49 protein-coding genes (1 of these 49 running past the window's edge) are annotated in these 57,671 nt (G+C 61.1%); 28 read left to right on the top strand and 21 right to left on the bottom strand.

The window, feature by feature from the left end:
* The 3 genes from kduI to HJB82_RS29730 form a co-directional block, all read left to right on the top strand.
* Positions 1 to 800: the 3' portion of a 5-dehydro-4-deoxy-D-glucuronate isomerase gene (kduI, locus tag HJB82_RS29740; protein WP_221142286.1), read on the top strand. The gene continues 37 nt to the left of window position 1, outside the view; the window shows 800 of its 837 coding nt (coding positions 38-837); the start codon falls outside the window, past its left edge; the stop codon is at positions 798 to 800.
* Positions 797 to 1,561: a 2-dehydro-3-deoxy-D-gluconate 5-dehydrogenase KduD gene (gene kduD, locus HJB82_RS29735; protein ID WP_281438271.1), complete on the top strand. Its 765-nt coding sequence runs from the start codon at positions 797 to 799 to the stop codon at positions 1,559 to 1,561. Before kduI ends, kduD begins: the two co-directional genes overlap by 4 nt.
* A gap of 120 nt (positions 1,562 to 1,681) precedes the next feature.
* Positions 1,682 to 2,425: a FadR/GntR family transcriptional regulator gene (locus HJB82_RS29730; protein WP_207585308.1), complete on the top strand. Its 744-nt coding sequence runs from the start codon at positions 1,682 to 1,684 to the stop codon at positions 2,423 to 2,425.
* A gap of 3 nt (positions 2,426 to 2,428) precedes the next feature.
* Here the strand turns inward: HJB82_RS29730 and HJB82_RS29725 are convergent, their stop codons facing one another.
* From HJB82_RS29725 to HJB82_RS29710, 4 genes are all read right to left on the bottom strand, one after another.
* Positions 2,429 to 5,716 (bottom strand): GH36-type glycosyl hydrolase domain-containing protein, encoded by a 3,288-nt coding sequence (locus tag HJB82_RS29725; RefSeq protein WP_221142285.1) that lies wholly within the window; start codon positions 5,714 to 5,716, stop codon positions 2,429 to 2,431.
* Positions 5,717 to 6,062: 346 nt separating this feature from the next.
* Positions 6,063 to 6,620: a dihydrofolate reductase family protein gene (locus HJB82_RS29720; protein ID WP_221142292.1), complete on the bottom strand. Its 558-nt coding sequence runs from the start codon at positions 6,618 to 6,620 to the stop codon at positions 6,063 to 6,065.
* 381 nt (positions 6,621 to 7,001) lie between these two features.
* Positions 7,002 to 8,540, bottom strand: a complete 1,539-nt coding sequence (locus tag HJB82_RS29715) for a DHA2 family efflux MFS transporter permease subunit (RefSeq protein ID WP_221142284.1) — start codon at positions 8,538 to 8,540, stop codon at positions 7,002 to 7,004.
* 212 nt (positions 8,541 to 8,752) lie between these two features.
* Positions 8,753 to 9,661: a flagellin gene (locus HJB82_RS29710; RefSeq protein ID WP_221142283.1), complete on the bottom strand. Its 909-nt coding sequence runs from the start codon at positions 9,659 to 9,661 to the stop codon at positions 8,753 to 8,755.
* A gap of 338 nt (positions 9,662 to 9,999) precedes the next feature.
* Between HJB82_RS29710 and HJB82_RS29705 the strand changes: the two genes are divergently transcribed.
* The 7 genes from HJB82_RS29705 (at position 10,000) to HJB82_RS29675 (ending at position 18,629) form a co-directional block, all read left to right on the top strand.
* Positions 10,000 to 11,691 carry an ABC transporter substrate-binding protein gene (locus HJB82_RS29705; RefSeq protein ID WP_221142282.1) on the top strand — a complete coding sequence of 564 codons (1,692 nt, stop codon included), beginning with the start codon at positions 10,000 to 10,002 and terminating at the stop codon, positions 11,689 to 11,691.
* A gap of 19 nt (positions 11,692 to 11,710) precedes the next feature.
* On the top strand, positions 11,711 to 12,691 hold the full coding sequence (locus tag HJB82_RS29700; protein ID WP_221142281.1) for an ABC transporter permease: 981 nt from the start codon (positions 11,711 to 11,713) through the stop codon (positions 12,689 to 12,691).
* Positions 12,691 to 13,593 (top strand): ABC transporter permease, encoded by a 903-nt coding sequence (locus tag HJB82_RS29695; protein WP_221142280.1) that lies wholly within the window; start codon positions 12,691 to 12,693, stop codon positions 13,591 to 13,593. The genes HJB82_RS29700 and HJB82_RS29695 overlap by 1 nt, the downstream gene beginning before the upstream one ends.
* On the top strand, positions 13,590 to 14,405 hold the full coding sequence (locus tag HJB82_RS29690; RefSeq protein WP_221142279.1) for an ABC transporter ATP-binding protein: 816 nt from the start codon (positions 13,590 to 13,592) through the stop codon (positions 14,403 to 14,405). Before HJB82_RS29695 ends, HJB82_RS29690 begins: the two co-directional genes overlap by 4 nt.
* Complete coding sequence (locus tag HJB82_RS29685; RefSeq protein WP_221142278.1) at positions 14,402 to 15,346, top strand: ABC transporter ATP-binding protein; 945 nt, start codon at positions 14,402 to 14,404, stop codon at positions 15,344 to 15,346. Before HJB82_RS29690 ends, HJB82_RS29685 begins: the two co-directional genes overlap by 4 nt.
* A 51-nt stretch (positions 15,347 to 15,397) precedes the next feature.
* The gene (locus HJB82_RS29680; RefSeq protein WP_221142277.1) at positions 15,398 to 17,419 is read left to right on the top strand and encodes a beta-N-acetylhexosaminidase; all 2,022 of its coding nucleotides are present in this window, start codon (positions 15,398 to 15,400) and stop codon (positions 17,417 to 17,419) included.
* A 187-nt stretch (positions 17,420 to 17,606) separates the two neighbouring features.
* Positions 17,607 to 18,629, top strand: coding sequence for a class I SAM-dependent methyltransferase (locus tag HJB82_RS29675; protein WP_221142276.1), 1,023 nt, complete (start codon positions 17,607 to 17,609; stop codon positions 18,627 to 18,629).
* A gap of 55 nt (positions 18,630 to 18,684) precedes the next feature.
* Here the strand turns inward: HJB82_RS29675 and HJB82_RS29670 are convergent, their stop codons facing one another.
* The 5 genes from HJB82_RS29670 to HJB82_RS29650 all read right to left on the bottom strand — a co-directional run bounded on the left by HJB82_RS29670 (position 18,685) and on the right by HJB82_RS29650 (position 23,281).
* Positions 18,685 to 19,887, bottom strand: a complete 1,203-nt coding sequence (locus tag HJB82_RS29670) for an ROK family transcriptional regulator (protein ID WP_221142275.1) — start codon at positions 19,885 to 19,887, stop codon at positions 18,685 to 18,687.
* A 90-nt stretch (positions 19,888 to 19,977) separates the two neighbouring features.
* Positions 19,978 to 21,189 (bottom strand): MFS transporter, encoded by a 1,212-nt coding sequence (locus HJB82_RS29665; protein WP_221142274.1) that lies wholly within the window; start codon positions 21,187 to 21,189, stop codon positions 19,978 to 19,980.
* A 15-nt stretch (positions 21,190 to 21,204) separates the two neighbouring features.
* Complete coding sequence (locus HJB82_RS29660) at positions 21,205 to 21,981, bottom strand: SDR family oxidoreductase (protein WP_221142273.1); 777 nt, start codon at positions 21,979 to 21,981, stop codon at positions 21,205 to 21,207.
* A gap of 25 nt (positions 21,982 to 22,006) precedes the next feature.
* A complete protein-coding gene (locus tag HJB82_RS29655; protein WP_221142272.1) occupies positions 22,007 to 22,870 on the bottom strand; it encodes a MurR/RpiR family transcriptional regulator in 864 nt (287 codons plus the stop codon).
* Positions 22,871 to 22,891: 21 nt separating this feature from the next.
* Positions 22,892 to 23,281: a RidA family protein gene (locus HJB82_RS29650; RefSeq protein ID WP_221142271.1), complete on the bottom strand. Its 390-nt coding sequence runs from the start codon at positions 23,279 to 23,281 to the stop codon at positions 22,892 to 22,894.
* Between the two features lie 111 nt (positions 23,282 to 23,392).
* On the opposite strand from HJB82_RS29650, the gene HJB82_RS29645 reads away from it, so the two are divergent.
* The 3 genes from HJB82_RS29645 to HJB82_RS29635 are packed head-to-tail and all read left to right on the top strand — an operon-like array spanning position 23,393 to position 26,482.
* Positions 23,393 to 23,875, top strand: coding sequence for a hypothetical protein (locus HJB82_RS29645; RefSeq protein ID WP_221142270.1), 483 nt, complete (start codon positions 23,393 to 23,395; stop codon positions 23,873 to 23,875).
* A 30-nt stretch (positions 23,876 to 23,905) separates the two neighbouring features.
* The gene (locus HJB82_RS29640; protein WP_221142269.1) at positions 23,906 to 25,381 is read left to right on the top strand and encodes a M81 family metallopeptidase; all 1,476 of its coding nucleotides are present in this window, start codon (positions 23,906 to 23,908) and stop codon (positions 25,379 to 25,381) included.
* On the top strand, positions 25,382 to 26,482 hold the full coding sequence (locus HJB82_RS29635; protein ID WP_221142268.1) for a D-TA family PLP-dependent enzyme: 1,101 nt from the start codon (positions 25,382 to 25,384) through the stop codon (positions 26,480 to 26,482).
* A gap of 374 nt (positions 26,483 to 26,856) precedes the next feature.
* Here the strand turns inward: HJB82_RS29635 and HJB82_RS29630 are convergent, their stop codons facing one another.
* From HJB82_RS29630 to HJB82_RS29595, 8 genes are all read right to left on the bottom strand, one after another.
* Entirely contained in the window at positions 26,857 to 28,782 is a 1,926-nt protein-coding gene (locus HJB82_RS29630) for a UvrD-helicase domain-containing protein (RefSeq protein ID WP_221142267.1), read from the bottom strand.
* Positions 28,769 to 31,072, bottom strand: a complete 2,304-nt coding sequence (locus HJB82_RS29625) for an ATP-dependent endonuclease (protein WP_221142266.1) — start codon at positions 31,070 to 31,072, stop codon at positions 28,769 to 28,771. The genes HJB82_RS29630 and HJB82_RS29625 overlap by 14 nt, the downstream gene beginning before the upstream one ends.
* A gap of 358 nt (positions 31,073 to 31,430) precedes the next feature.
* Positions 31,431 to 31,934 (bottom strand): hypothetical protein, encoded by a 504-nt coding sequence (locus HJB82_RS29620; RefSeq protein WP_221142265.1) that lies wholly within the window; start codon positions 31,932 to 31,934, stop codon positions 31,431 to 31,433.
* Positions 31,935 to 32,226: 292 nt separating this feature from the next.
* Entirely contained in the window at positions 32,227 to 33,360 is a 1,134-nt protein-coding gene (locus tag HJB82_RS29615; protein WP_221142264.1) for an ABC transporter ATP-binding protein, read from the bottom strand.
* Positions 33,361 to 33,448: 88 nt separating this feature from the next.
* Positions 33,449 to 34,654 carry an ABC transporter substrate-binding protein gene (locus tag HJB82_RS29610; RefSeq protein ID WP_221142291.1) on the bottom strand — a complete coding sequence of 402 codons (1,206 nt, stop codon included), beginning with the start codon at positions 34,652 to 34,654 and terminating at the stop codon, positions 33,449 to 33,451.
* Between the two features lie 73 nt (positions 34,655 to 34,727).
* Entirely contained in the window at positions 34,728 to 35,585 is an 858-nt protein-coding gene (locus HJB82_RS29605) for a carbohydrate ABC transporter permease (protein ID WP_221142263.1), read from the bottom strand.
* Positions 35,582 to 36,466, bottom strand: coding sequence for a carbohydrate ABC transporter permease (locus tag HJB82_RS29600; RefSeq protein WP_221142262.1), 885 nt, complete (start codon positions 36,464 to 36,466; stop codon positions 35,582 to 35,584). The genes HJB82_RS29605 and HJB82_RS29600 overlap by 4 nt, the downstream gene beginning before the upstream one ends.
* 13 nt (positions 36,467 to 36,479) lie before the next feature.
* Positions 36,480 to 37,637, bottom strand: coding sequence for a Gfo/Idh/MocA family protein (locus HJB82_RS29595; RefSeq protein WP_221142261.1), 1,158 nt, complete (start codon positions 37,635 to 37,637; stop codon positions 36,480 to 36,482).
* A gap of 329 nt (positions 37,638 to 37,966) precedes the next feature.
* On the opposite strand from HJB82_RS29595, the gene yghX reads away from it, so the two are divergent.
* The 3 genes from yghX (at position 37,967) to HJB82_RS29580 (ending at position 41,563) form a co-directional block, all read left to right on the top strand.
* On the top strand, positions 37,967 to 38,854 hold the full coding sequence (yghX, locus tag HJB82_RS29590) for a YghX family hydrolase (RefSeq protein ID WP_221142260.1): 888 nt from the start codon (positions 37,967 to 37,969) through the stop codon (positions 38,852 to 38,854).
* Positions 38,855 to 39,176: 322 nt separating this feature from the next.
* Complete coding sequence (locus tag HJB82_RS29585; protein ID WP_221142259.1) at positions 39,177 to 40,937, top strand: MOSC and FAD-binding oxidoreductase domain-containing protein; 1,761 nt, start codon at positions 39,177 to 39,179, stop codon at positions 40,935 to 40,937.
* 401 nt (positions 40,938 to 41,338) lie between these two features.
* Positions 41,339 to 41,563 (top strand): hypothetical protein, encoded by a 225-nt coding sequence (locus HJB82_RS29580; protein WP_207585286.1) that lies wholly within the window; start codon positions 41,339 to 41,341, stop codon positions 41,561 to 41,563.
* 66 nt (positions 41,564 to 41,629) lie between these two features.
* Here HJB82_RS29580 and HJB82_RS29575 read toward each other — a convergent pair whose 3' ends face one another.
* Together HJB82_RS29575 and HJB82_RS29570 are read right to left on the bottom strand one after the other, a co-directional pair.
* Positions 41,630 to 42,070 (bottom strand): DMT family transporter, encoded by a 441-nt coding sequence (locus HJB82_RS29575; protein ID WP_207585285.1) that lies wholly within the window; start codon positions 42,068 to 42,070, stop codon positions 41,630 to 41,632.
* Positions 42,067 to 42,552, bottom strand: coding sequence for a DMT family transporter (locus HJB82_RS29570; RefSeq protein WP_221142258.1), 486 nt, complete (start codon positions 42,550 to 42,552; stop codon positions 42,067 to 42,069). Before HJB82_RS29570 ends, HJB82_RS29575 begins: the two co-directional genes overlap by 4 nt.
* A gap of 138 nt (positions 42,553 to 42,690) precedes the next feature.
* Between HJB82_RS29570 and HJB82_RS29565 the strand changes: the two genes are divergently transcribed.
* Positions 42,691 to 42,930 (top strand): hypothetical protein, encoded by a 240-nt coding sequence (locus tag HJB82_RS29565; RefSeq protein ID WP_207585283.1) that lies wholly within the window; start codon positions 42,691 to 42,693, stop codon positions 42,928 to 42,930.
* Between the two features lie 64 nt (positions 42,931 to 42,994).
* Here HJB82_RS29565 and HJB82_RS29560 read toward each other — a convergent pair whose 3' ends face one another.
* On the bottom strand, positions 42,995 to 44,761 hold the full coding sequence (locus HJB82_RS29560; RefSeq protein WP_221117735.1) for an SLC13 family permease: 1,767 nt from the start codon (positions 44,759 to 44,761) through the stop codon (positions 42,995 to 42,997).
* 293 nt (positions 44,762 to 45,054) lie between these two features.
* On the opposite strand from HJB82_RS29560, the gene ligD reads away from it, so the two are divergent.
* The 8 genes from ligD to HJB82_RS29520 all read left to right on the top strand — a co-directional run bounded on the left by ligD (position 45,055) and on the right by HJB82_RS29520 (position 55,041).
* Positions 45,055 to 47,700, top strand: coding sequence for a DNA ligase D (gene ligD / locus HJB82_RS29555; RefSeq protein ID WP_221142257.1), 2,646 nt, complete (start codon positions 45,055 to 45,057; stop codon positions 47,698 to 47,700).
* A gap of 195 nt (positions 47,701 to 47,895) precedes the next feature.
* On the top strand, positions 47,896 to 48,624 hold the full coding sequence (locus HJB82_RS29550) for a FadR/GntR family transcriptional regulator (RefSeq protein ID WP_207585633.1): 729 nt from the start codon (positions 47,896 to 47,898) through the stop codon (positions 48,622 to 48,624).
* 50 nt (positions 48,625 to 48,674) lie between these two features.
* Entirely contained in the window at positions 48,675 to 49,667 is a 993-nt protein-coding gene (denD, locus tag HJB82_RS29545; RefSeq protein WP_207585280.1) for a D-erythronate dehydrogenase, read from the top strand.
* Positions 49,668 to 49,744: 77 nt separating this feature from the next.
* A complete protein-coding gene (locus HJB82_RS29540) occupies positions 49,745 to 50,812 on the top strand; it encodes an ABC transporter ATP-binding protein (protein WP_207585279.1) in 1,068 nt (355 codons plus the stop codon).
* Between the two features lie 145 nt (positions 50,813 to 50,957).
* Entirely contained in the window at positions 50,958 to 52,262 is a 1,305-nt protein-coding gene (locus tag HJB82_RS29535; RefSeq protein ID WP_221117733.1) for an ABC transporter substrate-binding protein, read from the top strand.
* A 117-nt stretch (positions 52,263 to 52,379) separates the two neighbouring features.
* A complete protein-coding gene (locus HJB82_RS29530; RefSeq protein ID WP_207585277.1) occupies positions 52,380 to 53,312 on the top strand; it encodes a carbohydrate ABC transporter permease in 933 nt (310 codons plus the stop codon).
* 23 nt (positions 53,313 to 53,335) lie between these two features.
* Positions 53,336 to 54,235: a carbohydrate ABC transporter permease gene (locus HJB82_RS29525; protein ID WP_221117732.1), complete on the top strand. Its 900-nt coding sequence runs from the start codon at positions 53,336 to 53,338 to the stop codon at positions 54,233 to 54,235.
* A 125-nt stretch (positions 54,236 to 54,360) separates the two neighbouring features.
* Positions 54,361 to 55,041 (top strand): redoxin domain-containing protein, encoded by a 681-nt coding sequence (locus tag HJB82_RS29520; protein WP_221142256.1) that lies wholly within the window; start codon positions 54,361 to 54,363, stop codon positions 55,039 to 55,041.
* Positions 55,042 to 55,055: 14 nt separating this feature from the next.
* On the opposite strand, the gene HJB82_RS29515 is transcribed toward HJB82_RS29520, so the two are convergent.
* Entirely contained in the window at positions 55,056 to 55,649 is a 594-nt protein-coding gene (locus tag HJB82_RS29515) for a TetR/AcrR family transcriptional regulator (protein WP_221131920.1), read from the bottom strand.
* A 156-nt stretch (positions 55,650 to 55,805) separates the two neighbouring features.
* On the opposite strand from HJB82_RS29515, the gene HJB82_RS29510 reads away from it, so the two are divergent.
* The 3 genes from HJB82_RS29510 to HJB82_RS29500 all read left to right on the top strand — a co-directional run bounded on the left by HJB82_RS29510 (position 55,806) and on the right by HJB82_RS29500 (position 57,450).
* Positions 55,806 to 56,204, top strand: a complete 399-nt coding sequence (locus HJB82_RS29510) for a RidA family protein (protein ID WP_221117730.1) — start codon at positions 55,806 to 55,808, stop codon at positions 56,202 to 56,204.
* Between the two features lie 325 nt (positions 56,205 to 56,529).
* On the top strand, positions 56,530 to 56,994 hold the full coding sequence (locus tag HJB82_RS29505) for an NUDIX domain-containing protein (RefSeq protein WP_221142255.1): 465 nt from the start codon (positions 56,530 to 56,532) through the stop codon (positions 56,992 to 56,994).
* A gap of 174 nt (positions 56,995 to 57,168) precedes the next feature.
* A complete protein-coding gene (locus tag HJB82_RS29500; protein ID WP_207585272.1) occupies positions 57,169 to 57,450 on the top strand; it encodes a hypothetical protein in 282 nt (93 codons plus the stop codon).
* Positions 57,451 to 57,671: the final 221 nt, after the last annotated feature.

Genomic DNA, 57,671 nt, shown 5'->3' with positions numbered 1-57,671 from the left:
CCGTGCGCGAATACGACACGGAGACGCTGCGGCGTCACTTTCTGGTGGAAACCGTCTTTGCGGGCGGCGAGATCCGGCTGACTTATTCCCACTACGACCGCATGGTCATCGGCGGCGCGACGCCGCTGGCCGATGGACTGGCGCTGACGGCGCCGACGGCGATCGGCCAGGAAACCTTCCTAGCCGAGCGCGAACTCGGCGCGCTCAACATCGGCGGCGCCGGCCGCATCGTCGTCGACGGCACCCGCTACGATCTTGCCAAGTATGATTGCCTCTATGCCGGTAAGGGCGCCAAGGACGTCCGGTTCGAGAGCGCGGATGCCGCCAATCCGGCAAAGTTCTATCTGGTCTCGACGCCGGCACATCAAGCGCACCCGACGGTGCTGCTCACCCGCGAGAAAGCCCGCCACCTGACGCCCGGCGACGCGGCAACGGCCAACAAGCGATCGATCTACCAGTTCATCCATCCTGAGGTTTGCCAGTCCTGCCAACTGACCCTCGGCTTCACCATGATCGAGCCGGGCAGCGTCTGGAACACCATGCCGGCCCATACGCATGACCGCCGCATGGAGGCCTATCTCTATTTCGATCTCGACGCCGAGCAGCGCGTCTTCCACTTCATGGGCGAGCCGCAGCAGACCCGGCATATGCTTGTCGCCAACGAACAGGCGGTCATCTCGCCGCCGTGGTCGATCCATTCCGGCGCCGGCACCAAGAATTACAGCTTCATCTGGGCAATGGCCGGCGACAACAAGAGCTTCACCGACATGGACCATATCGCCATTGCGGATCTGAGGTGATCGTGGTGGCGAACCCCTTCGACCTTTCCGGCAGGACTGCCGTCGTCACCGGCGCCAATACCGGCATCGGCCAAGCCATCGCGGCAGCGCTGGCCGAGGCCGGCGCCTCGATCGTCGCCGTCGGGCGCTCCTCGATGGACGAAACCGAGGCGCTGGTGAAGCAGGCGGGAAGCCGCTTCCATGTCGTCAAGGCCGATCTAGGCACGATCGAACCAGTCAAGGGGATCGTCGCTGAGACCATCCAGACCTTTGGCGGCCTCGACATCCTCGTCAACAATGCCGGCATCATCCGCCGCGCCGATGCGCTCGACTTCACCGAGGAAGACTGGGACGCGGTGATCGACGTCAACCTGAAGACCGCCTTTTTCCTGTCGCAGGCGGCCGGTCGCCATATGGTCGACAAGGGCAGAGGCAAGATCATCAACATCGCCTCGCTGCTCTCCTTCCAGGGCGGCATCCGCATCCCCTCCTATACCGCCTCGAAAAGCGGTCTTGCCGGCCTGACCAAGCTGCTCGCCTGCGAATGGGCCGGCAAGGGCGTCAACGTCAACGCCATCGCGCCCGGTTATTTCGTCACCAACAACACCACGGCGCTGCGCGAGGATGCCGACCGCAATTCCGCCATCCTTGCCCGCATTCCGGCCGGGCGCTGGGGAACGCCGGATGAACTCGGCGGTGCCGCGGTGTTCCTGGCATCGTCGGCCTCCGATTACGTGCACGGCACGGTGCTGCCTGTCGACGGCGGGTGGCTGGCACGTTGAGCGGTGATCCGCATCATCCGGAGCTGCCGTGACTTACGTCGTTTTGCCTTTCCTGCCGGCATGCGTTAGCAAAAGGAAATGAGGCTGGCGCAGCCGCATCGGGGGCAGGATCGACACAAGATGACGGATAGGGACAACGCGGTTACCACCACTCGGCAGCCGCCGAACCTGCGCAGCGGCCTTGCCGATACGCTGATGGCACAGATCGAATCCGGCGATCTGAAGCCCGGCCAGCGCCTGCCGACCGAACAGGCGATCATGAGGACGACCGGCGTCAGCCGGACGATCGTCCGCGAGGCGCTCGCCACCCTGCGCGCCAAGGGCCTGATCACCACGCGGCAAGGGCTTGGGGCGTTCGTCGCGAACGATCCGACCCCCAGATCCTTCTCGATCATTCCCAACGACCTGCAGTCGATCGACGAGGTTCTGCACGTGCTGGAGCTGCGCATGGGGGTCGAATACGAAGCCGCCGGTCTTGCCGCGCTGCGGCGCACGCCTGAGGATCTCGACCGCATGCAGGATCGGCTCGATGCGCTCGACAAGGCGCTGGAGGAGGGCGGATACGGGGCGCAGGAAGACTACGCCTTTCACAGGTCCATTCTGGTCGCGACGCAGAACTCCTATTACGGCCGCCTCTTCGATACGTTCGGCGACCTCATGGTGCCGCGGCAATGGGCACGCTTGGACAAAATGACGGCGGCCGAGCGCAAGCGCCATGCGGCGCGCATGCGCCGGGAACACCATGCCATATTCGCGGCGATCCGCGACGGCGAAGAGGCCGCCGCCCGCCGCGCCATTCGAACCCACCTCTCGAAGAGTGCCGCCCGCTTCGAAGAACTGCGCGACGCCAGCACTTCGTCGTGAATATTACGCGTCGGGCTTCGGCTTCATTAGCCGCCGCCAAGCGGCATGATCCGTCCGCAACTCGACGGAGGCGTGAACCTCAGGCAACAGCGGTTTGCGTCTGCGCCGGCCGAAGCGCCGTTTGAAGCCGAGGATATTTTCGACAACGCTCCTGGTGTAGAGCCCGGGGCCGCTTGAATAGATCCGCCACCCGCCGTCGACGGCTATCTCTCCCGCCTTGACGCGCTCCCATTCGGCCGCGGCCTGATAACGGTCATGAAAGGCCGCATCGCTGCTGCTGAAATAGCTGTTGCGCTGGCGCAGCGAAGCATGCGGCAGCACTGTCGTGACCGAGATCGGGTTGACGACTGAAATCGCCTTCCAGAGTTCGTCGGCTTCGGCGTCCAGCGCCAGCGTTTCGCAATAGCGCAGATGCGCATGCACATACATCAGCCCGATCTCGCGACCGACGAAGGAGGAGGATTCGGCGCGGCGAAACAGCGTCTCCGGTCCGCCGGCATAGGTCGCGGGTTTCTCCATCAGCCGCACGCCGTCGGGGAAGCGCAGATGCTTGTCGATCAGCTTCATATGAGCGCGTCGCTGATCGGGTGTGAACAGGCCGCCGAGCATTGCCTGCGTCATCGAGATAAGCGAGTAGGACAGGCCGGTGCGCTTATCGCTCGGGTGCAGCAGCAATTCGACGCCGTCATGGGCGGGATCGAAGATGCCGTAGCCGGCAACGATGCCATCCCGCATCAGATGACGGTTGAAATCCCGGCGCATCGCCGTTGCTACCTTCCTCAACCCCTTGGCCTCGACGCCGTGGCCGAGTCGGCGCAGGATTGCGGAGTAACGGACAATCTGCTCGTAGAGCAGGGCAACGGTCCAACTGCTGACCATCCAGTCGCGCAGATGTGGATCGGCCGGCTGCAGGGAATCGTTCCAGTCTCCCTCGCCATAGCGGATCAGATGCGTGCCGGGGATGAAAGCTTCGCGGACGGTGTCGAGCAGTTTCTCGACATGGATCGCGATAGTGTCGGTTTGGGCCGCCCTCTGCATGGTTTTTTCATCGCGCCAGGAGAGCTTCTCGTCAAGGATGGCGAGATCACCCGTCGCTTCGATATAGTCGCAGAGCGCCTTCAGCGGCCAGACGACGATATCGCCGTGGCTGTCGCCCGCCCTGATGTTGGCATAGGGCTCCAGCATGAACCACTGCGGCCAGTCGCCCTTCTCAAGGTATTGTTCGCTGAAAACGGTCTTTAGCACCTCCTTGGCTTCGCGATCATGCTCATAGGCAAGCAGGAACTCGATCGGCCCCTGGCAGGCGTCGCGTGTGCCCCAGGCCGCACCGGTATATTGCTCGAGGCCGTGCGGCACGCTCACATGCACGATGGCATCATGCGCGAGCCAGGGCAGCAGGGTCGTCTGCGCGGCAAGGTCCGGCGAAGGGCTGCCGATCGCGAGACCGCGCACGGCGTTCCGCCAGAATTTCGAGGCCGGCGCAAGCATGGCTGCATCGGTGACGCCGGCCGCATAACGCTCTGCCAGCCGCTCGGCTTCTTCGGCATCGGTCATCGAGCCGACGACGGCGAATGAGAGGCTCTGCGTCGGCCGGGAGCGCAGGGCGACAAAGGCGCCGTTGCGTGCAAGGCCATCGGTATAGAGCAGTTCGTCGCCGCCGATCTCCTCGATGGCATCGGGCGTCGAACTGACCAGCCAATAGCCGGCCTCGGGATAACGCTCGCCCCAGAGCCAGGCCGGGTCCGGCCGGAACGAGATGCGTTTGCGGGCGGCATCGACGTTGATCTGCCCGCCCGCGTCATATTCGCGCTCGCCGAGGACGACATGACCGAACACCAGGAAGCGGCACGGCTTGCCCTCGACGGAGACGGTCCACTGCATCGCCGCATCTTCGCCGGAGGCGACCGCCGCAACGGTGATCGTGCGCTCGGCGCACTGATAGATCCAGCGGCAGTCGCTCAGCCCCATTTCGAAGGCCGACGGCACAGCGAGCAGCTGCCAGCCTGCGCCAAGATCCGCCATGATGCGCAGCCCGCTGGCGCGCGTCAGGTTATAGGGGTCGCGGGATACGGAAAAGAGCTTGTGGAAAGAGGTATTGCCGATCGTCAGCTGCGCGGCGAAAATACCCTGCATCCAGCAAGTGGCGGCAAGGGTTGAATCGTCGAGCAGCATATTCTGGCCGCTTCTGACGATCGCGCCGTGACGGCGCGCCACCAGAAGTTCCTTCTCGCGCAGGACGACGTGACGATTGAGGGCGCCGTCCGGCACGAAGAACGACAGCAGCTTCCCGCCGGCGCGCTCTTCCAGGCTCCGCTCGCGATAGAGGCGGCCGATCGCCTTTTTGTCGAGCGGCTCGACCTCCAACAGGGGTGCGTCCTGCAGCAGGCTGCGGACCGGTGTCACGCCTTCGAGGCCGCCGGCGGCACTCTCGGCAGCCGCAAGCCCATCGAGCCGCGCCAGATCGGCATCGCTCGACGCCTCAGGATGATCGGCGGCAAACACCGCAAAGAAAGTCACGGCCGCACCGCTTGCGGAAATGGCGAGCGGTTTCGACTGAATGGCCGGGCAGGCCGTTTCCTGCTGCCGCCGTTCGCTCGGCAGGCTGGCGCCGAAAGGGCCGACCAGGAGGTCGCCGAGGCGGCCTTTCGCCTGCACCAGCTGGATCGCATCCGTGGCATAGGCCGCCGCGCCGTCGAGGCAGCCCTGGGCGAACCAGGGATTGCGGGCGCCACCCTGTTTGAGATTTTGCCGGTTCATCACGACAGGACCGAATGTCTGATGATCGGCGATATGGTGATCGATATATTGCGAGGCATAGGCTTCGCTGTTCATCAGGAAGCCGCGATCGCCAAGGCCGACATCCTGGATCAGCACCAAATCCGCCGGCAGCGTTTTCGCCTTCAGATGCTGGAGGGAGGCGCGCCAGAACCATGCCGTTTCGGAGGGATGAAGCTCGAGACGGACGTCATAGGCGATATCGCCTGTCTTGCCGCTCCAGGAGAAGCTCGTCGCATCGTATCCGAAGCTGCCATCGGCATGCGGCCCGACAATCTCGACGACATCGGGCGCAGCGCCGCCGATGCGCAGATAAAGCCGGCCGATGCCGCCGCTGAGCGGCGAGCCCTGGATCTGGTTGATCTGCACCGACCCCTTGTCGTCGGCATACTCGATGGCAAACAGCGTCCCGTTCGGCAGCGCCAATATCGACAGGCCGGAGCCGTTGCTGATCGTAAAGAGGCCGAGATCTTCGCGTCGGGGCATTTGAAAACTGCGGGTAGGGTCCGGGGACATTGGGCTCTCGTCGATTGGCATCAGAAGGGAATCGAAGGATGACGCAAAATGATTGTAGGAAATCTTACCGGCGATCCGCCGATCGGCAACCTGTCACAGGTACGAACTCACATTGGAGCGAAACAAACACTGGTCTAAAGCGAAGCAGATAGGCAATGGGGTTCCGTCTGCCAATCGCACTACATTTATCGCTGCGATCACATAGGCGCGGGTTTTAAGCTGAAATAACCCCAATCAAGCGCACGATAAAGGTGTTTCAGCTGTCGCACATGCCCGCGTGTTGACCGCGACCGACGAAGCGCCAGCAGGAAAGCCCATGACGGCCTGCCGCCGTTGACCTCCCTGGTCAGCGGCGGACGCGGTAGCGGATGTGCGTGGCCTCGGGTGTATTGATCACCCGAACGATCTCCAACTCGACGCGCGATGGTAAGACTTCGAACATTCGGCGGCCACATCCGAACAAGACTGGAACCTGGTGTATTTGCAGTTCGTCGAGCACGCCAGCTTCCAACGCCCGTTGCGCCGTATACGCGCCAAGCATCAACACGTCCCGGTCCCCGGCGGCGGCCTTCGCCTGCGCCATTGCGCTCGCGATCCCGTCGCTTACGTATTTGACCAACGGATAATTCGCGACGGATGGCCCGGGCGGCCTGTGACTGGGTACGAAGATCGCGACACCGTGATTGTCACCGCCCCAGTGATCGACCTGCTCCACGGTTCGCCGACCCGCCAGAATCGCACCTGGCGCGTTCCACTCGTCCCACAATTGTCCGACCGGTCCGGTCGGTCGGGAAAAATCCCCGTACCACTCGTGCAACCGCATAAAGTCGTCGCCGCCGGGATTGCCCACTTCATCGTTGGGGCCCGCGATATACCCGTCCAGTGACATGGACATGAAGAGCACTGATGTAGACACTTTTATCTCCTGTGGTCTTTTCCAAACTGGGGCGGTGGGAATTTCGCCCTGCGGGTGGGCTATTGATGCAAAAGCTCGTTCAGGCAAACGGAGAGTGCGGGCGGACGGTCTTGATGTTCCCAAGGACGCTCGAGCGACGCTGACGCCGACATCCGAATACGGATTTTGGGTACTGCCCTATCTCAGGGGCCGAACCATGCTCGAGCCGACTGGTTTGGTCCGGCCCCATATCCAGCGAACCCTATAGTGCTGGGCCACTTTTGGTCCAGTTCAATGCGCGCAGTCACCCAGATTCGCTATTAATGAGACACCTCTCGTGAAATCAATAGGTTAGGTGATTTTATTTAAGCCGGGCTCGTCACATTGGTCTCATGCCGGCGCCGGCCGCCTGGCGAAGGGCAGGCAGAGCAGGGCGCAGCCGGTCAGGACGGCGACCACCATCCAGGCCTCGTTGATCGCCTGAACGCTGGCCGCGGTCTGGATCAGCGGATCGAGCAGCGCCGTGGTCTCCGCATCGAAGCTGCGGCTATGGCCCGATATGCTCTGAAGAGGTGCGCCGACGAATGCCGCGGCGTCGATGTCGCCGGCCTGAAGACGCGCCCAGAGACTTTGCCCCAGCGGTTCGGACCGCGTGTAGATGATGGTGTCGATCAGCGCGATGCCGATGGCGCCGCCGAGATTGCGCATCAGATTGAAAAGGCCGCTCGCATCGGGAATGCGATCGGCCGGGAGCGTGCCGAGCGCCAGCCGCGTCGGCGGCAGCAGGCAGAACATGATGGCGACGCCGCGCACGACCTGCGGCCAGAACATCGCGTCATAATCCGAACGCGGATCCTGAAGGGCGCTCATCCCAACGCCGATAGCAAACAGGGCGAAACCGGCGGCCGACAGCAGCCGCGCATCCAAACGCTTCTCCAGCGCGACCGCGACCGGCGCCGTGATCAGCTGGGCGATGCCGGTGACCAGCATCGTCATGCCGATCTCAAGGGCGTCGTGGCCCCTGACAAAAGCGAGAAAGACCGGCATCAGATAGACGGAGCCGAACAGGCCGATACCGAGCACGAAGCTCAGAACCGAGCCGACGAGAAAGTTCCGGTCAGTGAAATTGCCGAGATCGACGATCGGCCGGCCGCGGCGCAGCGTTCGCCGGATGAAAATACCGCCCGACGCCAGGCAGACCGCCAGCAGGCTCAGCACATAGGTCGAGGTCCAGCCGCTGGTCGGCGCCTCTTTCAGGCTGAGTTCCAGGGTCGTCAGCGCGGTTGCCATCAGGAGCAGCGACAGGCCGTCGAGATGCCGGAGTTCGGACGGATCGGCCGCCTGTCGCGGCAGGAAGAGCGCCGCCAGGATTGCCGAGGCAATGCCCGGCAGGATGTTGATCAGGAACAGCCAGTGCCAGGAATAGGTCTCGGTCAGCCATCCGCCGACGATCGGCCCGACGGTGGGTGCCAGCACCGCAAGCACGCCGGCGATCGTCGTCGCCAGCGCCTGCCGCTCGTTCGGGAAAAGGATGAACACGGCCGAAAACACCGAGGGGATCAACGTTCCGCCGGAAAAGCCCTGCAGTACCCGCCAGGCCACCAGTTCACCGAAGCTGCTGCTGGCAGCACAGCCAGCCGAGGCCGCAACGAACAGGCTGATGGCGGTAACGAACAGCCACCGCATCGTCAAAAGCCGCGTCAGCAGGCCGGTCAGCGGGATCGCCACCACTTCGGCGATGAGATAGGCCGTCTGTATCCAGCTCATCTGATCCGGATCGATACCAAGCGCTGACTGGATAGTCGGCAGCGACGTCGCCACCACCTGAACGTCGAGGATCGCCATGAACATGCCGATGCACATGGCGAGGAAGCCGAGCCAGACGATGGCAGGCCTTGCATCGGGATGGGCAGGCTCAACTCGTTCCATGCGATGATCCCGCGCGCGCGGCATTTTCTGCCCCGGTGAGAAGACCGATCATGTTTGCGGTCGAGACGATCGACATGTCAACCGGCAAATCAGGGCAAAAGGGTCACCAAATGCGATCGAGTCCGGCCGGGAAGGCTAGGCTCGATCGTTTGATCGGCGGAGGTGAGCCGGGCGTTTTATGCGCCCGGCTCCCTTCGCATCGGCGTTTGCGATTAGCCGCGGAACAGCGACAGGATATTCTGGGAGGACGAATTGGCGATCGACAGCGACTGGATCGCCAGCTGCTGTTGCGTCTGCAAGGCAGACAGCTTGCTCGATTCTTCCTCCATGTCGGCATCGACCAGCCGCCCGACGCCCGAGTCGATCGAATCGGACAGCGCGCCGACGAAATCTTCCTGCAGTTCGATGCGGGTCGAAACCGAGCCCAATTGCGCACCGGCGGACGTCATCGCCGACAGCGCGGATTCGATGGTCGACAGCGCCGACTGGATCTGACCGGTGGTAAAATTGGTAATGTCGAGCGAGTAGACGGAATCGCCGTTTGCATCCGCCGTTCCGAGGATACCCGTGGAGGTTTCGATTGACCCGCCGCTCATGCCGAACAGCACATTGCCCAGGGAGGCAGTATCCAGAACGTAATCCGTCATCTTAACGGAAACGGCGCCGGAGCCGTCGCGAACAAATGACGATACGACGCTCTTCGTGCCGTCAGCGCCAGCGACCCAGTTTTCGCCTGAGAACGACGCCGACTGGGCAATGCTCATCAGCTGCTCTTGCAGCTGACCGATTTCTTCCTGGACCTTTGATTTGTCGACACCGTCTTCGGTCGCGGCCACCAGCTTGGCTTTGATCTCGTCGACGACGTCGATCGCACTGTCCATTGCCGTGTAAGCCGTATCGACCTTTGCCGCGCCGAGGCCGAGCGCATCGGACACGGCAGACAGCGCCTTGTTGTCGGAGCGCATCGTGGTGGCGATTGACCAGTAGGCGGCATTGTCGGACGCGGTGTCGACCCGGTAGCCTGTGGAGACACTATTCTGTGTCGTTTCGAGATTGGAATTGATGCTGCGCAGCGTCTGAAGGGCAGCCATCGCGGAATTGTTGGTATTGATGCTCGTCATGGGAAATTCGCCTGGTTCGGAGGTTGAATATGTTGAAACCCGGGCAAACATCCCGGCCGTGGCGAGCAGCGTCATGCTTATTGACCTGGAGTTTCCGATCAATTCGCCATCGTTGGATTAATTATCGTACTTAAAAGTACCTTAATTGTTAACGCGGCGAGCCCGGCCCTTATTTTTTTGTTCACCATGAAATTGTGCATCTCGATGTCTGCCGAGAACGGCTCCGGATGCCGCCCGCAAAAATTTGAGATCGGCAATTGACGCACCGGCGGGAAACTGACTATCAATATTAAATCAATTTGATTGACTTCAAAAATAAAGAACGAGGGAACGTTGGAATGAGATCGAGCAAAAGCATGTTTCGCAACATTTCCGTGCGCGACGGCTGGGCAGCGGCAACCGCTCTGACGGCGCTCGTCGCTTTCGGGACGGGCAGTGCGGCCGCTGAATCGGTGCTGACGATGCACATCGAGGAGCAGACCAGCTGGGTTCAGAACTTCAATCCGTTCGATCTTGCCGGCCGCCGGCAGAGCACGATGGATTTCATCTACGAGCCGCTGGTCATCTTCAATGCCGAGGATGGCGGTAAACCGGTCTTCCGCCTGGCGACCGCCTACAAATTCTCCGAGGATATGAAATCGGTCACCTACACGCTGCGACCCGGTGTGAAATGGTCAGACGGCCAGCCGCTGACGTCGGCCGACGTGAAATATACGATCGGCCTCATGCTGAAGAACGCAGCCCTCGACACGGTCGGCGTCGGTCAGACCGTTGCCTCGGTCGAGACGCCGTCGGCGACCGAGGTGAAGATCGATCTCAAGGCCGTCAACTCCGATTTCCCGGAAGCGCTGGCCGACCTCGCCGTCGTTCCCGAGCATATCTGGAAGGACGTTTCCGATCCCGTCGCCTTCAAGAACGAGAAGCCGGTCGGTTCCGGCCCGATGACGGAGCTGCGCCGCTTCACGCCGCAGGTCTACGAGCAGTGCCGCAATCCAAATTACTGGGATGCCGCCTCGCTGCATGTCGATTGCCTGAGGCTGCCGCAGATCTCCGGCAACGACCAGATGCTCGCCATCCTGCCGGAAGGCAATATGGACTGGATCGGCTCCTTCATTCCGCAGATCGACAAGACCTTCATCGCGCTGGATGCCGACCATAACGGCTATTGGCAACCGCCGGCCGAAACCGTCGCCTTCCAGATGAATTTCAAGAGCGGCAATGCGGGCAACCTCGAAGCCTATAAGGACCTGAACTTCCGCCATGCCTTCAGCCTCGCCATGGATCGCAAGTCCATGGTCGATATTGCCGGCTTCGGCTATCCCGTCGTCAACGAGCATGCGACCGGCCTGCCGCCGCGTTTTGAGACCTGGCGCAACAAGGATTCCGAGGGTGACAAGGACGCCTTCATGGGCTTCGATACCGAGAAGGCCAACAAGGTCCTCGACGATGCCGGCTACAAGAAGGGCGCCGACGGCTTCCGGACGACGCCGAGCGGCAAGCCGATCGCCTTTCCGATCATCGTTCCGAACGGCTGGACGGACTGGATCGATGCGGTGCAGATCGCCGTCGAAGGGCTGCGTGCTAGCGGCATCAACGCGTCGGTCGCCACGCCCGAATATGAACAATGGCGCAAAGAGATCATCGACGGCAGCTTCGAGGTCGTCATGAACTCCCGCGCCGACGGCGCAACGCCGTTCCGCGGCTATTACCAGAGCCTGTCGACCGCCTATGGCGGGCGCATCACCGGCGCGCCCTCGCGTTATTCGAACCCGAAGCTGGACGCGCTTTTCGATCAATATCTGCAGGCGACGTCGGACGACGATCACAAGAAGATCTTCAGCGACATCCAGATGCTGATCGCCGACGACTTCCCCGTCGTGCCCGTCTTCAACGGGCCGACCTGGTATCAGTTCTCCAGCAAGCGTTTCACCGGCTGGGTCACCGACAAGGATCCCGTGATGAATCCGGAGGATCACGACAACAACCGCATGCGCCTGATGCATCTGCTGCGTCTGAAGCCGGTCGGTTAGGCCTCGCAAGGGAGCGATCATGCGCATTTCGAGCCGGCGCCTCGGCGTCTATGCGGTCGCCCTGGCGTTCGCCATCGTCGTGAACTTCATTCTCCCCCGGCTGATGCCGGGGAGCCCGGTCGACGCCATGATCGCCCAGCTCGGTCCACGGGCAACACCTGCCGCCATCGAGGCGATCAAGGCGCGCTTCGGCGCCGTCGACCAGCCGATGCTTTGGCAATTCGTCGATTATGTGAAGGGGCTTGCAACCCTCGATCTCGGCGTCTCGGTCAAATATTATCCGCAGACCGTCGTCCAGGTTCTCGGCCGTTCGACGCTCTGGACCGCCTTCCTCGTGGTCACCGCGATCATCTTCTCGCTCTGCGTCGGCGTCGTGCTCGGTGCGATCTCGGCCTGGCGCCGCGGCGGACGTTTCGACACCATCGTCTCGCCGCTGTCGGTAATCATGATTTCGGTGCCGCCTGTCATCGTGGCGCTGACGACGCTTTTCGTCTTCGCGGTTTCTCTGCGCTGGTTTCCAGTCGGCTATGCCTATGATCCCAATCTCGATCCCGCCTTCAATTTCACATTCTTTGGCAGCGTCCTCGTTCATGCGATCCTGCCGGTCCTGACGCTTTCGCCGTTTCTGATCGGCGAATTCCAGACGACAATGCGCTCGTCGATGATCTCGGTGCTCGGCGAGGATTATGTGACCATGGGCCGCGCCAAGGGGCTGAGCCACTTGAGCGTCATGTTCGGCTACGGTGCGCGCAATGCCATGCTTCCCGTGCTGACCAATCTGGCGCTGATGCTCGGCGCCGTCTTCGGCGGTTCGATCGTCACCGAGATCGTCTTCAACTATCCCGGCCTGGGGTTGACGCTCTATACCGCCAGCATCGCCCGCGATTACCCCGTCATCCAGGGACAATTGCTGCTGATGACGCTTGCGACCCTTAGCGCCAACTTCCTCGTCGACATCATTTACGGACTTGTCGATCCGAGATTGCGGGAGGCTGCGTGATGAGCTTTACCCTATGGCCTATCCTCAGGCAGAAAAAGGCGCTGGCCGGCCTCATCATCATCGCCGTCCTCTGGCTGATGGCGCTGTTTGCGCCGCTCGTCGCACCCGGCGAGCCGGGCGCGCGCGTCGGACGCTCGCATCAGCCGCCGTCGATCGAACATGTTCTCGGCACCACGAAGATGGGCCGGGATGTCTATCGCCAGTTCGTCTGGGGCGCCCGCAGCTCTCTCTCCGTCGGCTTTGCCACCGGCATTGCCATCACCGTTCTCGGCACGGCGATTGGCCTCATCGCCGGTTATGCCGGCGGCCGGACGGATGCGGTGCTCGACCTTGCGACGAATGCGGTGCTCGTCATCCCGAACATGCCGCTCTTGATCCTGCTCGCCTCCTTCGCCGGCACGGTGGGGCCGATGACGATCATGATCATCATCGCGCTGACCTCCTGGCCCTGGGGCGCCCGCATGACGCGGTCGCAGACGATGGCGCTTCGCAATCGTGATTTCGTCACGGCTTCGAAGATGATCGGCGAGCCGGCCTGGCGCATCATCTTCGTGGAAATCCTGCCGAACCTGACGACGCTGATCGGGATCAACCTCGTCGGCAGCATCATCTACGCCATCGTTGCCCAGACGACGCTCGAATATCTCGGCTTCGGCGATCCGCTGAAAGCCTCCTGGGGCACGATGCTCTACAACGCCCAGAATTCCTCGGCGATCATGGTCGGCGCATGGTGGGACATCGGGGTGCCCGCACTCGGGATCGCGCTGACCGGCCTTGGCCTTGCGCTTTTGAATTTCACCTTCGACGAGATCGCCAATCCGCAGCTCCGCTCCGGCCCGGCGCTGACCCGCTGGTTCCGCCTCAACCGCGCCCGCAACAGGGAACTGGAGCTTGGCCGATGAGCGACAATCTTCTGGAAATCGAAAAACTCAATGTCGACTACCTCGTCGACAAGGGAGAGTTCCGCGCCGTCAAGGAGGTCTCCTTCAATATCGGCCGCGGCGAGATCTTCGGGCTTGCCGGTGAATCCGGCTGCGGCAAGAGCACGATCGCCTATGCCATCACCCGTCTTTCCAAGGCGCCCGCCTGGATCAGCGGCGGCGGCATCCGGCTGGACGGGCAGGATCTGCTGCGGCTGCCGGAGCGCGAATTGCAGAGGATCCGCTGGAAGCGCATCGGCATGGTCTTCCAGAGCGCGATGAATTCGCTCAATCCGCTGATGCGGGTCGAGGCGCAGTTCCACGACGTTCTGCGCCGGCACACCGGTTGTTCGCATGCGGAATCCCGGGCTCGGGCCGAGGAGATGTTCCGGCTCGTCGGCATTCCCACGCATCGCATCGGCGATTACCCGCACCAGTTCTCCGGCGGCATGCGCCAGCGCATCGTCATCGCCATCTGCCTGGCGCTGAGACCGGAACTCATCATCATGGACGAGCCGACGACGGCGCTCGACGTGGTCGTGCAGCGGGAAATCCTCGAACAGGTCGTCGACCTGCAGCGGACCTATGGCTTCTCCGTGCTCTTCATCACCCATGACCTGCATCTGATGGCGCAGCTCTGCCGGCGCATCGGCGTCATGCTGAAGGGCGAACTCGTCGAAGTGGGCGACGTGCACCAGGTCGCCCATTCGCCGCAGCACGACTATACGCGCAAGCTCTGGAATGCCATTCCGCAGCTTCCTGATCATCGGCATCTATCGGGAGTCGTGGCATGAAAGCGGAGGCAAATCCCGTCGTCGCTGACGCCGTGATCCGGCTGGAAGACATACAACGCAATTTCGGCGCGGTCCGCGCGCTGAAAGGTGTGTCCTTCTCGCTCTTTCCCGGCCGGGCTTTGGCGCTCGTCGGCGAATCCGGCTGCGGCAAGACGACCTGCGCCCGCATCATCGCGCGCCTGGACTGGCCGACCGGCGGCAGGCTGTTTTTCCGCGGGCAGGAGCTGACCGCCGGCGGCAAGGCGAGGGATGAACATCGCTACCGCCGCGAGGTGCAGATGGTCTTCCAGGATCCGTTCTCGTCGCTCAACCCGGCCTTCACCGTCAGCCATCATCTGGCGCGGCCGCTGCAACTGCATCGGCAGAGCGGCGCGAAAGCTGATCTCGCCGGGGAGATTACCCGGCTGCTCGCAAGCGTCGGGCTGGAACCCGATGTAACCCGGCAGAAATTTCCGCATGAACTTTCGGGAGGGCAGCGCCAGCGCGTCAACATCGCCCGGGCGCTTGCCGTCGCACCGAGCGTGCTGGTCGCCGACGAGCCGACCTCGATGCTCGACGTTTCCATCCGCAAGGATATTCTCGATCTGCTCGCGACGGTGAAACGGGAAAACGATCTCGCCATGCTCTATATCACCCATGATATCGCAACGGCGGCGCGTGTGGCCGAGGAGATCGTCGTGATGTTTGCCGGCCAGATGGTCGAATGGGGCGACACCGAGAGGGTTCTCTCCGATCCGCGCCATCCCTATACAAGGCTGCTGCTCTCAGCCGTTCCGGACGGCAGCAGGCCGTTCGTGACGGGCGGAAGCGCACGGTTCCTCGAACAGGCGGAAAAGGTGCGTTCGCTGAGCTGCCCTGAATCGACCGTGATCGAGCAGGTCGGCACCAACCACTTCATACGCGCGCTCGGCGTTTCCAATGCCGGAATGCTCAAGAGCTGAATTCCAAAGGCCCGATTTTCAAAAGCCGATTCTCAAGAGGAAAGAGTGACCATGTCCACACCGCGACCGAAAGCCCTGCGGCTTGAAACCCTTTGGAACCCGCCTGCCGACGGCAAGGAATTCTCCTATGTCCTGCGCCTCAAGAACCTCGGCAGCGAGCCGCTTGCGAATTTCTCCCTCTGCATCAGCGGTCCGGGCCGCGTCGATCCGGCCGGGCGGGTCGAAGGCGCCACGGTCTCGAAGCGGCTCTCCAATTTCACCGAATTCCAGCCGCCGGCCAATTTCGTTCTCGGCGCAGGCGAGACCTGGACGATCTCGGTCTACGCGCTGAGCTGGCAGTTCCGCCACTGGACGGACGGGGCGACGAGCGGCTATCTCGCGCTTTCCGATGGCAGCACGATCGTGCTTACCATCGAGCCGACGCGCTCTTCGGTCAGCAATGCGCCACTGAAGCGGGGCGCCGAGATCTATCCGGTTCCCGTCAATGCGCCGGTTCAGGTGTCGATCATTCCCTGGCCGAACCATGTGGCGGTCACGTCCCGCCGTCCGTTGCCGGCCGGTTTTGCGCCGCGGGCGCAGAGTGGCGAAGGAGAGGCGGCAGCGCAAAGTTTCGCGGCGCTGGTGGAGCATCTCTTCGCCGTCGAAGGCATTGTGCGCACCGAAGCGGAAGGCGCAGTGCCGGTCGCCCTGAAGGAGGCCGCCGGTTTCGGTCCCGAAGCCTATCGGCTGAGCTTTGAAGAGGAGAGGCTGACGGTCGAGGCGAGCAGCCGCACCGGCTTTCTCTACGGCCTGGTCACACTCGGCCAGATCTGGCGCGGCGCCAGGCTGCATCCCGGCGTCTTCCAGTTTCCGGCATCCGGCGAGATCGTCGACGAGCCGGCGATGGGCTGGCGCGGGCTGCATCTCGATGTCGCCCGCCAGTTCTACGGCGCCGCCGAGGTCAAGAAGCTGATCGCGGTGCTTGCCTGGAACAAGCTCAACCGCTTCCACTGGCACCTTTCCGACGACGAGGCCTGGCGCGTGGAGATCGACGCCTATCCCGCGCTGACCGAGATCGGCGCCTGGCGCGGCCACGGTCTTGCGGTTCCGCCGCTCCTCGGTTCGAGCCCGGCCCGCACGGGCGGTTACTATCCCAAATCAGTCATCCGCGAGATCGTCGCTGAGGCAAAGAGCTTCGGCATCGAGATCGTGCCGGAGATCGATGTGCCCGGTCACTGCTACGCGATGCTGCAGGCGATACCGGAACTGCGCGATCCGTCCGAGGTCGGCAGCTACTATTCCGTTCAGGGTTTTCCCGACAACTGCATCAATCCCGCCCTCGAGCAAACCTACGAGATCGTCGAGACCATCCTGACGGAACTGATCGAGCTCTTTCCGTTCAAGACCATCCATCTCGGCGCCGACGAGGTGCCGCTCGGTGCATGGTCCGGCTCGCCGGCAGCGCTCGACCGCTTGCGTAGCGTGGCCGGCGATGCGATTGCCGACGCGCATGCTAAGCGGCTGAACGTCGTGACCAACACCCATGGCGCCGACGACATTCACGGCTCGGGTGCGGCGATCCTGCAGGCCGAATTCCTGGAGCGCGTGCAGCGTTTCCTGGCGAGCAAAGGCTGCATCACCGGCGGCTGGGAAGAGGCGGCGCATGGCGATGTCATCGACAAAGCGAAGAGCTATCTCTGCAGCTGGCGCAATGTCGAGGTCTCGGCCGAACTTGCCGGACGCGGCTACGAGCTGGTCGTGTGCCCTGGGCAGGTTTACTACCTCGACATGGCGCTGAGACCGGACTGGGACGAGCCCGGCGCCAGCTGGGCGGGAACGTCAGATGCTGAAAAGCTCTATAATTTCGATCCGGTCGGCGGCTGGACGGACGCGCAGAAAGGCAAACTCCTCGGCATCCAGGCCTGCATCTGGTCCGAGCCGATGACGGATCGCGCCGTCTTCGACCGCCTCGTTTTTCCGCGCCTGTCCGGACTTGCCGAAACCGGCTGGACGAAACCCTCCTTCAAGTCATGGGAACGCTTCAAGGCGCTCGCCGGCCTGATGCCGCTGCTCTACGGGCTGCAACAGTCGTAAGGCGAGGACCGGGACCGTGACAGAACGGTCCCGGTCGACCGCCGAGTAGGTCTGCGAGGTTGACGGTCGGCCATTGGGGCACCCGATAGGCTTAGCGCGGTAAGTATTGTAGAATATGCGAATGTACGCATAATTTCCGCGGCTGGCGCTGCCAGGCAAGACCGATCGAGGGCTCTTGGGGGATACCATGGAAACGATCGTCGAGGACTTCAATGCCGGCGTCGTGTCGCCCGAACTCGTGGTCGATGCACTGTTTGCCTGCCGGAAGACGGCAGCGATCAAGGCGGCCATCGAGCTCGATCTCTTTACGCATATCGGCGATGGCAAAACGGCAGCCTTGCTGGCGTCGGCAACGAACGCCTCGGAGCGTGGGGTGCGCATCCTGTGCGACTACCTTGTGGTCCATGGTTTCCTGACAAAGGAGAGCGGACAATACCGAATGACGCCCTCGACCAGAATGTTCCTCGATCGCAATTCGCCGGCCTATATGGGCTCTGCCGTCGAGTTCGTCGCCGCACCCGAAATACTGGATAATTTTCTGCGCGATCCGGCCGCGGCCGTGCGAAACGGCGGTTCGACCGGGCTTGCGAACATGTCGGCAGACAATCCCGTCTGGTTGAAGTTTGCGCGCGGCATGGGCTCCTTTACCGGGCTCAGCGCCAAAATATTGGCTGGCGAAATCTCCGGCTGGCCAAGGTCTCCCAAAAAGGTTCTGGACATTGCTGCAGGTCCAGGCGTTTTCGGGATCGAAATTGCGAAAACCTTTCCATCGGCGGAGATCGTCGCCGTCGACTGGGCCGCCGTGTTGGAGCTGTCGAAGCAGAATGCGGATAAAGCCGGCGTGGCTGACAGGTATCGGACAATCGCCGGCAGTGCCTTCGATGTCGAGTGGGGCACGGATTATCATCTCGTCCTGCTTCCAAATTTCCTGCACCACTTCGATGTGCCGACATGCGCCCAGCTGTTACGAAAGATCGCCGCAAGCCTTGCGAAGGATGGTCGGATCGTTGCGGTCGATTTCGTGCCGAACGAAGATGGCGTGTCGCCGCCTTTTCCCGCGGCGTTCTCCTGGGAAATGCTCGCCAGCACGCCGGCGGGCCAGGCTTATACGCAAAGTGAGCTGACCGAGATGGCAAGACAGGCCGGTCTTGCCGGCGTCACGGTCAAACCGATGCCGCCAACGCCGGCCAGCCTCATTCTCTTCGAATAGCCGGTGGGCCGGGCATATCTCTATGCCAGGATCAGAGGCGATCGGCTCAGCGAAATTAGCCGAGCGGCTTTTGCAGGACGTCGAAGCGCGGATTGGTTTCGGAAAAGATCGGCAGGGCGGCGGCCCCGAGGATCGCCGTATCCTTGTCGGTCATGCCGATCATGACGCGGGGCACCGCCCGCTTTCGATCGGGATCGATCGGCGTGTGCAGCGGCTCCAGTCGCTCGGCAAGCCGAAGCATCAGCGATGTCGATACGCTGCCGCCGAGCACGATGGTCTGCGGATCAAAGGCCAGTTCGAGAAAGTCCAGGGTCTGTCGCAGCGGCTGGACGGCCTGATCGAGCCAGGCGTCCAGGCCTTCGCCGCCTTTGGCGATCAGCGCGTCGAGATCGTCCGAAGACAGTTCCTCGGCATTGGCAATGCCCATGAATTCGTAGGCGACGGTCGGCGAGATGTAACGATCCAGACAGCCGCGCTTGCCGCAGCTGCAGAGCTTGCCGTGCGGCTCGACGATGATATGGCCGATCTCGCCGGCATTGTTGCGGCTGCCCTTGTAGAGGTGGCCGTCGAGGAACATTCCGGCGCCGATGCCGCCACCCCCGGCAAGAAACAGGTAGACGAAGCTGCTCAAACCGCGGGCGACGCCATGAAGACGCTCGCCGATCGCCGCCGCCGTCGCATCGTTTTCGACGAGCACAGGCACCTTGACCCGCTGTTCCAGTTCATGCCCGACGGGAAAATCCTGCCAGCCGGGCAGGTTCTGCGGGCTGAGAGAGGTGATGCCGCCATCGGCATAGCGGCCGGGCAGGGCCATGCCGACGCCGAGCAGCCGGTTCCGGTCGAAGGCAAAGGCCTCCTGAAGATCCTCGACGATCGCCTGCAGAGCCGGCATCGCCCTTTGCGGATCGGCATGTTCGACGTGGCGCTCGATGCGCGCGCGGACGGCGCCGGAAAGATCCGTCAGAACCCCGCTTGCCCGTTGACGGCCAAGTTCGAGGCCGATCGAATAGGCGCCGGCGGGATTGATCGAATAGGGGATGATCGGCTGGCCGCGCGCCAGCTTCTGTGCCTCGGCCGGGACGAGAAGATGCGACTTCTCCAGCTCCTCGACGATGTTGGATACGGTCTGGGCAGTCAGCGCCGTCATTCGGGCGATCGCCGCGCGCGACAAAGGACCGTTCGTCCGCACAGCCTCGATCACCACACGCCGGTTGTGAGATTTGGCCTGCTCGAGATTGGTGCCGGAGATCGCCTTCATGTCGCCTTCAAAGGAAGTGGTGCGTCACCCTTGTCACAAGACCAACAGTGATGAAAGCCACATTCTTCTGATCCATAACACGCCGATGCGTTAAGCGTCGGCTCGATGGACATTGCGCCTTTGCAAGAAGCCGAGGATCGCGATGCCCGACAATCCCGCGACGGCGCTCAGAATGGCGGTTCCAGAATAGCCCGCCACGGCTGTGCCGGCGGCAAAGACCAGCGCGCCGATCCCGGCGCTGGCAAAGATATTGACGGAGATCAGCGCGCTGCCGAGGCCCGGCCGATCGGCGATGAGATCCTGCAGATAGGTGATCGGAATGCTGATGATCGCGGCGGCGCCGATGCCGGCGATCAAGGTCAGCGCATAGAGGTGCCACGGCTGCGAGGCAAAGCCGAGAAGGCTGAGGAACACCGCATAGATGATGGTGCCGGCGGCAAGCGCCGTCATCTGCCCGGTTTTCCGTGCAATCCGCGACCAGACGATGATGAAGACGATTTCCAGCAAGGCGACGATGCCGACAAGAATGCCGACATCGCTGAGCGCGCCATGGGCAGCACCGGTGGCGATCAACGGCAGAAGGGCGTCGTTCAGATGCAGCGTGCTGGTGATCAGCGCCACACCGGCGATATGCGCTGAAATCCGCGGCGACACTACCTGGCGAAGCGCGCCGAGATAGGTGAGATGATGAACCGCGGCCATCTCCATTGCCACCCGCTTCGGCAGGGCGAAGAGGATGATGCCCTGGCAGAGGAGGCAGGAGATGGCGGCAAAGAGATAGGCCGGCAGCATGCTCGATGCGCCCGAAAGCAGCAGGCCGGTCACTCCCGGAATCAGCACCCAGGAGAGCGAGATCATGGCGCGCACACCTGAATTGGCCGTCACCATGTCGCTCCGGTTCATGCCGTGCATCGCCGCGCGTGCATTGGCAAACAGCAGCGAGTTCAGCGCCCCGTAGATCGGCAGCGGCAGCAGCCCGCTGATGACGAAGACCGCCGCGCTCGGAAAACTATAGACCATGCCGTAGCCGACGATGCCGAAGAGGCAGGCGCCGATCATCGCCGAGCGGTACTCGCCGAGCCGATCGGCGAGATTGCCGAGCAGGATGCTGATGACCACGTTGACGGCCGCCGAGGCGAAGCTCAGCACGGAATAGAGACCGTCGCTCAAGCCCAATTCGCGGATGCCCACGATGGAACGATAGGGTGCGGTCATTGCGCCTGCCATTCCGAAGGTGAAAATGGCGATCATGCTGGCGCGGATCGCCGGCTTGCGGAAGACGTCGGGGAAAAGCCGGCTCATGCGCTCATCTGAATGTCAGTAATGTTCCGATTGGGAGAAGGTCCGCGCCAGCTCGGCCTGGCCTGCCGTCAGGCCGCAATCGACAGGCAGGCAGACGCCAGATATGGCTGCGGCAAGCGGACCGGCAAGGAAGCCAACGGCATTGGCGACATCCTGGGGGTCGACGACCCGCTGCAGCGGATACCAGCGGCGGGCTTCCTCGAAAACATTCGGATTGGCGGCGGCGCGTTTCTCCCAGGCCTGCGTCTTCACCGTGCCGGGTGCAACCGCATTGGAGCGGATGCCGAACTTGCCGTATTCGACGGCCACCAGCCGGGTGAAGTGCAGAAGGCCGGCCTTGGCGGCGCTATAGGCCGGGTGTCCGAAGACATTCATGCCGTTGACTGAGGCGATGTTGACGACGGACCCCTTCGAAGCCTTCAGCATCGGCTCGACGGCACGGAAACACAGGAATGCCGCTTCGAGATTGAGCGCAACGTCCGCCCGCCAGATCTCGGGCGTCGTCTCGTGCAGGCTGGTGGCGCGGGCCGCCCCGGCATTATTGACCAATGTTCGCACCACGCCGGCGTCGGCGGCGCGTCTGACCAGTTCCGCAATGCTCGCCTCGCTGGTCACGTCACATCCGACGGCCACGAAGCGATTGTCCGGCCCGAGCTTTGAGGCCACGGCAGCCGCAGCGGCGGCATCGATATCGGCGAGAAACACGACATCATGGTCATTGGCGAGCCGCGCGGCGATCGCCGCACCGATATCGCCCGCAGCGCCGGTGACGATCGCTATCGACTTCGTCATTTTCTATCGCTCCCGTTCATGAACCTCAATCTCCAAGCAATTGCCGGTCGTCGCCGTCGCGGTGGATGACGAGCTGCTGCTTGATGCGCCGAAGCGTGGTCGTGGCCTTCGGCTGCACCGCATAGGCGACCAGGCTCGACAGAATATCGACCGTCGCGATATAGGCGATGCGTGTCGAGGTCGGGCGATAGATGTTGTTGCCTTCGGGAAGGTCGATCGGCACGACGATTTCGGCAGCCTTGGCAACCGGGCTTGCCGTCTGGGTCAGCGCGATCGTCTTCACCTTGCCCCCGCGGGCAAGCTCGAAGGCCCGCACCAGCTCCATGTTGCGCCCTGAGAAGGACGAGCCGATCAGCACGTCGCCAGGCTTCGCCGCGGCCGCCATCATCAGCTGCATGCTGTGATCGGAACTGGCGGTGATGCGAAGCCCGAGACGGAAGAGCCGGTTCTGCAGCTCGTCGGCGATCATCGACGAATTGCCGCCCGAGCCGAAGGCGTAGATCATATCGGCTTTGGCGATAAACGAAACGGCAGCTTCGATCGCCGCCAGATCGAGCGACCGGTGCAGCAGAAACAGCGCGTTCTGGGCCTTGGTGATGATATCCTGGGCGACATCGGCCGGATCGGTGCTTTTCGATTCCGGTTTCAGATAGCGAACGCCGATATGGGCGGTCCGGGCGAGCTGCACCTTGAAGTCGGAAAAACTCTCGCAGCCCAGCCGCCGGCAAAAGCGGGTGACGGTCGGCGGCGATACCTCGGCCCGTTCCGCGAGCTCGATGATCGAGGCGTTCACGGCGAACTCGAAGTCGTTGACGATGATCTCCGCGATGCGGCTCTCGGAGGGGGAGAGCTTGCTCTTATCTTCCTGCAATGTCGAAAAGATATCCAAGCCCGTTCCCACCCTTATTCCTCAAGCATCCTTCTTCTTATAGGCCACGCAGTCGATCTCAACCTTGCAATCGACCATCATCGACGATTGCACACAGGCACGCGCCGGCGGGTGTTCGCCGAAATACTCCTGATAGATCTTGTTGAAGGTCCAGAAGTCGCGCGGATCGTCGAGCCAGACGCCGACGCGCACGACATGCTCGACGCCGTATCCAGCCTCCTCGAGAATCTCAAGAACATTGGCGATCGTCTTGTGGGTCTGGGCGATGATGTTGCCGTCGATGATCTCGCCATCTTCCATTGCAACCTGCCCGGAAACATAGAGCCATCCGTCGGCTTCGACCGCACGCGCGAAAGGCAGCGCCTTGCCGCCGGCCCCCGTTTGAACAGTGCCATAGCGCTTGATGGGCATGCTGAAGTCCTTGCAAATTATTTTCTTGATAAGTTGACAAAGGACCATAGAAAGCAGAATTTGGCCAGTGAAAAACATGAATTATGAAAAGAATTTCAATCCGGGGCTGATATGCGCGATCCTTTCCAGAATCCTTTCCCCACCGACAGCGCCCGGCAGGCGATCTGGGAAATGCTCGTTCCGCGCGATATCGATGCCTTTCTGGCCGCCGATTGGTCGATGGTGGAGCATGACTTCGTCGAAGAGGGCTTCATCGGCATCGATGCTCAGAAGCAGGTCAGCCCCGACAGGTGGCGGCTGGCATTTCCGACGCTGTCGGCCTATCGCCAGGAATGGCTGAGGCAGGCAAAAGATTTCGCCGAGCAGAGTTTTGCGGAAGATGCGCGCACGGCGATCTTCACCACGACGACGCTCGAGGATATCGAGATCGAGGGCGAAATGGCGCTCGTTCGCAAGAAATTCGACGGCGGCATCACCAAGAGCGACAACACCCGCGACGTCCTGCAATGGCAGACGCTCTATTATTGCAGGCTTCACCAAGGGCGCTGGAAAATCTCAGGTTTCACCGGCTACCTGCCGAACCCGATGGGGTAAAGCAGGGCCGACAACACGAAGGCGACTTTCTTGCGCATTTTCACCGCAGCACTGGCGACCGAGACCAACACCTTTTCCCCGATCTGCGTGGATCGCCGCGCATTCGAAGCCTCGCTTTATGCGCCGCCCGGCCAACATCCGGAAACCCCGACGCTCTGCACCGCGCCGATCACCGTCGGAAGGCGCATCACCGCGGAAAAGGGTTGGCAACTGATCGAGGGAACGGCGACCTGGGCCGACCCCGCGGGCCTCGTCAACCGGGCGACCTACGAGGAATTGCGTGACGAAATCCTCGGCCAACTCCGCGCGGCAATGCCTGTCGACGCCATCGTCATGGGCCTGCATGGCGCCATGGTGGCGGCCGGATATGAGGACACCGAAGGCGATTTCCTCTCGCGCATGCGCGACATCGTCGGGCCTGACGTCCTCATCTGCGCCGAACTCGATCCGCACAGCCATCTCACGACAAAACGCGTCACGGCGCTCGATTTCGCCGTTTATTTCAAGGAATTCCCGCATACGGACTTCGTCGACCGCGCCGAAGATCTCTGGCGCATCGCGGTCGACACGCTCGAAGGCCGGGTCAAACCGGTCATTTCAGTGTTCGACTGCCGGATGATCGACGTCTTCCCGACATCGCGCGAACCGATGCGCTCCTTCGTCGACAAAATCATGCAGATCGAGAAGACCGATCCGGACGTTCTGTCGATCTCGGTGATCCACGGCTTCATGGTCGGCGACGTTCCCGAAATGGGGACGAAGCTGCTTGTCGTGACCGACAACAAGCCGGAAAAGGGCGCGGCTTTGGCGCGCGACCTTGGCCTTGAGCTGTTTTCGAAGCGCGGCACCTTCATGGTCCCGCAGATCGACGAAAGGCAAGCCGTCGCGCGCGCGATTGCTTCAACCGCATGGCCCGTCATCATCGCCGATGTCTGGGACAATCCGGGCGGCGGCACGGCCGGGGACGCGACCGTTGTTCTCGCGGAACTCATGGCCCGCGGCGTCACCAATGCGGCTATCGGCACCATCTGGGATCCGGTGGCCGTGCAGATCTGTTTTGCGGCAGGCGAGGGGGCGGAAATTCCGCTGCGCTTCGGCGCCAAGTCGGCGCCCGGTACCGGCAATCCGATCGACGGCACGGTGAAGGTCGTCAAGCTGGTCAGGAATGCAGAGATGCGGTTCGGCGAGAGCCTGGCGCCGTTCGGCGATGCCGCCCATATCGTGCTCAACGGCATCGACATCATCCTCAATTCGACGCGTGCGCAAAGCTTCGATCCGAGCCTGTTTTCGGTGATGGGCATCGATCCCGAGAAGCAGAAGATCCTGGTGATCAAATCCACCAACCACTTCTTCGCATCCTTCTCCAGGATTGCCGCCGAGATCCTTTACTGCTCGGCCGGAACGCCCTATCCCAATAATCCGGCGACGACGCCGTACAAGCGGGCGCCGAAGACCATATGGCCGATCGTCGCCGATCCACATGGTAGAGAACGCGGAGCCGCCTAGATGCATGATGCCCGGTTTGCCGTCGTCGCCAAGGCAGGAGACAGGATCGCCGATCTCTCGACGCCGCGGCCTGTCATCGACGAAGACCGGCTGGCTGCCAACATCAACCGCGTTCAATCCTATATGGACGAACACGGGTTGAATTTTCGCCCGCATATCAAGACGCACAAGATTCCGGCTTTGGCCGTCGCGCAGATTGCCGCGGGCGCCAGGGGCATCAATTGCCAGAAGATCAGCGAGGCGCAAGTCTTTGCCGAAGCCGGCTTCGGCGACATCCTGATCACCTTCAACATCCTCGGACAGCAGAAGCTCGAGCGCCTGGCCAGGCTGAACGAGAAAATCCCGGCCCTGAAGGTCGTCGCCGACAGCGAAACGACGGTCGACGGGCTGGCGGCGCATTTTTCCGGCCACAAGCCGATCACGGTGCTGGTGGAATGCGACACCGGCGGCGGCCGCTGCGGCGTGCAGACGCCGGAGGAAGCGGCCTCGCTCGCCAAACGCATAACCGCTGCCGACGGCCTCACCTTCGGCGGCATCGTCACCTATCCGAAGCCGCAATCGGCCGCCGCCGTCGAAGCCTTCATCGTGGAAACGCTGGACCACCTGAAACCGGAAGGCATAACCTGCCCGATCGTCAGCAATGGCGGAACGCCAAGCCTGTTCGAGGCGCATCTCGTCAAATCGGCGACGGAACACCGCGCCGGCACCTATATCTACAACGATCGCCAGATGGTGCGCATGGGCCATTGCAGCGAGGACGACTGCGCCATGCATGTGCTGGCAACCGTCGTCTCACGGCCAAACGCCGACCGCGCCGTCATCGACGCCGGCTCGAAGGCCCTGACCTCGGATCTTCAGGGCTTTAGCGATTACGGCCTGATCGTCGGCTATCCCCAAGCGCGGATCAGCAGCCTCTCGGAAGAACATGGCGTGATCGACCTATCGAACTGCACCACCCCCCGGCCGCAGATCGGCGAGAAGCTCTTCATCATCCCGAACCACACCTGCGTGGTGTCCAACCTGTTCGATACGATGGTTTTTCATCGCGGCGGCGTCGTGACCCGCGTCGAAGAGGTCAGCGCCCGCGGCCTCGTCTGGTAGGGGTCGGTTCCGGTTGAGGGCGAATGGCCCTGAGCACGGAAGGCCGCAGTTATTGGTGAATTGCTCGCGATCTCGGTATCAGCAAGAATGCAGTCGCTGATATCGCAAGACGTGCGCGCGGCGGATGACTTCTTTCGCCCTCATTTTCATCGTTCAGTAGTGGCCCAGCCTCCTCTCCCAGAAGCTGCCATTCATTCACGATCGCCAGCAGGCGCTTAGATCAACGTGGACACCAGCCGACCTTCACATCGAAGGGGCGCCACCCGGTGCGCATTGTCGTTGCTGTGCCGGGCCAGTTGTCCCTACGATCCCAAAAGCCCAGATGAGTCTGGTCGCACCGCAAAGACCTTGCGTTATGCCGCAAGACACAAAAATCAGCCTTCAAGTCGTTCGATCTCCGAGGAAGAAAACCATTGGTTGCGCATCGCGGCCGCAACAAGAGCGTCGGGATCCTCGGTATAAGCAACCAGTGCCAGGCTCTTCTCAGCACGCGTGCAGGTGACATACAAGAGTCTACGCGTTCGCGTGATGCCGCCATCGGTGGCGTCAGCAAGATGCTTGCGATCCGTGTCTGAGTGCGGCTTGGCTTCGAACAATTTGTCGTAGGAAAATAGGAAGCCCCGCGCGTCGCTGTCGTCAAGAATCACCAGCACGCGCTCAAATTGAAGACCCTTAACGCCTTGATGGGTGCCGAAGGGCCCGCGGTCGCTGACATATTCCGCGTATGGAATCGTCTGGCAGTAGGGTGTCTCCAGAAATGCTCGCCAAGCGTCGAGGCTTGCGGGAGACGCCTCTGCAGTCTCGTCTTCGTTGTCTGACGCCTCGTCGTCGGTGATCGGCTCGAGATCCTTGGTCGCGGGATCAGGATCATCGACGACAAAAGGGCGCAGTGCGGCAGGAATCTCGAATAGCCGGTGCTCGGCAACGCATTCGAGCACGGCGAGGAAACCGGTCGCAGGGCTCTCGGGATTCAAGGCGAGCAGAGCATCCACGCCGGCGCGTATCGGCAGTAGCGGGTCGTCCGGGGTCGAAGTTTGGGAAATGGCTGACCGCTTGAGAAGTGGCGAGGTCGCGCGCAGATGAGCCATGACCGCGAATCCATCCTTCGCACGCGCCGCGGCGACGAGCGGAGCGACGCGTTCGGTGAATAGCCTCAGCCCTGCAATCTCCCCGGTCCGCAGCCCCGTCGAGAGGCGCGAGTCCCGATCGAGCGCTTGAAACATTTCAAGGAATCCACGTCGCGATGCGGCCATATGATGTTCGAGCGTGAGCGCTTTGACCTCCGCCTCATCTCTCCATTGGGAATCGTCGCACAGATCGGCCATCTGCTCGCGAACCCATCGCTCCAAACCTGGCTTGTCGGGCGTGGTGCTAGGTGCGACAAAGAGGCGGACAATTCCGACTTCGCTGTCGTCGCGGGCCACTTGGCATTGGCGATCGACGGGTGCACGCAGCACGTTGCCGAGCGCGATCACGCGCCGGGGCGAGCGATGGTTCAACCGCTTTGCCGGGCGAGCCCAATCTTCGGGCACCAGACGCTCCAGCTCGGGATGACCATCGAGGAAAATGCGCTGCATGGTGTCCCCAAACAAGCCTATGCCGAATTTTCCCTTGTTTGCAGCGGCAAGCGCAAAAAACGATTCGAGCAGCCCTTTGTTCGTATCCTGGCTCTCGTCGATGAGCAGGAAGGGATATTTGTTCACGAGAACCGCTCGCATCGACGGTTTGGTTTCAATGAAGGCCGCTGTGATTTTCAGAACCTCAGAATGCGACAAAGAGTCCTGGCCGAAATTGTCGCCATTGGGGTTGTATGTAAAACGCCGGGGAACGCTGAGCCATTCGAGGCGCCGCATGGTTGATGCGATGGCGCGTTCGCGGTCCAACGCTGCCTTGGTGCCGGCCCGCCCCTTTGCCTGCTTCTCATGGAGTTCGGCAAGGTCAGTCGGAAGCGTTTTTAGCAACCAAGCTTGGATGTCGGCATGATAGGTTTCGATATGCCGCCAGCAGAAGCGGTGGATCGTCGAAATCGGGAACAGCGGGTCCTCCCCGACACGCTCAGCTATCTCGTCGGCCGCAGCATTCGTATAAGTGATCACTGCGATCTTCTTGCCCGAACGTCGGAACGCTGCGCCATAGTCTTCACGAAACGCATCGAGTGCATTTTTCAGCGAGCGCGTCTTGCCGGAACCGGCGCCGGCATAGAGGAAGAAGCTTTTGGGGTCGGCGGGATTCAGGCAGTTCCGGATCTGCGCATCGGCACCGTCATCGAAGTCCGGCGGCGCCGTCTCAATCGCTACCATTGGCTTGTCCCGCTTTTATTTCGCTTCCCAAGATATCTATGCCAACCGCCGTTTCGAACCATTTGAGACCGGCCGCGATATAGCTCGGGGGCTTCAAGGCCTTGGGATCTTCAAGCATTAAACAATCAAGCGCGAACGCTGCCTTTTCGGCCGTCTTCAGCAATTCGAACAGTTCATCTTCAAGGTCGTTGCCAGACAGCCCCTCCGCGACGATGGCACGGATCTTGGCTGACGTGACCGAACCTTCGACCTTCGCGACGGCCGGAAGATTTTCCAGGATTAGCGCGTCTTCAAAGGTCCGAGGGATTGCGAGGCTGTAGCCGTCGCCTGCGCCCTCGACTTTGACCGGCTTCTGATAGGCGACATAGAGTTCATAGTCGCAGCCCGCCGTCGATGCGTGGCCGTCGGCGGGCAGTGCGACCAGTTCGTCGATCATCTTCTTCTTGGGGTGCCACTCCTTCAGCACCGAGTTCGCTGTTTGCTGCGCTTTACCCTGCTCGGGACGCGCCGACTTCCAACGCGTCGTTTCCTGGCCATTCTTGTCGGTTATTTTAGTCGCCACTGTCGCGTCGAGATCGCTGATGATCAGCGTCGCGATCCCGAGGGCGTCGACCAGATCGCGAAAGTTGTGAACGTGGCTACCGCCGAGTTCAAGCAGAGTGACGTAGCGGCGTGATAGCTCAGGGAAGTGATGACGGATGAAGTGGGGTACGAGGATGCGCTCGGCCTGGCCCTCGACGAAGACGACCCCATCCGCGAAGAAGAGATCGCAGTGAGTGGCCTTGAGGTACCGCTTCACAAAGCGCTTCGTGTCGTCGCCGTCACCGAAAATATGGGAAAGGTTAGCGACTGTCGTTGTCGGGGTTTCCCCCTTGCTCACGGCAGGCCGGCGGCGGAAATACCGCAGGTTTGCGAAATCCGCCTCGTGCGCGACGTGGCTTGAATGAGTGCTGACAATGAGCTGGGTGCAATAGGTATCTCCGGCACCGAGATCGCAGTGCTTTCTAAGAAGGTCATAGGCCTTGTTGATGAAGACCTGCTGTACCTGCGCATGAAGATGGGCTTCAGGCTCCTCGACAAGCACGAGATGCAGAGGCTGGATCTCGTGCGAGACATCCGAGCCTTCGAGAATGCCCGCTTTTTCGACACGCATCCACTCGTCGCGGAAGCCCATCAGCATGAACACCATGGCGATCAAATTCTGATAACCCAATCCAGAATAGTCCTCAGGGAGCTTGAGTGTCTTAGTGCCGTCGCCCGAGGGATCCGCCACCTGATACTGCACCGACGAGCCGTGCTTCAGTCCGTCAGTCGCTCGAAGTAGTGTCGAAATTTTGAGCTTGGGGTTGCTCATGCCGGGATATCCCAGGTCTTCAAGCTCCTCGAATGCGGCAGCAAAGCCTGCCTCAAGGCGCGCGTCGAAGCTGCGTTCGGCCGCTTGGATCGCGCCGAGTGCCTCATAGTCCTTGTCGGAAGGGGTCTTCGACGGATCGAGATGCCGGTCGTAGTAGGAGCGCAGTTGATCCGATAGGCGCCGCTTGAAACGACGAGCGGTGGCCTCCCCTTTGTCCTCTCCGCCATCGTTGCTCCCTGCGTCCGCAAAGTCGCGTTGCGCGGCGATCTCATCGATTTTGATAAGGTTCTTAAACGGGGGGTGATCGAATGCCAGCGTGCTGGCGGGCAGAATCTGCGGCGTTGCAAGCCCGTTCCTGCCCGGCAGCGTGACAGCGGCCGGGTCGAGCGGATAGGCCGATAGTTCAAGATGTGCCCGCAGTCGTCGCTCCAGGAAGTCGGTAAGGCTACGCGGCCACACCGCGATCTTGATCACTTCACCGTTCGGGCTGGTGGTAGACGCATCGCGGGCGGCGCTGCGCTGCGCGAGGTACTCGGTCTTGAGCTTGTCGAGATCTTTGATCCGATAGGTGAGCCGCACCCCGAGCATCCCGCCGGACCAATCCAGCGTCGGCAGGACGTGGACCACGTGCTGAATTTCGCTAAGCGGAACGTCGAGCCAGACGTCGAGCGACGGAAGGAGCAGGTCCAAATCGACGGTCGCCTCCGCATCCGCCTCCCACTCGTCTCCCAAGAGATCGATCTTCGTCCAATTGGCGATCGTCACGTCGCGTAGCGTAAGCCGGATCGGCGATAGGAGGAAGATGCGCAGAGCCACCATCGCGGACGTTTTGCCGCTGTTGTTAGCACCAACCAGAATCGTCGTCTTTTTGTCCAAGTCGAGGTGGGTCGACTTCAATTTACGGAAATTTGAGATTTCAACGAATTTGATCCGCATAGCTCCCCCTGAGTGCGCAACCTTAGCATGAGCGCTGGAGAACAAAAGCCTCCGCAGAATGGCTAAAGTGGCACTATGCCAGACGGCTGTCCCTACCGGCCGAATGGCAGTTTCTTGCAGGAGCAGACGATTTTCCTAAGTCCGTTGAATGGCCGACGCTGGGCCGGCAACTGCCCTCTCGAAGGCAGGCGCAAGACAGCTATCCAGATAGCAATCAAAAGCCGCCAGTCCACTCACGGCCCCATTGCGGTCATTAGCCCTTCGCCGCGGAGGAAAGTTTCTGTGCCGAAGCTACCGCTCGAAATGAATATTCAACGCCGCACCAGGGCTTCCCCAATCCGGACTGCTTTCACGATGGCTAAAGCGGCTTCACCCGCTCAATGCGATATCTCTTCTCGAACTCACGGAGCACCATTTCGAGCGTTGCCTCAAAAGCACCCTGATCAAACATCATCGATTTCTTTGCCTCGTGAAGGTAGCGCCAGTCGGTGAAGGCATCTTGATGCTGATCCAGAATGTGACGAATGCTGTGGTCGATGAAGAAACCGTTGGGATAGTACGGGACCACTGACCTTCTGAACTCCGCGTCGAGTTTCTCTTGGCTTTCGGGCTTCAGGCTATCAAACAGTTTCATCAGGTTGTGCGATTTGACAACCTTTGGATCGTCGTAGTCGAAAACGAACCACGCTTTGAGTGCTAACTCCATCGAAAGCGCCAAAAGCATCGGTTCAACACCGACGTGTTCGCTTTCGCGGAGGTCTGCATGCTTTCCGAATTCTGGGCCTGGAAAGCTCTGAGTTTTTCGAAAAATCGCCTTTGCGGCTTCCCCGATTCTAATGGCCGTCGATAGGCGCGCACTCATTAGAGATCCATTTGATTGATGTAGACTGTTTTTGGAACTTGAACTGAGGCATTACAAGAACGCTATCGCTTAGGCCAGGTGGCACGCAGTTACAATTTAACGACGACAAGGTGGAGTTGAGTTCACTGCCGGCGGCCTGTTTTTCCCACCTCTTTGGCGCACGAATCCTCACGAAGTTCGTATAGTGAAAAACAGCCCGACTCCTGCCGGCGGTCAGCCGCAGTTGCCTAGGTGTCATTTCGCCCCGACCCGACCCCTAGCAAGACGAACCGCTGAAACAGAGCCAGTCGGTTCACGCCGCCGTCGGGTTGATCACGTTCATATCGATTTCGGTCAGTTCCACACGCCGCTCGAAGGCTATGCCTGCCTCGTCGAAGAGATGGCAATCGGCGGCATTGATGCCGGTCGAAACAGGCGCGTCCGGACGGATGCCGACGCTGCCGGGCAGCATAGCGCAGAAATTCTCGGACTCGCCGTTGAGCGAGGCGTAGGCGACGGTATTGGCGCCGAGGCGCTCGATCACCGTCGGCGTCACGGTAAAGACGATATCGCCGCCGTTGAGCTGGATATGTTCGGGGCGGATGCCGAGGGTCAGCGTCTTGCCGGCCATGCCGTCACGTGGCGTCACCGGCAGAACGGCCGTCTGGCCGAGATACTCCACCTGGACGCCGCCGGCGCTGGCGCCCTTGCAGGTCACGGGCAGGAAATTCATTTTCGGGTTGCCGATAAAGCCGGCGACGAACTGGTTGGCCGGCTTGTGATAAAGCTCCAGCGGCGCCCCCGTCTGGGAGATGTCGCCGGCGTCGAGCACGACGATACGGTCGGCCATGGTCATGGCCTCGACCTGGTCGTGCGTCACATAGATCATCGTCGCCTTCAACGCCCGGTGCAGCTTGGCAAGCTCGATGCGCATGTCGGAGCGCAGCGCCGCGTCGAGGTTGGACAGCGGCTCGTCGAACAGGAATATCTTCGGTTCGCGCACAATGGCGCGGCCGATTGCGACGCGCTGGCGCTGGCCGCCGGACAGCACGCCGGGTTTCTGCTGCAGCCGTTGTTCCAGGTGAAGGATGCGCGCCGCATTTTCCACCCTGGCCTTGAGCTTTGCCTCTTCCATCTTTTCGACGCGAAGCGGGAAGGCGATGTTTTCGAAGACGGTCATGTGCGGATAGAGCGCATAGGATTGAAACACCATGGCAATGCCGCGCTTGACCGGCGGCAGGTCGTTGACCCTGACGCCATCGATGACGATATCTCCAGCCGTCGTCGCGTCGAGGCCGGCGATCATCCGCAGCAGGGTGGACTTGCCGCAGCCGGACGGGCCGACGAAGACGACGAACTCGCCGTTCTTCACATCGAGCTGCACGCCCTTCAGAACTTCGTAGTCGCCATAGAATTTCTGAACTTTGTTGAGAAGGAGCTGTCCCAAAAATCTGTCTCCACCGGCGGCCTGGTCGCATGTTCGATCATGATAGGGGAGGGGCCGCGGCTGATGCCGTCGCGACCCCAGGAGAGGTTTACTTGAAGGCTTCGATTTCGCCGGCAGCCTTCTTGAGCGCTGCCTCCGGCTCGGCCTTGCCTGTTACCACCGACTGGATCATCTCGATTATCGAGTTCTGGAAGCCCTTATAGTCGGTGAACAGCGGCTCGGGACCACCGTAGCTGATGCCGTCGATCAAAGGCTTCCAATTGGCATCCTTGGCGACGAACTCGTCGACCTTGGCGGAGGGGCGCAGCGGGGTGAGGCCGGCGCCGCCCTGCAGCTCGTATTCCGGCTGGACATCAGGCGAGGTGATGAACTTGGCGAATTCTATCGCCTTGTCCTCGACCCCCGAACCCTTGAAGATCGCCAGGCTGTCGGTGATCAACAGCGTGCCCGGGCCCTTGGCGTCGGGACCGAGCGGCAGCGTCGTGATGCCCCAGCTGATCTGCGTCTTCTTCAGACGGTCGGCTGCACCGGAGCCGGCCTGGATCATCGCCACCTTGCCGTCGAGGAAGATGGCGCGGACTTCGTTCTGCTCATAGGCCGTCGGGCCTTCTTCGGAGTAGGGGACGATGTCCTTATAGGCTTTCAGCGCGGCGAGAATCTGCGGGCTGTCGAGCGTGACCTTGCCTTCGGCATCGGTCACCGCACCGTTATTGGTGTAAACCCAATGCATGAACTGGTGCATGGTGTTGTCGAAGGTCTTGGCGGAGAGACCGAAGCCCGGAATGCCGGTCTTTTCCTTGATGGTCTTGGCCATCTCGATTTCTTCGGCCCAGGTCTTCGGCGGCGTCTCGGGGTCGAGGCCGGCCTGCTTGAAGAGATCCTTGTTCCAGTACAGCGCCTTGGTGGAGAAGGCGATCGGAACGCCCCACTGGTTACCCTCGAAGGTCACGGTGTCGACGATGTGGGGATAATAGGCCTTCTTCTCGTCGTCGGTCATCGGCACCGGAACGATAAGATCGTTCTGGGCGAATTCCTTCAGCGTGCGCGAGCCGACATAGGCCATGGCAACCGGCGTGCCGGCGGCGGCAAGCGTCGTTGCCTTGTCCTGGCACTGCGCCCAGCCGACCACCTCGGGGGCGATCTTCCAGCCCGCGTTCTTTTCTTCCCACTGCTTGATGTATTTGGTGTGGACCGGGTCGATCGTGTCGCCGCAATAGATCCAGCTGATTTCCTTGTCGGCTGCATGGGCAGTGACCGCGGTCAGTGCCGTCGAACCGAGCAAAGCGAGCGCCATAAGGCCTGTCTTGATTGTTATGCTCACGTCGTGACTCCCGTTCTTGTGTTAGCTGTTCACTCGTTTTTTGGTCTTATTGTTTCACCGCACCGGCGGTCAGCCCGCCGACAAGGTAGCGCTGAAGGAAGAAGATGACGACCATCGCCGGCGCGATGCCGACGAAGGAGGCCGCCATCAGTTCGTTCCAGATGACCTCCTGCTTGCCGAAGTAAGCAAAGAGACCCACCGGCAAGGGCATGTATTCGGTCTTCGAGTTGAAGGTCAGCGCGAAGATGAATTGCTGGGCGTAAGCGCCGATGAAGGTGGTGATGGCGACGACGATGATGCCCGGCATCGCAATCGGCAGGATGACGCGGCGAAGCGTGTAGAAATGGCTGGCGCCATCCATATAGGCCGCTTCGTTGAGCTCCTGCGGGATGCGGATCATATAGGTGCGCAGCAGCCAGATTGCCGAGGGAATCAGGAAGGCGACACCGGGCACGATCATGGCGAGATAGGTGTTGAGCACGCCCATGCTGCGCATCAGCCGGAAGAGCGGGATCAACAGCACGGCGCCGGAGAACATGTTCACCGTCAGGAAGGCGCCGAGCAGGATCCCCATGCCCTTGAATTCGAACTTGGCGAAGGCATAGGCCGCCGGAATGACGAGGCAGAGCACGACCAGCGTGACGATGATCGAGATGAAGAACGAGTTGAAGATATAGCGCCCGAAACCGGGAACGCTGACCCACATCGTCCGGTAGGCTTCGAACGAACCGTTCTCCGGCCAGAAGCGGTAGGGCGAGGAGAAGAGCTGGCTGAGCGGCTTGAGCGACACCATGAAACCTTCGAAGAAAGGCGCCAGCACGAAGAACAGAAACAGGGCGATGCCGCAATAGATCAGGATGATTTCCCACCAGCGGTAACGGTCGATCATGGCGGGGCTGCTCATGCGCGCTTCTCCGGGTTGAGGCGGCGGGTGACGCGGAAATAGGCAAAGCAGAAGAGCGATAGGAAGATGCAGATCAAAACGGCGCGCGCCGCCCCCTCACCGTATTTCTTCGAGCCGATCGCGGTCTGATAGGTGTCGATGATCATCGTCGTCGTCTCGCCGCTCGGGCCGCCCTGCGTCAGGATCCAGATGATATCGAAGGAATTGAAGGTGGCGATCAGCGACAGCATCGACATGGTGATGATGGCGGGCACCATCAGCGGCAGGGTGATGCGGCGGAAGCGGTACCAGCGGCCGGCGCCGTCGGTCCAGGCAGCCTCATAGAGATCCTTCGGAATAGACTGGATCGCCGCCAGGAAGTAGATCGTCACCAGCGGCACGCCGATCCACACGTCGGTGATGATCGTCGCCCAGAAGGCGGTGCTTCCATAGGCGAGGAAGGCGACCGGACCGTCGACCAGACCGAGGCGCTGCAAAACGCCCGATATCATCCCGAACTGGCCGTTATACATCCAGCCCCACATGAAGATGCCGATCGCCATCGGCACGATCCAGGGCGGCATGGTCAAAAGCCGGAACAGCGAGCGGCCGGGCACCGCGGCATTGAGCATGGTCGCACCGAAGGTGCCGATCACCATTTTCAGCGCGACCGAAAAGAAGGTCCAGATGAAGGTGCGGAAGATGACCGTCGCAAACGTGGCGTTGAAGATCTTCTCGTAATTGACCCAGCCGACCCAGTTGGTGGTCTTTCGGAGCGACGCATCGGTGAAGGAGAGAATGAACGTGTCGACGAGGGGATAGGCGACGATGGCGAGAACATAGAGCACGGCCGGAAGAAGCAGGATGCAGGCGAAGATGAAGGTGCTTCGTTGAACACTCATCCTGCCGCCCTCCTCAAGCCGCTCTTGCGTGAAGGGCTTCGTCGAAGCGATCCCAGACGGGACGCAGGTCGACGACCGTTTTCTTCATCCTTGCTTCGTCCATCGCCAAAGCGAGAATGCCGGCCTCAAGCGCATTCAGCGTGGAAACGGGAAGTTCGAGCCCGGTGCGCACGCTTTCCAGCAGATCGCTCGCCATCTGTTCGTCGGCGCCGTAATGCTGGGAGAGCTCGGTAGCGGCATATTTGTTTTCGACGATCCTGTTGCCGGTCAGCTGTTCGTGCACGTCGAGATAACCTCGGACGAAATCGCCTTCGGCCATGCCGCGCGAGCCCATGATGGCGAAACGGCGGAACTGGTCGGGCACGTTCAGATTGGTGTGGAAGTTCATGCCGACGCCATTTTCATATTCGACGATCGCCACCTGATAGTCGATGATATCGGCATCGCTGTCGAAGACCTTGTCCGTTCCCATCCAGCCGCTCGGCTTGCGGTGGAAAAGCTCGAGGTCGTTGATGCCCTCGCGCGCCGGGTCGTTGGCCGGAATGAAGCTCTTGCGGCCGCCGAAACTTGCAACGCGCTCGGGCCGCGCGCCGACGACGCCATTATAAAGGTCGAGGTCGTGGCAGCATTTCTCCAGCATGAAGCTGCCGGAATAGCGCTCATAGCGGCGCCAGTCGCGCATGAAGAAGGCGCCGTGATAGGGCTCGATATGTTCGGAGGCTTCGATCGACACGATCTGGCCGAGTGTGCCCTCGGCCTGGATGGCGCGCAGATCCTTATAGAGTGGAGAATAACGCAGCACGAGGCCGACCATCAGTCGCTCATGGCCGAATTTCGCCATCAGATGGGCAAGCTCGATGCTTTCAGCGATCGTCGTAACGATCGGCTTTTCACAGAAGACTTTGAGACCGGCTTGCAGTCCGAGCCTGATATGATCGAGATGCAGGTGATTGGGGGAGCCGATCATCAGCAGATCGAGCTTTTCGGAAGCCAGCAGCTCCTCCGGCGAAGCATAGGCCTTGCCGACCGAGACTCCCTTTTCCGTCAATCCGGGAAGTCCGGCGGGTTCCGGATCCACATAGCCGACAATGTCGAAGCTGCTATCGATCGCTTTGAACACATATCCGAGATAGCCGAGCCGGAATCCTAGCCCGATGATTCCCACTTTCATGCCGATCAAGTTCCCAATTAAGTAATTTATTTTCTTTAAGTTGGGACAAAAATCGAGAGGCGTCAATAGAAAACGGGCCTCAAAGCGCGGGCATGAAATTAATTTTCATAGATCGGTAGGCGGCTGCCGATTGTTGGCTTCAACCGGCCGGACGCGGATTGCCGAATGGAATAGCGCGCACAGCTTGAAGCAGCGGCGGCGAATTCATCGTATTTTGCCCAGGCGGCGATCGTCCCGACAACCACACGCGGGACTCGCGAAATGTTGAAAAGACACGTGAGTTTACGTGTGTAGGATGGCACGAGACCCGAAGGCAAGGAGGAGCCATCATGACCCGCATGACAGCCAAGGATTTCCCTCAGGAACTTCTCGAACTCTACGATTATTACGCGCACGGGAAGATTACCAAGCGCGAATTTCTCGACCGGGCCGGCAAATTTGCGGTCGGCGGGCTCACCGCAGCCGCCATTCTTTCGTCGCTGAGCCCCGACTATGCGCTGGCGACCCAGGTCGAGTTCACCGATCCCGACATCGTGGCCGAATACATCACCTATCCGTCGCCGAAAGGAAATGGAGATGTCCGCGGTTATCTCGTGCGCCCTAAAAACGCCGCCGGCAAAGTAGCGGCCGTGGTGGTCGTTCACGAAAACAGAGGCCTGAACCCCTATATCGAGGATGTGGCGCGACGCGTGGCAAAGGCGGGTTTCATCGCACTGGCGCCTGATGGACTCACTTCGGTCGGAGGTTATCCCGGCAACGACGAAAAGGGGCGTGACCTGCAGCAGAGGGTCGACCCGGAAAAGCTGATGAACGACTTCTTCGCGGCGGTCGAATTTCTGATGAAGAGCGACCTCACCACCGGCAAGGTCGGCATCACCGGCTTCTGCTACGGCGGCGGCGTCGCCAATGCTGCGGCGGTCGCCTATCCCGAACTTGCCGCAGCCGTGCCCTTTTACGGCAGACAGCCGCGCGCCGAGGACGTGCCGAAGATCAAGGCCCCCTTGCTTCTCCATTATGCCGGGCTGGACAAGGGCATCAACGAAGGCTGGCCGGCCTATGAAGCTGCGCTGAAATCCTCGCAAAAAATCTACGAAGCCTATGTCTATCCCGACGTCAATCACGGCTTCCACAACGACACCACGCCGCGCTACGACGAAGCAGCCGCCAAGCTCGCCTGGCAGCGCACGGTCGACTGGTTTACGAAATACCTAGCCTGAGGAGGCAGTGGCTTGAACGATGCTGCGGCGGGGAGCCATTCCCCGCCGCCTGGGGCGGTCCTGCGACAACCCTATGATTTCCGTTCACATCTAGATTGCTCTGCGGTTCGACCCGCGCGGGCTCGCGGACTGGAAGGGACCCCGGCGGGGACACCATGGTATGATCGATCGAAAAGCCCTTCTGTGGTTCTATGGGCAAGCCTATGATCGCGAGAGCCACCGGAGGACGTCACTGGAGCACCCTCGCGAAGAGACGGGCTCATCATGCAGCCATCCTCTATCGATCTCGAAATTGCGGTGATGATCATTCGGGAGAAATGTCATGGTACGCTTGCTTTCCGTCAATGTGGGCCTGCCGCGCGACATCACTTGGCAAGGCAAGATCGTCAACACCGCCATTTGGAAAACGCCGGTCGATGGCCCGCGCATGGTGCGGCGGTTGAACGTGGACGGCGATGGACAAGCCGACCTCGCCGGCCATGGCGGTGAAGGCCGTGCGGTCTTTGTCTATCAGATCGATTCCTACCGGTACTGGCAGGAGCAGTTGCGCCGCGACGACTTTGTCTACGGGCAGTTCGGAGAGAATTTTACCATCGATGGTTTGCCTGACGCAGAAGTCTGCATTGGAGACCGTTATCGGATCGGCGCCGCGCTGTTCGAGGTGACGCAGCCGCGCGTCACTTGCTACCGGCTTGGTATACGCATGGACGAGCCGCAGATGGCCGCGTTGCTGGTCAAACATGGCCGTCCCGGCTTCTATTTGCGTGTGCTCGAAGAAGGAGACGTGCGGGCAGGCGACGAGATCACGAAGGTTGCGTCCGGCCCCGAAGGCATGAGCATTTTTGCGATCAACGCGCTGCTTTACATGCCCGGCCATCCTCGTGACCAGTTGGAGCGCGCGCTGCGCATCCCGGCGCTGAGCGCCGGCTGGCGTGGTTCATTCGAGGCGCTGCTCAAGCAGAGGCGGGAGGAGGGGGCAACGACGGGAAATGCCGGGCTCGCCGCCGCATCCGGCCCGCCGCCGGCATGGCGCGGTTTCCGCCCTATGCGTGTGTCGCGCAAGGTGCGGGAAAGCGGCAACGTGACCTCCCTCCTGCTCGAACCGACGGATGGCCAACCCGTTACCGCGGCACTGCCTGGGCAGTTCGTGGTGCTGCGGTTCGGGCCAGCTTCTGCGCCGGCGATGATGCGTAGCTATTCGCTGTCAGGCGAGCCCAGCGCCAGCCATTATCGCGTCAGCGTCAAGCGGGAGCCCCATGGCCTTGCCGGCTGTTACATCGATGACGAACTGCAGATTGGAGACATCGTGCAGGCAAGCGCCGCACGCGGCAGTTTCACGTTGCGGCCGGGCGCCTCGCCAATAGTTCTCTTGAGTGCGGGTATCGGCGTGACACCGGTGCTGGCGATGCTTCACGTTCTGGCGGCCGAAGCGTCGACCCGGCAAGTCTGGTGGTTATACGCTACCCGCAACGGCCGCGAACATCCGTTTGCCGAGGAGGCGCGCGGGCTGCTCGGGACGCTTGCTCACCATCGCAGCCACATTCGCTACAGTTTGCCCGACCCCGAGGATCGGCCGAAGCTGGATTTCGACGCTTACGGCCGTCTGGATGTGCAGTCGCTAAGAGCACTCGACCTGCCGCGCGATTGTGATGTCTATATCTGCGGACCCTCGACATTCATGAGCGATCTGACCGTCGGACTGATAGCCCTGGGCATCGCCCCGGATCGCATCCACAGCGAGATGTTCGGCGCCGGTCCGTCGATAACCCCCGGAATGTCTGCTTCGCCGCCTCGTCCACCACATTCACCGGCGGGGTCTCCAGGCTCGGGGCCGCTGGTGTCGTTTGCGCGCACCGGTCTTAATGTGCGCTGGGAGCCGACATTCCAGAGCCTGCTCGAACTGGCGGAGGTCTGCGACGTGCCGGTGCGATGGTCGTGCCGAACCGGCGTCTGTCACACCTGCGAGACCGGGCTTGTAGCAGGGAGCGTCGACTACTGGCCCGACCCGGTCGATGCGCCGGCAGACGGCAACGTGCTGATCTGCTGCTCGAAGCCTAAGGGCGACATCGTGATCGATTTGTAGAGGCAGGATTCTTAGTGGTCTTTCTGGCGGATGCCTGATTGTCCCTACCTTGCAAGCATGGCGATGCGATGCTGCCCAAAGGCGAACGAACATTCGTGGCGGAGGATACGGAAGGCTTCCTCGCCTCTTCATGACGCGCAAAGAGCGCTGCAACAGCTTGAATCGCGGCACAATCCTCAAGTCGCTTCCGATTTAAGCAATTATGCGGTAGCCTGCCCGCTGGCTTTCATCGAGCGAAGGTTTTCGCTCGACGCTGGAGACGGCTTCAGACGACGAAGTATCGACCGTCGGGATTGCAGAATACGTTCTGTCATCGATGATCAGGCCAAAATGCGATGTGCACGGAACAAGGATGCCTGTCATTGGGTTTCGAACCTTAGCGTTCAAAAGGAGGAGCATTCATGCCTACGGTTGCTGCGACACCCATCACCCCACCTGACCAGCACGTCGTCACCGCGCGCGAAGCCATCGAGCCGCTTTATGAGAAGCTCGAGCTCCAAACGGAATCGCTGGTTCTATCCGCGGCACTGGAAGCGGGATGGTCTCCGGATGAGGCAACGAGGGCACTTGCGGCGCTGAGACTGCAGGACGCTCTTTCCACCTTGGACGAACGAACCAGCCGTTAAACTCCGAGAATATCCACTGCCTCCGACAACTCCGACAGGGGTTGCCGTGCTGTTCGACGCGCACAGCTATTGCGAGCCGCCGGCTTTGCGTCGCCGCCGGCTGACCATCATTCCGCCGACGATGAGAACAATTCCGGTGGCGTTCGCCCAGAACGACGTCGGCACGGCGCGCAGATAATCAAACGCCACCCCCGTTACCATCTGGCCGCCAATGATCAGCAGAGCCGCATTGACCGCGCCTATCCGAGCAATCGCCCAGCTGCCTGCCGCCACGAAAACGACGCCGATCGGACCACCCAAAAAGACATACCAAGGCGCCTCGGCGGCTTCAGCTGGAAGCAGGCCTCCGACAACGAGACCAAGGCATGTAAGAACCGCAAAGCCTACGGCGTGATTCCAGAAGGATGCGATCAGCGGCGTTGTGGATATGCTCAACCGCCCATTGAGCTGACGACTGAGGCCGACGAGCACGCCGCCGAGGCAAGCCAGGAGAACGAACACTGTCACGCCGCACCTCGCCCAAGCAGGATAATGAGTGCGCCGCCGGTGACGACCAGGCCGAGCGCGGCGATGTCCCGCATGTCCGGGCGCCGCTTGGGCAGTCCGAATAGACCCCAACTGTCGGCCGCCAGGCTGAAGGCGACCTGGCCTGCCAAACCCAAAGCCAAGGTGCCGGAGAGCCCGAGCGGCGAGTTGACCGCGGTCGAGGTCAGAATAACCGTTGCGGCCCCGGATACACCACCGAGATAGGCCCATAAGGGCGCTCTGTCGGTTTTACCCACCATCGGAGCGCGGCGGCGGTTGAGCGCTAAAAGAAGAATGACGGCGGCGACCATGCCTGTGCCGTGAGCGGTCCAAGATGAGAACATGGGATTGCCGACCCGTGCCAACTCACCGTTGAGATGCACCATGAACGTTAAGAGCCCACCCGTCGCAAAAGCTCCGATGAAGTAGATGGGATGCGAATTACGTGCTGCTTCGATGGTCATTGCAGATCCCGTCAAAGAATCGATTGCGCCGGATATTTTTCAAACTGCCATTACCGAACGCGCGTCTTGCACCTGGCCGGAGCTATCAGCATCGACATGGGAGTGCTAAACGGCGACCTTTGCATATAAGGAAATATCGTGAAAAAATTAGTTCGCCTGCTGCTGACGATCGCTCTTGCTCTCGTCGTTTTTACCGGTTTCCGCTGGTATCGCTATATCTCCAACACCGATAGCCCCTATGACGAAATCGGCATCACCCTCAACAATTCCATGCCCGGTCCGATCAACAGCTGGGGCTGCGCCAAGCTGAAAATCACCTTTGCCGGTTCCCTGCCGCCATATGGCTGCGCTGCCGCCGACGCGACGCAGTGGAAATAACGCACCAAGGCTGCGCCGATGGCCCAGCCTGAATTGCCTCGCGGAGTAGGCCGACCCCGCCGGCTCACATCGGCCAGACCGCCAGCAGGGCGGGCACACTGACCAGCACGACAATGAGCGAGAGCGGCAGGCCCAATCTCGCATAGTCGCCAAATCGATATCCGCCCGGCCCCATAACCAGCGTATTGCACTGATGCCCGATGGGCGTGAGGAAATCACAGCCGGCACCAATGGCCACCGCCATCAGAAAAGCATCGGGCCGAAAGCCCAGCTTGGCGGCAAAAGTCGCGGCGATCGGCGCCATGACCAGAACAGTTGCTGCGTTGTTCAAAAATGGGGTCACGGCCATGGCCGCAACCAGGATCAGAGCCAGAGCGCCGAACGGCGGGAGCATCTCGGCGATCCGCGACAGGAGGTCCGCGATGATGTCGGTGGTTCCCGTGGTTCTCAGCGAGTCACTGATCGGGATGAGAGCGGCCAGCATGATCAAAATGGGCGCATCAAGATGATGATAGACTTCGCGCAAGGGAATAGATCCGGTGACCACCATCAGAAAGGCGGCGGCAAAAAATGCTGTCGCGACAGGAATGCCGCCGAAGGCTGTCGCCCCCATGGTGGCCAAGAGGATGATGACGGGGATCATGCCGTTGCGGGCGTTGCCGAGCTTCAAATCCCGTACGACCAGCGGCAAACATCCCCATTCGCGTAAAAGATCCGGCAGCTTCTGCAAGTCGCCCTGCAAGACCACGACGTCGCCGTTGCGGATCTTGATCTCGCCCAGACGCTCGGTGAAGCGCCTGTCCCGGCGGCTGACGGCAAGAAGGTTGAGGCCGGTATTGTGGAAGAGAGAGACGTCTTTTGCGCTGACGCCGATCAAACGGGAATGTTCGCCGACGATGGCTTCAACGGAACTGATGTCCTGGCGTGTCTCCGGCTCGTGTTTACGATCGGACAGTTGAAGCCTGGCTTCACTGACGATCTTGTCGAGAGCGCTCTGCTCGCCCTCGATGATAAGACGGTCGCCATCCTTGAGCACTGTGTCGGGAAGCGGCGTTCGTCTTTGGCCGCTGCCACCGATAATTGCGGTCACCATCGCATCGCCGCCGGCGGGCTTCTGCAGCCAGCTGACGGACCGGCCAATCGCCGCCGACGGCGTGACGACCTTGGCCTCGGTCGTGTAGTTTTTGATCGCCACCGCCTCATCCATCGAGGTTTCTGCCCGGGTTCTTTCCGGAAGCAGCTTGTAGAACAGCCCCAGAAAGACAACGCCGGTGACCGCGAGCGCCAGGCCGACGGGCGTATAGTCGAACATCGTGAACGGCTGCCCGGTGATTTCCTCACGCACCCGGGAAACGATGATATTCGGTGATGTGCCGATCTGCGTCATAAGCCCTCCGAGCAGAGAGGCGAAAGACATCGGCATCAGGAACATCGACGGCGATACGCGTGATTTCCGCGCCATTTGCACGGCAACCGGGATCATGATTGCCAGCGCCCCGATATTTTTGACGAAAGCTGACAGGGCGGCGACAATGGCAACCAAAATGATCAGCTGCATCCGCGGCCCGCGTCTTTCGGGAGAAAATCGGCGCAACGCGACATCCATGATCCCCGATCTGGATATCGCCGCACTGACGATGAGCGCGCTGCCAACGATGATAACAATGTCATCGGCAAAACCGGAAAAGGCAGCTTTGGCAGGCACGATGCCGGCAATGATGGCAACGAGCAGCGAACTCACGGCGACGATATCGTATCGATAACGACCCCATACGAAGGCGCCCATCATGAGCGCGATGATGAGAAGGGAAAGCCATTGGTCAACGCGCATGTTTGCATCCCGGTGGTAGCAATTAACGTTTGAGGCATGAGAACGATACGACGCGACGGCGAATTTTTTTCATCGCCTCGCCGCTTCCTGTGGCCGACAATCGGTGGGTGCCGGTTTGTTCGGCCCGGTCGGCACGCCTGGCCGTCATTCGAAGTATCGAAGGCCACGTTCGCGATGCGGTGAGGCTTGGAATAGACGCGCGTGTTGCCAATATTCAGCAAGAGCAGGCCACCATGGAACTTCCAGCCGCCAGCCGGCATTCCATGCTCGGATATGCTGTTTGGGGAACGACCATGGCCAGTGACAACCTCTCGACATATCGATCGAAGCGCGACTTTCAAAAGACGACGGAGCCGAGCGGCGATAAGCAGAGCGCGCGCAGCAATCGCCGTCGCTTCATCATCCAGAAACATGATGCCACCCGGCTGCATTACGACCTGCGGCTCGAACTCGACGGCGTCTTCAAATCATGGGCGGTCACCAAGGGCCCATCGCTCGATCCGCACGACAAGCGGCTGGCTGTCGAGGTCGAGGATCACCCGCTCGATTATGGCGATTTCGAAGGCACGATCCCGAAAGGGCAGTATGGCGGCGGCACGGTGATGTTGTGGGACCGCGGCTATTGGGAGCCGGAGGGAAAGAAAAGTCCGGAGCAGGCGCTCGCCAAGGGTGACTTCAAATTCACCCTGGAAGGCGAAAGGCTGCACGGAAGCTTCGTGCTGGTGCGCATGCGTAATGACCGCGATCGCGGCAAGCGAGCCAACTGGCTGTTAATCAAGCACCACGACGAATTCTCGGTCGATGAGAATGGCGCAGCGATCCTGGAAGAGAACGACACCTCGGTCGCCTCCGGCCGAGCGATGGATATGATCGCGGCCGGCAAAGGCCGCAAGCCAAAGCCATTCATGATCAAGGGTGGTGATGTTCAAGCGAATGCAGTCTGGGACAGCAATCACGGGCTGGCCGCCGAAGAGCGAAAAGAGGACGCCCGAGCCGACAGGAAGCCCAAGACGGCAGCAAGGGTCGACCTTCCAGACTTCATTGAGCCGCAACTTTGCCAGGCCCTGGAGCGGCCGCCGGCCGGCACCGGCTGGATTCACGAGATCAAGTTTGACGGCTACCGCATCCAGATGCGCACGCTCGAGGGCGAGGTGACGCTGAAGACGAGGAAAGGCCTGGATTGGACCGGCAAATACCCACAGATCGCCGAGGCGGCATCGGTGCTGCCTGATGCCATCATCGACGGCGAGATCTGCGCGCTCGACGACCATGGCGCACCGGATTTCGCAGCCCTACAGGCAGCCATTTCGGAGGGCAGGGCCGGCGATCTCGTCTATTTCGCCTTCGATCTTCTTTATGAGGGTGGCGAGGATTTGAGATCTCTGCCTCTCATCGAGCGCAAGGCGCGGCTTCGAAGCTTTCTGTCGGATGCCGGCAGTGATCCCCGCCTGCGTTTCGTCGAACATTTCGAGACCGACGGCGATGCGGTCCTTCGCTCTGCCTGCAAGCTCTCACTGGAAGGCATCGTCTCCAAACAGGGCGATGCACCCTATCAATCGGGCCGAACCGAAAGCTGGGCGAAATCGAAATGCCGCGCCGGCCACGAAGTGGTGATCGGCGCCTATGCCAAGACCAATGGCAAATTCCGATCCCTGCTGGTCGGCGTCTATCGCGGCGACCACTTCGTCTATGTCGGCCGCGTCGGCACGGGCTATGGCGCGAAAAAGGTGGAAACGCTGCTTCCGAAGCTGAAGGCGCTCGAGACGGCAAAATCGCCCTTTACCGGGATCGGCGCGCCGAAAAGGGAGGCCGAGGTCACCTGGTTGAAGCCGGAACTCGTCGCCGAAATCGAATTCGCAGGCTGGACCGCCGACGGTCAGGCCCGCCAGGCCGCCTTCAAGGGTCTGCGCGAGGACAAGCCGGCCAGGGAAGTCAAGGCCGAACGGCCGGCGAAGCCCGCACAAACTGAAGTGCCGGAGCCCGCGGTGGCGGCGAAGACCAGACCCATCCGCCGCAAAGGCGCCAAGGCCGAGGTGATGGGCGTACTGATCTCCAATCCCGACAAGTCGCTGTGGCCGGATGCCAATGATGGCAAAGCCGTGACCAAGGAGGATCTGGCCCAATATTATGAAGCCGTCGGCACCTGGATGATCGAGCACATCAAGGGTCGCCCCTGTTCGATCATCCGAACGCCCGACGGGGTTGGCGGCGAGCAGTTTTTCCAGCGCCATGCGATGCCCGGCACCTCGAACCTTCTCGAACTGGTCAAGGTCTTCGGTGACAAAAAGCCCTATCTGCAGATCGACCGGGTCGAGGGTCTGGCTGCCGTCGCGCAGATCGGCGCTGTCGAGCTGCATCCCTGGAATTGCGAACCGCATAAGCCGGAGGTGCCCGGCCGGCTGGTGTTCGACCTCGACCCCGGCCCCGACGTGCCGTTCTCCACAGTCGTTTCCGCCGCCCGCGAAATGTGCGATCGTCTCGACGCGCTGGGTCTGATCAGCTTTTGCAAGACGACCGGCGGCAAGGGCCTGCACGTCGTCACGCCGCTTGCGATCAACAAGCGCAAGCCGCTTTCCTGGGCAGAAGCGAAGAGCTTCGCGCACGACGTCTGCCAGCAGATGGCGCGCGACCATCCGGAACTTTATCTGATCAAGATGACGAAGAGCCTGAGGAACGGCCGCATCTTCCTCGACTATCTCCGCAATGACCGGATGGCGACGGCCGTGGCACCTTTATCGCCCCGTGCGCGCCCGGGCGCAACCGTCTCGATGCCGCTGACCTGGAGCCAGGTCAAATCGGATCTGGACCCCAAACGCTTCACCATCCGCACCGTGCCGGCACTGCTGTCGAAATCGTCAGCCTGGGAGGATTACTGCGACGGCCAGCGCCCGCTGGAGCAGGCAATCAAACGCCTTGGCAAAGTCTCGAACGCGGCCTGAACGCGAATAACAGTCCGCCCGTGGTCAGCTGTCCCTATCGGAATGAATTTTCTCTGAGGGCCGATATTGCCCTTCGCAAAACCGCTCCAAATTACAGCGGAGTGGATCGTGGACATCAAGCGTTGACAATCCTTTGCCCTCGAGGTCTACTGGCCCACTTATCGGACCAGCAGACCTCAGGGGGAGGGCATGGCGATGGATGTTCGAGCCATGCTCGAAGACGACGTTGCGACGCTTGGTGGAGCGCCGAAGAAGTCGATGAAAGACTTCGTCGTCCAGAAGATTGCGACCTTCATCGCCACCGGCATCCTCAAGACAGGTGACCCGCTTCCGAGCGAACGTGAACTGGCTGCCGCGCTCTCGGTCAGCCGCGAGACCGTCCGCGGGGCGATCCTGATCCTTTCCACGCATGGAATTCTCTCGGTTGCGCAGGGAACGCGCACGGTGGTGGCGTCTGAAGATGTCGGCGAATTGGCTGTTCAGGCGGCGCGCTATCGCGACATTGCGGCCTACAGTCTCGACAATGTTCATGAGGCGCGGCTGCTGATCGAAGCGCAGGTCGTCAGGGCTGCCGCGGTCAGGATGGAACCTTCAACGCTTGATTATCTCCGCCAGTCGATCGCAGCACAGGAAGCCGCCTGTGACGATCCTGTTCGCTTCTTGATCTGTGACCGGGAATTTCACACCGCCATCTATCGCTCCAGCGGCAACGCGGTGCTGGCTGACATGGCCGCCGACCTCTATTCCTACCTTCTCAGCCACCGAAGGCGCGTTGTATCGCAGCCCGGGACGATCGCCACCAGCATCGCCGATCACCGGTTGATCCTCGCCGGTTTGGAGACTGGGGATCCGGACGCCGCATGCGCGGCCTTCGCGCTCCACGAAACCCGCATTTATACGACAACCAAGCTGCTCCTAGCCTAGGCCGCAGGCGAAGAGCAGGAGAGACAGAAGTCGAAGACAGGGGGAATACGATGCATATTCTCATTATCGGGGCGGGAGGCATGATCGGCCGGAAGCTCGCTGCCAGCTTGGCGCGCAGCGGTTTCCTCGGCGCCGATACGATCACCCGCATGACGCTCGCCGATATCGCCCCTCCGCCTGTGCCAGCCGGCGTCGTTGCGTCGGTGGAAGCCCTAGCCGCCGATATTTCCGCAGGCGATGCCGCGGAAGCCCTGGCGGCTCGCCGGGCCGACGTGATCTTTCATCTCGCCGCGATCGTTTCCGGCGAGGCCGAGCGCGATTTCGAACTGGGCTACCGGGTCAATCTCGATGGCACGCGAGCTTTGTTGGAAGCGATCCGTCGTGAAGGAAGCCGGCAAGCCTATGTTCCCCGGTTCGTCTTCTCCTCGTCGATTGCGGTCTATGGCTCGCCGTTTCCCGATCCGATCCCCGACGATTACGTCCAGGCGCCTCTCACCAGCTACGGCGTGCAGAAGGCGATATCGGAGCTGTTGCTCGCCGACTATTCGCGGCGCGGCTTCATCGACGGCGTGGGAATTCGATTGCCGACCATCGTGATCCGGCCGGGTGCCCCGAATGCCGCCGCATCCGGCTTCTTTTCCGGAATTCTGCGGGAACCGCTCGCCGGCCAGCGGGCTGTTCTTCCCGTGGAGGAAACGGTCAAGCACTGGCTGGCAAGCCCACGTTCCGCCGTCAAATTTCTGATCCACGCCGCGACGCTCGACACATCGTCGCTGGGTGCGCGGCGCACGCTGACCATGCCGGGGGTTGCAGCCACCGTTGCCGACCAGATTGCCGCGTTGCGCCGGGTTGCCGGCCCCGAGGCGGTTGAGTTGATCGACCGTCGCCGCGACGAGGTCATTGAAGCGATCGTCGCCGGATGGCCGAAATCCTTTGCGCCTGATCGTGCGACGCAACTGGGTTTCACCGCCGAAACCAGCGTCGACGAGCTGATCGAGGTCTACCTCGCCGAAGACGCTCCGGGTGCGTCGCGAGGAGATTGAGGAGAGGGGCGGGAGCCTCATTATAACGACAAGACGAAGACACAGCATGTAGCGCTCGATTTCTGGGAGGAGTGAGTATGGCAGGCGTTCAATTCGCGGATGTGCGGAAATCATTCGGGGCATTTCCGGTCATCAAAGGCGTCGATATCGACATCGCCGATGGTGAGTTCGTGATCCTGGTCGGCCCGTCGGGTTGTGGTAAATCCACGCTGCTGCGGATGCTGGCGGGACTTGAGAACATTTCCGGCGGCGAGATCAAGATCGGCGGGCGCGTGGTCAACACGTTGCCGCCGAAGGACCGCGACATCGCCATGGTGTTTCAGAACTATGCGCTCTATCCGCATATGACGGTGGAGCAGAACATGGGCTTCTCGCTGATGCTGAACAAGGCGCCGAAGGCCGAGGCCGAGAAGCGGGTGAAATACGCCGCCGGCATCCTCGGTCTCGACAAATTGCTCGACCGTTATCCGCGCCAGCTTTCCGGCGGCCAGCGCCAGCGTGTCGCCATGGGCCGGGCGATCGTGCGCGATCCGGAGGTCTTCCTGTTCGATGAACCGCTGTCCAACCTCGATGCCAAGCTGCGCGTCGCCATGCGCGCCGAAATCAAGGAGCTGCATCAGCGACTGAAAACCACTACCGTCTACGTCACCCACGACCAGATCGAGGCGATGACCATGGCCGACAAGATCGTCGTCATGCATGACGGTGTCGTCGAGCAGATCGGCACGCCGCTCGAGCTTTACGACACGCCGGCCAATCTCTTCGTCGGCGGCTTCATCGGCTCGCCGGCGATGAATATGATCAAGGGCAGGCTCGATCCGGAAAACCCGACGCAATTCAGGGCATCCGACGGCACGACGCTGCCGGTCGCCCATCCGCCGGCCGGCGCCATCGGCCGCGACCTCGTCTACGGACTTCGCCCGGAATACATCTTGCTCGACGCCAATGGCCTGCCCGGCGAAATCGTGGTGATCGAGCCGACCGGCTATGAGACCCATCTCACCCTCAAGCTCGGCGGCAGCGATGTCAGCTGCGTCTTCCGCGAACGCGTCAACGCGCGGCCGGGCGAAATTCTGCGCGTTGCGATCGACGCCGCGCATGTTCATCTCTTCGATGCCGAGAGCGGCCGCAGATTAACCGACTGACGCCGTCCGGCAGCGGCGGGGCGGAGGAGCTCTCGCAGCCAGCAGGTTGGTCGCATCCCCTCTCAGGGATGCAAGGACCGTCGTTCACCAAGCGGGAGGTGAGCGCCGGGGAGTTCGCACCCGCGTTTTGATGAGGAGGAATCTCATGAGGATCAAAAGACGTGACTTTCTTGCCGCCTCGGCTGCCGTCGCCGGCGCCGCCGGCCTCGGCATTCGGCCATCTCTCGCCCAGGCCGAACCGAGCTACACGCCGGAAAGCGGTGCCAGCCTTCGTCTGCTGCGCTGGACACCCTTCGTCAAGGGCGACGAGGAGGCCTGGATCGCCAACACCAAGAAGTTTACCGAAGCGACCGGCGTCGAAGTGCGCATCGACAAGGAAAGCTGGGAGGACATCCGTCCGAAGGCCGCCGTTGCCGCCAATGTCGGCTCCGGCCCCGATCTCATCATGTGCTGGTTCGACGACGCGCATCAGTATCCGGACAAGCTGGTCGATCTCACCGAACTCGGCAATTATCTCGGCAATAAATATGAGGGCTGGTACGACGGTGTTAAGGGTTATGCGACCCGCGGCGACACCTTCATCGCCATGCCGCTGACGGCGATCGGCAACGCCGTCGTCTATCGCGACAGCCACGTCAAGGCCGCCGGTTTCAACGAATTCCCGAACGATACCGCAGGCTTCCTCGAACTCTGCAAGGCCATGAAGGCAAAGGGCACACCGGCCGGCTTCCCGCATGGCAAGGCCGTCGGCGACGGCAACAACTACGCCCACTGGCTGCTGTGGAGCCATAACGGCATGATGGTTGACGAAGGCGGCAAGGTAACGATCAACAGCCCCGAGACGCTGGCTTCGATCAACTATGCCAAGGAGCTCTACGCGACCTTCATTCCGGGCACGGAGAGCTGGCAGGACGTCAACAACAACCGCGCCTTCCTGGCCGGCCAGGTCTCGCTGATCGCCAACGGCGTCTCGGTCTATTACACCGCCAAGAACGACCCGAAGCTCGCCGAGATCGCCAAGGACATCCGCACGACGAACTTCCCGATCGGACCTGTCGGCAAGAGCGTCGAACTTTGCCAGACGAGCTCGCTGCTTCTCTTCAAGCACACCAAATATCCAGAAGCGGCCAAGGCCTACATCAAGTTCATGATGGAAGCCGATCAGATGAATGCCTGGATCCAGGGCTCCAGCGCCTATTGCTGCCAGCCGCTCAAGGCCTTCGCCAAGAACCCGATCTGGACCGCCGATCCGGTGCACGCGCCCTATGCGCGCGCCTCGGAGAAGCTGCGCCCGAACGGCTATGCCGGCCCGCTCGGCTATGCCTCAGCAGCGACCATGGCCGACTATGTTCTGGTCGACATGTATGCCGCCGCCGTCACCGGTCAGATGTCGCCGGAAGATGCGATGAAGGAAGCTGAACGCCGGGCAAACCGCTACTATCGCGTCTGACCCGCGCGTCGGAGCATGATGCCATCATGCTCTGACTATTCCTAAAGCAAGCGGGGTGCCGGCCTTCGGCATGCCGCAGCCTCCTCCGGGAGTTCAAACGCGATCTGGAGATAAGCAATGTCGATGGCAAATTCGAGGGATAGACGTGGGCCGGTCTCTTCGCTCCTGCAGAACAACAATGTGCTCGGCTTCCTGTTCATGCTGCCGGCGGCAGTGTTCCTTGTCTGCTTTCTTACCTACCCGCTGGGGCTCGGCGTCTGGCTCGGCTTCACCGATACCAGGATCGGCCGCGACGGCGTCTTCATCGGGCTGGAAAACTACCAGTTCCTGATGGACGACTCGGTCTTCTGGCTGTCGGTCTTCAACACCATCCTCTATACCTCCGTCGCCTCGGTGCTGAAATTCGCGCTCGGCCTCTGGCTGGCGATGCTGCTCAACCAGCACCTGCCCTACAAATCCTTTTTCCGGGCCATAGTCCTGCTTCCTTGGGTGGTGCCGACGGTGCTGTCGGCGCTGGCCTTCTGGTGGATCTACGATGCGCAGTTCTCGATCATCTCCTGGTCGCTGATGAAGCTGGGGCTGATCAGCGGACCGATCAACTTCCTCGGCGACCCGATCAATGCGCGCATATCCGTCATCGTCGCCAATGTCTGGCGCGGCATTCCCTTCGTGGCGATCTCGCTGCTTGCCGGGCTGCAGACGATCCCAGCCTCGCTGCAGGAGGCAGCCTCCCTCGACGGCGCCACGAGTTGGCAGCGTTTCCGCTATGTGACGCTGCCGATGCTGACGCCGATCATCGCCGTCGTGATGACCTTCTCGGTGCTTTTCACCTTCACCGATTTCCAGCTGATCTACGTGTTGACCAAGGGCGGCCCTGTCAACGCGACGCATCTGATGGCGACACTCTCGTTCCAGCGCGGCATTCCCGGCGGCCAGCTTGGCGAGGGTGCGGCGATCGCGGTTGCAATGGTGCCCTTCCTGCTCGGCGCGATCATGTTCAGCTTCTTCGGCCTGCAACGGCGCAAATGGCAGCAGGGCGGCCAGGATTAAGGCCAAGGATTAGGAGAGTGACGATGTCGACAAATTTAACCACCGCCGATCAGGTCGTGACCGACAACGCAGAAGGCATGAGCTATCTGAACCGCCTGCCGCGGCGGATCGTGATGCTCTACCTGCCGATGGCCGTCTTCGTCTTCGTCCTGCTCTTCCCGTTCTACTGGATGGCGGTCACCGCGGTGAAACCCAACGACCAGCTGACCGACTACAACAATTACAGCCCGTTCTGGGTGGTGGGACCGACGCTCGCGCACATCAAATACCTGTTCCTCGAGACATCCTATCCGGGCTGGCTGTGGAACACGATGCTGGTGGCGGTCTGCTCCACCTTTCTCTCGCTTGTGGCTTCGGTCTTGGGCGCCTATGCCATCGAGCGCGTCCGCTTCACCGGTTCGCGTTCGGTCGGCCTGGTGATCTTCCTCGCCTATCTCGTGCCGCCCTCGATCCTCTTCATCCCGCTTGCCTTCATCGTCTTCAAGCTCGGGATCTACGACTCCCGGCTGGCGCTGATCTTCACCTATCCGACCTTCCTCATTCCCTTCTGCACCTGGCTGCTGATGGGTTATTTCCGCTCGATCCCTTTCGAGCTGGAGGAAAGCGCGCTCGTGGACGGCGCCAACCGGTGGCAGATTCTCACCAAGATCATCCTGCCGCTCGCCGTGCCGGGGCTGATTTCGGCCGGGATCTTCGCCTTCACACTGTCCTGGAACGAATTCATCTATGCTCTTACGTTCATTCAGTCCTCGGAGAATAAAACTATTCCCGTCGGCGTGCTGACCGAACTGGTGCGCGGCGATGTCTTCGAATGGGGGGCGCTGATGGCGGGAGCCCTGTTCGGCTCACTCCCGGTGGTCATCCTCTACTCGTTCTTCGTGGATTATTACGTGTCCTCGATGACCGGGGCGGTGAAGGAGTGACAGCGGCAAATGGGATGCCGAACCACATTCGGCGGTCTCAATGTCGAGCACTGGGCCTTCTTGCGACACGTGGTATAGTTAAATGTCGGTCATCCATCTGGACGATACGATAAAGGAATTATTCCATGGGAGACCAGAAACGCCCGCTGCAACCTGGAGAAGCCGCGCCCGGGTTTGCACTAGCCACGGCCAACTTCGACGGAACAGTCTCTTTCGCCGACTTGAGCGGTCGCCCGTTCCTGATCGGCTTCTTTCGCGGGCTCCACTGCCCGTTCTGCCGGCGTCAGCTGGAACAGCTTGCCGGCGTAGAGCCGACCCTGCGTGCCGCCGGGGTGGAGACCGTGGCCGTTATCAACACGCCGGTGGAACGTGCCCGCCTGTATTTCCGCCACCGGCCGACGCCGGTAACGCTTCTATGTGACCCGGACTGCCGCACGCATCGGGCCTACGGTGTGCCGCATGCCGGGTTCCTGCCCGATGGGAGTGGCGAGCAGCCCGAATGGCCCTATAGCGCGAGGATGGCGCAGTTCCAGGCGGCACGCATCAACCCTACCGGCGAACTGCCGGAACCGCGGCACCCGATGGAAGCCAACGCCATACTCAACGCCAAGGACCGCTTCGAGCTTACGGAAGCCGATCATGCGATCTTCGCGAATCACGCTACCCAACTCGTCGGGCACTTCATGGTCAATGCGAACGGCACCGTCGGCTGGGCACGAATCGAGGCGCTCGACGGACCGAACAGCCTCTCCATCTTCCCGACCGCGGCGGAGATCATCGCCGCCGCCGGCAGCCTTGCACGCTGACCTGCAGCGAACGATCACAAACGCTGCAAAAGCAGACCTGCCGCCAAGGCATGAAAGGCGTCGACCGCTTTCGGCAGCACGTTTTGCGGATTTTCGCTGGCAGCAATCCAGAGAGCAGCATTGAGAGCCGCGCCGCTCAGCAGCCGGGCCGTCGCCTCTGCGTCAAGCGGCTTGAGGACGCCCCGTGCGATCAGCCGCTCCACGTTGCTTTTGGTCACCTGCAGACAAGTGTTCTGGCTCGGCCATTGCGAGGGATCGCCTAACACCGCAGGTCCGTCGAGCAGAACGATGCGTTGGACTTCCGGATTGAGCGCCATCTGGATATAGGCCGCACCCTCGGCGAGCAGGCCCCGCCAATCGTTACCCGCCAGAGCCCCGATCTCTTTGGCGCGCGCCGCCATTTCCATGTCGATCTGATCGACAACCGCTGCCAGCAGCCCGCGCTTGTCTCCAAAATTGTGGTAAAGCGCGCCCCGTGTCAGGCCGGCGTCAGCGGTCAGTTCGTCCATCGATGCGGCGGAGTACCCCTTTTCCGCAAAAGCCTTTCGCGCGGCCGCGATCAACTTGGCGCGGTTTTCCTGCATCGTTTCGCTGCGTGTTTTCGCCATCCGACCCCTCAAATTCACATACGTAACGTATATAGGATTGACATACGCTGCGTATGCGAGATATCACACATACGTACCGTATATCAAATAGTGCGCGAGCCTGTGAAGCGTTACGCCGCGCTGATCGGTCGTTGCCAACAAGAAAGAGAGACCAGAATGACTGAACGCGAAGCAATCTTTCCTGCCGACAGGCACGCTCTTTACGAGCAGCACGGCTATTCGGCCGCGATCCGATCCGGTGATCTGCTGTTCGTGTCCGGACAGGTCGGCAGCCGTTCGGATGGAACAGCCGAACCCGATTTCGAACGCCAGGTCCGGCTGGCCTTTGAAAACCTGAAGGCCACGCTCAGCGCAGCCGGCTGCACGGTCGATGATATCGTCGATGTCACCACCTTCCACACGGATCCTGAAAACCAGTTCGCAACCATCATGGCCGTCAAACAACAGATTTTCAGCAAGCCGCCCTATCCGAATTGGACCGCACTCGGCGTCAACTGGCTCGCCGGCTTCGACTTCGAGATAAAGGTCATCGCCCGTATTCCGGCAAGCAACTGATATCGCCAGGTTCCGGCGGCACGGGACGCCCTCAAGGTGAAAGCGCGCAACTTTCATTGCGCCGCTGGTCGAGAACTTGCCGACATCGGGAGTCGCTCCTATCTCATGTCCAATAGACTGATGGAGCGACGAGATGGTGGAACTTGTGGCTGACACTCAATTCGATACGACGATCGAGATCATTCCTCCGGAAGACACAAAAGACCAGTCCGATGGCCGTATTTGCCTTTGCTGTAAACGCCGGTGTCGATGGATGGACGACGACGGCTGCGGCATCTGCGAGGAATGTCTGGCCTCATGATGAAAGCAGGAAGGGCACAACGCGATGGCAATCCGCAGCGCCGGACTTCTGATTTATCGGCGCGTGTCCAATGACCTCGAAGTTCTCCTCGTCCATCCAGGCGGTCCCTTCTGGGCTGGGAAAGACGAGGCTGCCTGGTCGATCCCGAAGGGATTGGTCGAGCCGGAAGAGGATGAACTGGCGGCGGCAATGAGGGAGACTGCCGAAGAACTGGGTGTTGCAGTCGACGGCATAGTCACACCGCTGGGCGAATACCGGCAGCCTGGCGGCAAGATCGTCGTCGCGTGGGCGATCGAAGCCAATCCGGCATTGGACGTGAACGCCATACGGAGCTCTGAATTTCAAATAGAATGGCCCCCGAAATCGGGCCAGCTAAAGAGCTTTCCGGAGGTTGACCGCGCGGGTTGGTTTTCCCTAGGCGACGCGGGAACAAAGCTTTTGAAAGGCCAGCGCCCGATGCTTGCCGACCTCCTGAAGCATCAGGAATGATCGGTGGGAAATGATGAATTGAGCCACCCCGCTCGCCGCACGCATGCGTGAAGCGCGCAGCAGCTATGAGTTGTTTCTACAGACGTCCATCTCCATCTGACAGTCAAAGCCCTCTGACTCAAATCGAGAAAATCGGCGCTCCGACCCGGCTTGGGCACGCGCGAGGAGACAATCATGAACGAGATTTCGAAAACCCTGAACGACATGACGCTTGTCGAACGGTCGAGCCTGCTCGACACCGTCGCCGACGCCCTTGAGGCAACCGCTGAGGAGGCAGGAGGGGAGGGCGACGCCCGCTTCGTCGCCAACTCCATCTGCATCGCCAATACGATCCGGGGACTATCGGGGAAGCTTGCGCCCCGCGATCTGCGGGCGGCCGAATTGCTCCTGGAGCAGGGTATCATGCTCGTCCACCAATTTTCCAACAGGACGAAACCAGGCGGAATGGTCCACTAGCCGTAGCGCTTGGCTACGACGCGCGCCGGCCGGTCGACCATCCGAATCCGTTTGAGCCAACAGAATGCTTCAATCTAACCAGGAAAGGCTCTAGCAGGCTGCTGAAATTCGCTCTGCGTTGGCGCAGTTGCTTGCTGTGGGTCTGATTTTTTTACAGACTGGCTGTCGTGCGGTGGGATTTTGGCCGATTGAGGCGGGTTTTCTGGCCATATCGGCTTATT

The organism is Rhizobium sp. NZLR10 (assembly GCF_019685125.1).
Taxonomy (GTDB): Bacteria; Pseudomonadota; Alphaproteobacteria; order Rhizobiales; family Rhizobiaceae; genus Rhizobium.
Note: the sequence above shows the minus strand (reverse complement) of the source record. Positions and strands in the feature narration are given on the sequence as shown.

Bases quoted from the DNA above. Each gene is read 5' to 3' on its own strand.
- HJB82_RS29665 (WP_221142274.1), bottom strand. From the start codon at position 21,189: ATGAGCCGGCTTTTCCCCGACGTCTTCCGCAAGCCGGCGATCCGCGCC.
- HJB82_RS29650 (WP_221142271.1), bottom strand. From the start codon at position 23,281: ATGCCCATCAAGCGCTATGGCACTGTTCAAACGGGGGCCGGCGGCAAG.
- HJB82_RS29585 (WP_221142259.1), top strand. From the start codon at position 39,177: ATGGTACGCTTGCTTTCCGTCAATGTGGGCCTGCCGCGCGACATCACT.
- ligD (WP_221142257.1), top strand. From the start codon at position 45,055: ATGGCCAGTGACAACCTCTCGACATATCGATCGAAGCGCGACTTTCAA.
- HJB82_RS29535 (WP_221117733.1), top strand. From the start codon at position 50,958: ATGAGGATCAAAAGACGTGACTTTCTTGCCGCCTCGGCTGCCGTCGCC.
- HJB82_RS29525 (WP_221117732.1), top strand. From the start codon at position 53,336: ATGTCGACAAATTTAACCACCGCCGATCAGGTCGTGACCGACAACGCA.
- HJB82_RS29520 (WP_221142256.1), top strand. From the start codon at position 54,361: ATGGGAGACCAGAAACGCCCGCTGCAACCTGGAGAAGCCGCGCCCGGG.
- yghX (WP_221142260.1), top strand. From the start codon at position 37,967: ATGACCCGCATGACAGCCAAGGATTTCCCTCAGGAACTTCTCGAACTC.
- HJB82_RS29645 (WP_221142270.1), top strand. From the start codon at position 23,393: ATGCGCGATCCTTTCCAGAATCCTTTCCCCACCGACAGCGCCCGGCAG.
- HJB82_RS29680 (WP_221142277.1), top strand. From the start codon at position 15,398: ATGTCCACACCGCGACCGAAAGCCCTGCGGCTTGAAACCCTTTGGAAC.
- HJB82_RS29670 (WP_221142275.1), bottom strand. From the start codon at position 19,887: ATGAAGGCGATCTCCGGCACCAATCTCGAGCAGGCCAAATCTCACAAC.
- HJB82_RS29560 (WP_221117735.1), bottom strand. From the start codon at position 44,761: ATGCGCGTTGACCAATGGCTTTCCCTTCTCATCATCGCGCTCATGATG.
- HJB82_RS29715 (WP_221142284.1), bottom strand. From the start codon at position 8,540: ATGGAACGAGTTGAGCCTGCCCATCCCGATGCAAGGCCTGCCATCGTC.
- HJB82_RS29610 (WP_221142291.1), bottom strand. From the start codon at position 34,654: ATGGCGCTCGCTTTGCTCGGTTCGACGGCACTGACCGCGGTCACTGCC.
- HJB82_RS29635 (WP_221142268.1), top strand. From the start codon at position 25,382: ATGCATGATGCCCGGTTTGCCGTCGTCGCCAAGGCAGGAGACAGGATC.
- HJB82_RS29530 (WP_207585277.1), top strand. From the start codon at position 52,380: ATGTCGATGGCAAATTCGAGGGATAGACGTGGGCCGGTCTCTTCGCTC.
- HJB82_RS29690 (WP_221142279.1), top strand. From the start codon at position 13,590: ATGAGCGACAATCTTCTGGAAATCGAAAAACTCAATGTCGACTACCTC.
- HJB82_RS29625 (WP_221142266.1), bottom strand. From the start codon at position 31,072: ATGCGGATCAAATTCGTTGAAATCTCAAATTTCCGTAAATTGAAGTCG.
- HJB82_RS29685 (WP_221142278.1), top strand. From the start codon at position 14,402: ATGAAAGCGGAGGCAAATCCCGTCGTCGCTGACGCCGTGATCCGGCTG.
- denD (WP_207585280.1), top strand. From the start codon at position 48,675: ATGCATATTCTCATTATCGGGGCGGGAGGCATGATCGGCCGGAAGCTC.
- HJB82_RS29550 (WP_207585633.1), top strand. From the start codon at position 47,896: ATGGATGTTCGAGCCATGCTCGAAGACGACGTTGCGACGCTTGGTGGA.
- HJB82_RS29570 (WP_221142258.1), bottom strand. From the start codon at position 42,552: ATGACCATCGAAGCAGCACGTAATTCGCATCCCATCTACTTCATCGGA.
- HJB82_RS29675 (WP_221142276.1), top strand. From the start codon at position 17,607: ATGGAAACGATCGTCGAGGACTTCAATGCCGGCGTCGTGTCGCCCGAA.
- HJB82_RS29725 (WP_221142285.1), bottom strand. From the start codon at position 5,716: ATGTCCCCGGACCCTACCCGCAGTTTTCAAATGCCCCGACGCGAAGAT.
- HJB82_RS29710 (WP_221142283.1), bottom strand. From the start codon at position 9,661: ATGACGAGCATCAATACCAACAATTCCGCGATGGCTGCCCTTCAGACG.
- HJB82_RS29620 (WP_221142265.1), bottom strand. From the start codon at position 31,934: ATGAGTGCGCGCCTATCGACGGCCATTAGAATCGGGGAAGCCGCAAAG.
- HJB82_RS29540 (WP_207585279.1), top strand. From the start codon at position 49,745: ATGGCAGGCGTTCAATTCGCGGATGTGCGGAAATCATTCGGGGCATTT.
- HJB82_RS29515 (WP_221131920.1), bottom strand. From the start codon at position 55,649: ATGGCGAAAACACGCAGCGAAACGATGCAGGAAAACCGCGCCAAGTTG.
- HJB82_RS29580 (WP_207585286.1), top strand. From the start codon at position 41,339: ATGCCTACGGTTGCTGCGACACCCATCACCCCACCTGACCAGCACGTC.
- HJB82_RS29510 (WP_221117730.1), top strand. From the start codon at position 55,806: ATGACTGAACGCGAAGCAATCTTTCCTGCCGACAGGCACGCTCTTTAC.
- HJB82_RS29700 (WP_221142281.1), top strand. From the start codon at position 11,711: ATGCGCATTTCGAGCCGGCGCCTCGGCGTCTATGCGGTCGCCCTGGCG.
- HJB82_RS29630 (WP_221142267.1), bottom strand. From the start codon at position 28,782: ATGGTAGCGATTGAGACGGCGCCGCCGGACTTCGATGACGGTGCCGAT.
- HJB82_RS29730 (WP_207585308.1), top strand. From the start codon at position 1,682: ATGACGGATAGGGACAACGCGGTTACCACCACTCGGCAGCCGCCGAAC.
- HJB82_RS29660 (WP_221142273.1), bottom strand. From the start codon at position 21,981: ATGACGAAGTCGATAGCGATCGTCACCGGCGCTGCGGGCGATATCGGT.
- HJB82_RS29500 (WP_207585272.1), top strand. From the start codon at position 57,169: ATGAACGAGATTTCGAAAACCCTGAACGACATGACGCTTGTCGAACGG.
- HJB82_RS29695 (WP_221142280.1), top strand. From the start codon at position 12,691: ATGAGCTTTACCCTATGGCCTATCCTCAGGCAGAAAAAGGCGCTGGCC.
- HJB82_RS29595 (WP_221142261.1), bottom strand. From the start codon at position 37,637: ATGAAAGTGGGAATCATCGGGCTAGGATTCCGGCTCGGCTATCTCGGA.
- HJB82_RS29605 (WP_221142263.1), bottom strand. From the start codon at position 35,585: ATGAGCAGCCCCGCCATGATCGACCGTTACCGCTGGTGGGAAATCATC.
- HJB82_RS29705 (WP_221142282.1), top strand. From the start codon at position 10,000: ATGAGATCGAGCAAAAGCATGTTTCGCAACATTTCCGTGCGCGACGGC.
- HJB82_RS29505 (WP_221142255.1), top strand. From the start codon at position 56,530: ATGGCAATCCGCAGCGCCGGACTTCTGATTTATCGGCGCGTGTCCAAT.
- HJB82_RS29600 (WP_221142262.1), bottom strand. From the start codon at position 36,466: ATGAGTGTTCAACGAAGCACCTTCATCTTCGCCTGCATCCTGCTTCTT.